The 56640-nt window shown below is 60.7% G+C and carries 52 protein-coding genes and 1 tRNA gene (2 of these 53 running past the window's edge); 24 read left to right on the forward strand and 29 right to left on the reverse strand.

All coding sequences use genetic code 11. From position 1 onward, the window contains the following. The 6 genes from ACOH1Z_RS11975 to ACOH1Z_RS12000 all read left to right on the forward strand — a co-directional run. Positions 1-618: the 3' portion of a FadR/GntR family transcriptional regulator gene (locus ACOH1Z_RS11975; protein WP_449648720.1), read on the forward strand. It extends 75 nt beyond the left edge of the window; 618 of the gene's 693 nt are visible here — the last part of the coding sequence; its start codon lies off the left edge, out of view; the stop codon is at positions 616-618. 126 nt (positions 619-744) lie between these two features. Beyond that, positions 745-1854 (forward strand): dihydrodipicolinate synthase family protein, encoded by a 1110-nt coding sequence (locus ACOH1Z_RS11980; protein WP_449648721.1) that lies wholly within the window; start codon positions 745-747, stop codon positions 1852-1854. Beyond that, on the forward strand, positions 1847-2908 hold the full coding sequence (locus ACOH1Z_RS11985; protein WP_449648722.1) for an NAD-dependent epimerase/dehydratase family protein: 1062 nt from the start codon (positions 1847-1849) through the stop codon (positions 2906-2908). Before ACOH1Z_RS11980 ends, ACOH1Z_RS11985 begins: the two co-directional genes overlap by 8 nt. A 30-nt stretch (positions 2909-2938) precedes the next feature. Continuing rightward, complete coding sequence (locus ACOH1Z_RS11990) at positions 2939-4108, forward strand: CaiB/BaiF CoA transferase family protein (RefSeq protein WP_449648723.1); 1170 nt, start codon at positions 2939-2941, stop codon at positions 4106-4108. Continuing rightward, entirely contained in the window at positions 4105-4932 is an 828-nt protein-coding gene (locus tag ACOH1Z_RS11995; RefSeq protein WP_449648724.1) for an enoyl-CoA hydratase/isomerase family protein, read from the forward strand. Before ACOH1Z_RS11990 ends, ACOH1Z_RS11995 begins: the two co-directional genes overlap by 4 nt. Positions 4933-4958: 26 nt before the next feature. After that, positions 4959-6335: an FAD-dependent oxidoreductase gene (locus tag ACOH1Z_RS12000; protein WP_449648725.1), complete on the forward strand. Its 1377-nt coding sequence runs from the start codon at positions 4959-4961 to the stop codon at positions 6333-6335. Between the two features lie 31 nt (positions 6336-6366). On the opposite strand, the gene ACOH1Z_RS12005 is transcribed toward ACOH1Z_RS12000, so the two are convergent. From ACOH1Z_RS12005 to ACOH1Z_RS12030, 6 genes are all read right to left on the reverse strand, one after another. Next, a complete protein-coding gene (locus tag ACOH1Z_RS12005) occupies positions 6367-7245 on the reverse strand; it encodes a DUF6807 family protein (RefSeq protein ID WP_449648726.1) in 879 nt (292 codons plus the stop codon). A 1-nt stretch (position 7246) separates the two neighbouring features. Beyond that, the gene (locus tag ACOH1Z_RS12010) at positions 7247-8344 is read right to left on the reverse strand and encodes a Gfo/Idh/MocA family protein (RefSeq protein WP_449648727.1); all 1098 of its coding nucleotides are present in this window, start codon (positions 8342-8344) and stop codon (positions 7247-7249) included. Positions 8345-8353: 9 nt separating this feature from the next. Beyond that, positions 8354-9220, reverse strand: coding sequence for a carbohydrate ABC transporter permease (locus tag ACOH1Z_RS12015; protein WP_449648728.1), 867 nt, complete (start codon positions 9218-9220; stop codon positions 8354-8356). Then, the gene (locus ACOH1Z_RS12020; protein WP_449648729.1) at positions 9210-10085 is read right to left on the reverse strand and encodes a carbohydrate ABC transporter permease; all 876 of its coding nucleotides are present in this window, start codon (positions 10083-10085) and stop codon (positions 9210-9212) included. The genes ACOH1Z_RS12015 and ACOH1Z_RS12020 overlap by 11 nt, the downstream gene beginning before the upstream one ends. A 135-nt stretch (positions 10086-10220) precedes the next feature. Next, positions 10221-11498 carry an ABC transporter substrate-binding protein gene (locus ACOH1Z_RS12025; RefSeq protein ID WP_449648730.1) on the reverse strand — a complete coding sequence of 426 codons (1278 nt, stop codon included), beginning with the start codon at positions 11496-11498 and terminating at the stop codon, positions 10221-10223. 265 nt (positions 11499-11763) lie between these two features. Next, positions 11764-12801 carry a LacI family DNA-binding transcriptional regulator gene (locus tag ACOH1Z_RS12030; RefSeq protein WP_449648731.1) on the reverse strand — a complete coding sequence of 346 codons (1038 nt, stop codon included), beginning with the start codon at positions 12799-12801 and terminating at the stop codon, positions 11764-11766. 169 nt (positions 12802-12970) lie between these two features. Between ACOH1Z_RS12030 and ACOH1Z_RS12035 the strand changes: the two genes are divergently transcribed. Continuing rightward, the gene (locus ACOH1Z_RS12035) at positions 12971-13915 is read left to right on the forward strand and encodes a CPBP family intramembrane glutamic endopeptidase (RefSeq protein ID WP_449648732.1); all 945 of its coding nucleotides are present in this window, start codon (positions 12971-12973) and stop codon (positions 13913-13915) included. Here ACOH1Z_RS12035 and mfd read toward each other — a convergent pair. The 3 genes from mfd to ACOH1Z_RS12050 all read right to left on the reverse strand — a co-directional run bounded on the left by mfd (position 13912) and on the right by ACOH1Z_RS12050 (position 18890). Continuing rightward, positions 13912-17583 (reverse strand): transcription-repair coupling factor, encoded by a 3672-nt coding sequence (mfd, locus tag ACOH1Z_RS12040; protein ID WP_449648733.1) that lies wholly within the window; start codon positions 17581-17583, stop codon positions 13912-13914. The genes ACOH1Z_RS12035 and mfd overlap by 4 nt on opposite strands. A 69-nt stretch (positions 17584-17652) precedes the next feature. Beyond that, positions 17653-18237 (reverse strand): aminoacyl-tRNA hydrolase, encoded by a 585-nt coding sequence (pth, locus tag ACOH1Z_RS12045; RefSeq protein ID WP_449648734.1) that lies wholly within the window; start codon positions 18235-18237, stop codon positions 17653-17655. Between the two features lie 26 nt (positions 18238-18263). Next, a complete protein-coding gene (locus ACOH1Z_RS12050) occupies positions 18264-18890 on the reverse strand; it encodes a 50S ribosomal protein L25/general stress protein Ctc (protein ID WP_449648735.1) in 627 nt (208 codons plus the stop codon). A gap of 300 nt (positions 18891-19190) precedes the next feature. Between ACOH1Z_RS12050 and ACOH1Z_RS12055 the strand changes: the two genes are divergently transcribed. Continuing rightward, positions 19191-19907, forward strand: coding sequence for a FadR/GntR family transcriptional regulator (locus tag ACOH1Z_RS12055; RefSeq protein ID WP_449648736.1), 717 nt, complete (start codon positions 19191-19193; stop codon positions 19905-19907). Positions 19908-19932: 25 nt separating this feature from the next. Here ACOH1Z_RS12055 and ACOH1Z_RS12060 read toward each other — a convergent pair whose 3' ends face one another. Genes ACOH1Z_RS12060 through ACOH1Z_RS12075 form a run of 4 tightly spaced genes read right to left on the reverse strand, consistent with a single transcriptional unit; the run spans position 19933 to position 23771 of the window. Next, positions 19933-20976: an L-idonate 5-dehydrogenase gene (locus ACOH1Z_RS12060; protein ID WP_449648737.1), complete on the reverse strand. Its 1044-nt coding sequence runs from the start codon at positions 20974-20976 to the stop codon at positions 19933-19935. Between the two features lie 57 nt (positions 20977-21033). After that, complete coding sequence (locus ACOH1Z_RS12065; protein ID WP_449648738.1) at positions 21034-21807, reverse strand: SDR family oxidoreductase; 774 nt, start codon at positions 21805-21807, stop codon at positions 21034-21036. 9 nt (positions 21808-21816) lie between these two features. Beyond that, entirely contained in the window at positions 21817-23226 is a 1410-nt protein-coding gene (locus tag ACOH1Z_RS12070; RefSeq protein ID WP_449648739.1) for a GntP family permease, read from the reverse strand. Between the two features lie 23 nt (positions 23227-23249). Next, positions 23250-23771 carry a gluconokinase gene (locus ACOH1Z_RS12075; RefSeq protein ID WP_449648740.1) on the reverse strand — a complete coding sequence of 174 codons (522 nt, stop codon included), beginning with the start codon at positions 23769-23771 and terminating at the stop codon, positions 23250-23252. A gap of 209 nt (positions 23772-23980) precedes the next feature. Here ACOH1Z_RS12075 and ACOH1Z_RS12080 point away from each other — a divergent pair, with 209 nt between their 5' ends. Beyond that, positions 23981-24406 (forward strand): pyridoxamine 5'-phosphate oxidase family protein, encoded by a 426-nt coding sequence (locus ACOH1Z_RS12080; RefSeq protein ID WP_449648741.1) that lies wholly within the window; start codon positions 23981-23983, stop codon positions 24404-24406. Between the two features lie 32 nt (positions 24407-24438). On the opposite strand, the gene ACOH1Z_RS12085 is transcribed toward ACOH1Z_RS12080, so the two are convergent. Further along, a complete protein-coding gene (locus tag ACOH1Z_RS12085; RefSeq protein WP_449648742.1) occupies positions 24439-24756 on the reverse strand; it encodes a putative quinol monooxygenase in 318 nt (105 codons plus the stop codon). Positions 24757-24941: 185 nt separating this feature from the next. On the opposite strand from ACOH1Z_RS12085, the gene gnd reads away from it, so the two are divergent. Together gnd and ACOH1Z_RS12095 are read left to right on the forward strand one after the other, a co-directional pair. After that, complete coding sequence (gene gnd / locus ACOH1Z_RS12090; protein WP_449648743.1) at positions 24942-26396, forward strand: NADP-dependent phosphogluconate dehydrogenase; 1455 nt, start codon at positions 24942-24944, stop codon at positions 26394-26396. A gap of 116 nt (positions 26397-26512) precedes the next feature. Continuing rightward, positions 26513-26884 (forward strand): hypothetical protein, encoded by a 372-nt coding sequence (locus ACOH1Z_RS12095; protein ID WP_449648744.1) that lies wholly within the window; start codon positions 26513-26515, stop codon positions 26882-26884. A 19-nt stretch (positions 26885-26903) separates the two neighbouring features. Here ACOH1Z_RS12095 and ACOH1Z_RS12100 read toward each other — a convergent pair whose 3' ends face one another. The 4 genes from ACOH1Z_RS12100 to ACOH1Z_RS12115 form a co-directional block, all read right to left on the reverse strand. After that, positions 26904-28607: a long-chain-fatty-acid--CoA ligase gene (locus ACOH1Z_RS12100; protein ID WP_449648745.1), complete on the reverse strand. Its 1704-nt coding sequence runs from the start codon at positions 28605-28607 to the stop codon at positions 26904-26906. A 65-nt stretch (positions 28608-28672) separates the two neighbouring features. Then, complete coding sequence (locus ACOH1Z_RS12105; protein WP_449648746.1) at positions 28673-29650, reverse strand: ribose-phosphate diphosphokinase; 978 nt, start codon at positions 29648-29650, stop codon at positions 28673-28675. 24 nt (positions 29651-29674) lie between these two features. Further along, positions 29675-31126, reverse strand: a complete 1452-nt coding sequence (glmU, locus tag ACOH1Z_RS12110) for a bifunctional UDP-N-acetylglucosamine diphosphorylase/glucosamine-1-phosphate N-acetyltransferase GlmU (protein ID WP_449648747.1) — start codon at positions 31124-31126, stop codon at positions 29675-29677. Positions 31127-31195: 69 nt separating this feature from the next. Further along, positions 31196-31267, reverse strand: a tRNA-Gln gene (locus tag ACOH1Z_RS12115). 148 nt (positions 31268-31415) lie between these two features. On the opposite strand from ACOH1Z_RS12115, the gene ACOH1Z_RS12120 reads away from it, so the two are divergent. Together ACOH1Z_RS12120 and ACOH1Z_RS12125 are read left to right on the forward strand one after the other, a co-directional pair. Further along, complete coding sequence (locus ACOH1Z_RS12120) at positions 31416-31907, forward strand: MarR family winged helix-turn-helix transcriptional regulator (protein WP_449648748.1); 492 nt, start codon at positions 31416-31418, stop codon at positions 31905-31907. Then, on the forward strand, positions 31900-32994 hold the full coding sequence (locus tag ACOH1Z_RS12125) for a YeiH family protein (RefSeq protein ID WP_449648749.1): 1095 nt from the start codon (positions 31900-31902) through the stop codon (positions 32992-32994). Before ACOH1Z_RS12120 ends, ACOH1Z_RS12125 begins: the two co-directional genes overlap by 8 nt. A 36-nt stretch (positions 32995-33030) precedes the next feature. Here the strand turns inward: ACOH1Z_RS12125 and ACOH1Z_RS12130 are convergent, their stop codons facing one another. Both ACOH1Z_RS12130 and ACOH1Z_RS12135 read right to left on the reverse strand, forming a co-directional pair. After that, the gene (locus ACOH1Z_RS12130; protein WP_449648750.1) at positions 33031-33531 is read right to left on the reverse strand and encodes a DoxX family protein; all 501 of its coding nucleotides are present in this window, start codon (positions 33529-33531) and stop codon (positions 33031-33033) included. Further along, positions 33531-33968 carry a DM13 domain-containing protein gene (locus ACOH1Z_RS12135; protein WP_449648751.1) on the reverse strand — a complete coding sequence of 146 codons (438 nt, stop codon included), beginning with the start codon at positions 33966-33968 and terminating at the stop codon, positions 33531-33533. The genes ACOH1Z_RS12130 and ACOH1Z_RS12135 overlap by 1 nt, the downstream gene beginning before the upstream one ends. A gap of 162 nt (positions 33969-34130) precedes the next feature. Here ACOH1Z_RS12135 and ACOH1Z_RS12140 point away from each other — a divergent pair, with 162 nt between their 5' ends. Both ACOH1Z_RS12140 and ACOH1Z_RS12145 read left to right on the forward strand, forming a co-directional pair. Continuing rightward, positions 34131-34829, forward strand: coding sequence for a response regulator transcription factor (locus ACOH1Z_RS12140; RefSeq protein ID WP_449648752.1), 699 nt, complete (start codon positions 34131-34133; stop codon positions 34827-34829). Further along, positions 34826-35968, forward strand: coding sequence for a sensor histidine kinase (locus tag ACOH1Z_RS12145; protein ID WP_449648753.1), 1143 nt, complete (start codon positions 34826-34828; stop codon positions 35966-35968). Before ACOH1Z_RS12140 ends, ACOH1Z_RS12145 begins: the two co-directional genes overlap by 4 nt. Positions 35969-35971: 3 nt before the next feature. Here ACOH1Z_RS12145 and ACOH1Z_RS12150 read toward each other — a convergent pair whose 3' ends face one another. The 7 genes from ACOH1Z_RS12150 to metG all read right to left on the reverse strand — a co-directional run bounded on the left by ACOH1Z_RS12150 (position 35972) and on the right by metG (position 43485). Beyond that, positions 35972-37807, reverse strand: coding sequence for an ABC-F family ATP-binding cassette domain-containing protein (locus ACOH1Z_RS12150; RefSeq protein WP_449648754.1), 1836 nt, complete (start codon positions 37805-37807; stop codon positions 35972-35974). Positions 37808-37826: 19 nt separating this feature from the next. Next, positions 37827-38765, reverse strand: coding sequence for a 4-(cytidine 5'-diphospho)-2-C-methyl-D-erythritol kinase (locus tag ACOH1Z_RS12155; RefSeq protein WP_449648755.1), 939 nt, complete (start codon positions 38763-38765; stop codon positions 37827-37829). A 98-nt stretch (positions 38766-38863) separates the two neighbouring features. After that, positions 38864-39091 carry a 4-diphosphocytidyl-2C-methyl-D-erythritol kinase gene (locus tag ACOH1Z_RS12160; RefSeq protein WP_449648756.1) on the reverse strand — a complete coding sequence of 76 codons (228 nt, stop codon included), beginning with the start codon at positions 39089-39091 and terminating at the stop codon, positions 38864-38866. A 53-nt stretch (positions 39092-39144) separates the two neighbouring features. Beyond that, a complete protein-coding gene (locus ACOH1Z_RS12165) occupies positions 39145-39978 on the reverse strand; it encodes a serine protein kinase RIO (protein ID WP_449648757.1) in 834 nt (277 codons plus the stop codon). Between the two features lie 179 nt (positions 39979-40157). Next, entirely contained in the window at positions 40158-40988 is an 831-nt protein-coding gene (rsmA, locus tag ACOH1Z_RS12170; protein ID WP_449648758.1) for a 16S rRNA (adenine(1518)-N(6)/adenine(1519)-N(6))-dimethyltransferase RsmA, read from the reverse strand. After that, entirely contained in the window at positions 40985-41908 is a 924-nt protein-coding gene (locus ACOH1Z_RS12175) for a TatD family hydrolase (protein WP_449648759.1), read from the reverse strand. The genes rsmA and ACOH1Z_RS12175 overlap by 4 nt, the downstream gene beginning before the upstream one ends. Then, positions 41905-43485, reverse strand: a complete 1581-nt coding sequence (gene metG / locus ACOH1Z_RS12180) for a methionine--tRNA ligase (protein ID WP_449648760.1) — start codon at positions 43483-43485, stop codon at positions 41905-41907. Before metG ends, ACOH1Z_RS12175 begins: the two co-directional genes overlap by 4 nt. Positions 43486-43697: 212 nt before the next feature. Between metG and ACOH1Z_RS12185 the strand changes: the two genes are divergently transcribed. The 3 genes from ACOH1Z_RS12185 to ACOH1Z_RS12195 are packed head-to-tail and all read left to right on the forward strand — an operon-like array spanning position 43698 to position 47505. Further along, a complete protein-coding gene (locus tag ACOH1Z_RS12185) occupies positions 43698-44486 on the forward strand; it encodes a DeoR/GlpR family DNA-binding transcription regulator (RefSeq protein WP_449648761.1) in 789 nt (262 codons plus the stop codon). Further along, positions 44483-45445, forward strand: a complete 963-nt coding sequence (locus ACOH1Z_RS12190) for a 1-phosphofructokinase family hexose kinase (RefSeq protein WP_449648762.1) — start codon at positions 44483-44485, stop codon at positions 45443-45445. The genes ACOH1Z_RS12185 and ACOH1Z_RS12190 overlap by 4 nt, the downstream gene beginning before the upstream one ends. Positions 45446-45483: 38 nt before the next feature. After that, on the forward strand, positions 45484-47505 hold the full coding sequence (locus ACOH1Z_RS12195) for a PTS fructose transporter subunit IIABC (RefSeq protein WP_449648763.1): 2022 nt from the start codon (positions 45484-45486) through the stop codon (positions 47503-47505). Positions 47506-47594: 89 nt separating this feature from the next. On the opposite strand, the gene rsmI is transcribed toward ACOH1Z_RS12195, so the two are convergent. After that, on the reverse strand, positions 47595-48410 hold the full coding sequence (gene rsmI, locus ACOH1Z_RS12200) for a 16S rRNA (cytidine(1402)-2'-O)-methyltransferase (RefSeq protein WP_449648764.1): 816 nt from the start codon (positions 48408-48410) through the stop codon (positions 47595-47597). 111 nt (positions 48411-48521) lie between these two features. Between rsmI and ACOH1Z_RS12205 the strand changes: the two genes are divergently transcribed. Continuing rightward, entirely contained in the window at positions 48522-49391 is an 870-nt protein-coding gene (locus tag ACOH1Z_RS12205; protein WP_449648789.1) for an EamA family transporter, read from the forward strand. Between the two features lie 45 nt (positions 49392-49436). Here the strand turns inward: ACOH1Z_RS12205 and ACOH1Z_RS12210 are convergent, their stop codons facing one another. Next, positions 49437-51983, reverse strand: coding sequence for an MMPL family transporter (locus tag ACOH1Z_RS12210; protein ID WP_449648765.1), 2547 nt, complete (start codon positions 51981-51983; stop codon positions 49437-49439). Positions 51984-52122: 139 nt separating this feature from the next. Here ACOH1Z_RS12210 and ACOH1Z_RS12215 point away from each other — a divergent pair, with 139 nt between their 5' ends. The 5 genes from ACOH1Z_RS12215 to ACOH1Z_RS12235 all read left to right on the forward strand — a co-directional run. Next, entirely contained in the window at positions 52123-52692 is a 570-nt protein-coding gene (locus ACOH1Z_RS12215) for a TetR/AcrR family transcriptional regulator (RefSeq protein WP_449648766.1), read from the forward strand. A 74-nt stretch (positions 52693-52766) separates the two neighbouring features. Further along, positions 52767-54449, forward strand: coding sequence for a dolichyl-phosphate-mannose--protein mannosyltransferase (locus ACOH1Z_RS12220; RefSeq protein ID WP_449648767.1), 1683 nt, complete (start codon positions 52767-52769; stop codon positions 54447-54449). Between the two features lie 102 nt (positions 54450-54551). After that, on the forward strand, positions 54552-55856 hold the full coding sequence (locus tag ACOH1Z_RS12225) for an O-acetylhomoserine aminocarboxypropyltransferase/cysteine synthase family protein (RefSeq protein WP_449648768.1): 1305 nt from the start codon (positions 54552-54554) through the stop codon (positions 55854-55856). A 2-nt stretch (positions 55857-55858) separates the two neighbouring features. Further along, positions 55859-56431 (forward strand): CoA-binding protein, encoded by a 573-nt coding sequence (locus tag ACOH1Z_RS12230; protein WP_449648769.1) that lies wholly within the window; start codon positions 55859-55861, stop codon positions 56429-56431. A gap of 68 nt (positions 56432-56499) precedes the next feature. Then, positions 56500-56640: the 5' end (the start) of an HNH endonuclease gene (locus ACOH1Z_RS12235; protein WP_449648770.1), read on the forward strand. Its footprint extends 204 nt past the window's final position; only the first 141 of its 345 coding nucleotides appear in the window; the start codon lies at positions 56500-56502; the stop codon falls past the right edge of the window.

The following is a 56640-nucleotide window of genomic DNA, read 5'->3' on the forward strand; positions in this document are numbered from 1 at the left end:
CTGCAACGACTCGTCAGCTACCTAGAGACTCTAGAATCCGGCGACCGCTTGCCGTCAGAGCGTGCACTTTCTGAAGAGTTTTCAGTGAGCCGCGTCTCGCTCCGCGAGGCACTGCGCTCGCTTGAGAGCATGGGAAGAATCGAGATCCGGCGAAACTCTGGCAGCTTCGTGCGTGAGCCTCGGTCCAATCCGATGACGGATTACCTTCGTCGCGTCACGCCCTCAGGTGAGGCATCGCTCAACCAGCTAGTCGATGTGCGTGCCGCTCTTGAGGATCGCGTCGTGCTGTTGGCTGGCAGCGAACCACGAGATTACAGCGCTGTTCGCAGCCATCTCGCCGAGGTTGAGTCTGAGATTACTGACGCCGCGCCTTCAGGCAGTCTCGATGTGCGTTTTGAGGCTCTGCTTGCGCGTTTGACCCAGAATCGGCTGCTTATTGAGTTTCAGCGCACGACGCATGAGTTGTGGATCGAAACGTGGGCGAGTTGTGGGCGGGCACCCGGTGACCGCTCTGCGCTTCTGGTCGAACACCGCGAAATATTGGATGCTCTCGAGACTGGCGACACCGCGCTAGCTCGCGTGCGCATGGCTGCTCACGTAGACCGCAACGCGCTCTAGCACCGAAGCCGGACGCGCTTCGAGCGCGAGCCTAGTCTCGTGGACCAATTCTGCATTCGTTTCTGGAAACGATTGTGGAACCGCTACTAGTGTGGTTGGATCGTGATCGACAAAGGGAAGGTGACGATGGCGTCCTCGTCTGGAATCGATTCTGAAAACCCCGCTTATGCGGTGCTCCATGCGGGGACTGTGATCCCCGCCCATCTGCTTGCCCTCACAGCGCAACGCTCCCTCGACGAAACGCGACAGCGCGCTCTCACCCGCTACTACCTCGATTCCGGAGTCGGCGGCCTCGCCGTCGGCGTGCACACCACCCAATTCGGTATCCGAGAGCGCGGCCTCTATTCCCGAGTGCTCGAGCTCGCCGCAGAAGAATCCCGCACGTGGACCTCTCGCCCGATCGCGCTCGTCGCCGGACTCATCGGAGACACCGAGCAGGCCACAAGTGAAGCCCGAACCGCAGTTCAACTCGGCTACCACGCTGGGCTACTCAACTTGGCGGCCCTCAAATCATGGAGCGAAGACCAACTCCTCGAACACTGTCGCACGATAGCCGCCGAGATCCCCCTCATCGGGTTCGCGCTCCTGCCAGAAGTCGGCGGATTTCATCTCTCATTTAACTTCTGGCGGCAGTTCGCCGAAATCGAGAACGTCATCGCGATCAAGATGGCGCCGTTCAATCGCTACCGCACCCTCGACATCGTGCGCGCGGTCGTTGCCGCTCGCGCCGAAGACCGAATCGCGCTCTACACCGGCAATGACGACCACATTGTGCTCGACCTGCTGCAACCATTCGCGATTCCGCGGGACAATGGCACCGTCACGGTAAGAATTCGCGGAGGATTGTTGGGCCACTGGAGCGTGTGGACCCACACCGCCGTAGAGCAGTTCACCGAGATCACCGCCCCAAGCACGGGCGCCTCCAACGAACTTCTTGCGCTCGACTCTGTCGTCACCGACTGCAACAGCGCAATCTACGACGCCGCTAACGACTTCGCTGGCTGCATCCCCGGCTGTCACGAAGTACTTCGCCGCCAAGGACTATTTGAGGGCGTCTGGTGCCTCGACGAGAACGAAACTCTGTCACCCGGTCAGCTCGAGGAAATCGACCGAGTGTATTCAGAGCATCCGCAAATGAACGACGACGACTTTGTGCGCGCCAACCTCAGCCGCTGGCTGAACGAGCACCGCGCTACCCACTCCGCACCCATCAACCGAGGACCCCACTATGTCTGAACGCACCGCCGCGTCCACTCTTGATCACACTCCCTTGCCCGACCACTTTGAAGATGCCGCCCACCTCGAGGAGTTCATGTCGCTGCCGACCCAGGCCACGATCGACGAACTTGCCACTCTCGACGGCGACATCATCATCCTCGGAGTCGCCGGAAAAATGGGAGTAACTCTCGCCCGCCTCATCAAACGAGCAGCACCCCAGAAACGCGTGATCGGCGTTGCCCGCTTCAGTGATGAAGGATCGCAAGCACACCTCAATAGTTTCGATGTCGAAACCATCGTGTGCGATCTGCTCAATCCGGATGCTGTCGCTGCCCTTCCGCAGGCCGCGAACGTTATTTACATGGCCGGCCTCAAGTTCGATTTCCGGGGTCGGGAAGGATTCCTGTGGGCGATGAACACCTACGTTCCCTCGCTAGTGGCGCAGCATTATCGCGACTCGCGAATCGTGGCACTCTCGACCATCCACGTGTATCCCTGGAGCGATTCGCGCCGAGGCGGTGTGACCGAAGAGAGCCTGCCGCTAGCCCGTCCCGGTGAATACGCCAACTCAGTAGTTGGCCGCGAACGGATGTTCCAATACTTCTCCGAGATCAATGAAACACCGGGGCGGTTGGTGCGCTTTGTCTACGCCATCGACATGCGATACGGAGTTTTTCAAGAAATAGCGGATTGGGTTTTCAACGAAGTTCCCATCCCGCTCGACACCGGCAACGTGAATGTGATGTGGCAGGGAGATGCGATCAACCACTTCGCGCGTCTCCTCACTCGCTGCGAGACACCGGCGACACCGATCAACATCGGAGGGCCCGAGACAGTGAGCGTTCGCTATCTCGCTGAGGCCTTCGGTCGCGAATTCGGTATAGAGCCAATCTTTGTGGGCACCGAGAGTGAATCCAGCCTCACGGTGAACTGCGACCGCGCCGCTCAAGAACTCGGCAACCCCATCATTCCCGTCAACGTCATGGTGCGGTGGGTTGCCCATTGGGTGCGCAACGGTGGCGAAACCTATGGCAAGCCGAGCAAGTTCCAAGTGCGCAACGGCATCTTCTAAACCTCGACCGTCAACACGATTGGCTACACCATGCTTTCCGGCATTCGCGTTCTCAGCTTCACCCACTTCTTGCAGGGCCCCTCAGCGAGCCAAATTTTGGCAGACCTCGGTGCCGACGTGATCAAAGTTGAGCCGCCATCGGGTGCTTTCGAGCGCTCCTGGACAGGCCCGGGTCGAATGATCAACGGCGTCAGCCCGTTCTTCACACTCGCGAATCGCAATGTGCGAAGCCTTGCCGTCGATCTGAAGAATCCGGATGCGCTCGAGCCGCTTCTCGAACTAGTTCGATCCAGCGACGTCCTCATCGAAAGCTTTCGTCCTGGTGCCCTCGATCGACTCGGCCTTGGCTATGACACGCTGAAAAAGATCAACCCGCGACTCATCTACTGTTCGCTGTCGGGCTATGGATCTGACGGACCCTACGTGGATCGACCAGGCCAAGACGTGCTGGTTCAAGCGATGTCTGGGCTTGCTGCCGCAACCGGTCGCGCAGACCACGACCCAACACCCGTCGGCGCCTGCATTGTCGATCAGCACGCCGCTGTTCTCGGAGCCATGGGAATCCTCGCAGCGCTCCACGGGCGCGAACGCTCGGGCGAAGGCACGCGGGTGGAAAGCAACCTTCTCAATGCAGCGCTTGACCTGCAAATTGAGCCCCTCAACTACGCACTCAATGGATGGGACGACACGCGATCGGCAGCGGGAGTCTCTTCGTCGTACTACAAAGCTCCCTATGGGGTGTTTGCGGCATCCGATGGACATCTGTGCATCTCATTGACGAGCTTGGCTGCGCTTACCGCACTCTTCGACGACGAATGGTTTGCCTCCATCGGCGAAGAGAATTCCTTCGACCATCGCGATGAGATCAACAACCGCATCGCCGGCTACATCCTGACCCGCACCACCGCTGAGTGGTTCGAGATCTTTGACGAACACCGCATCTGGTCAGCACCCGTGCAGAACTACCAACAGGTGATCGCCGACCCCCAGGTGAATCACAACAACAGCTTTGACTCCTTTGAGCATGAGACTGCTGGTGAGATTCGCGTGCTTCGCCATCCCGTGAGCTATGGCGGCAACCGACCAGGAATTCGCACGGCCCCACCCGAGCTCGGGGGGCACACTGCAGAGGTGCTCGCTGAAGTCGGCTACTCCGCTGAGGCGATCCACAAACTCACTGAGAGCAAGGCATTTCTGTGAGCGGCCCAGCGGCATCGACCTCGGGCCTCGAGTCTGCGGGCGACGACGAGCTCATCTCGCTTGAACGCCGCGACCGAGTCCTGCTCGTTCGACTCAACCGGCCGACAAAAAGAAACAGCCTGAATCGCCCCATGATTGAGGCGCTCATTGACATCTTCGCCGCCCTGGCCAGCGGCGCAGACGGAACCGACAGCGTCGGCGCCGTCATACTCGCCGGAAGCCCTGGAGCATTCTGTGCCGGAGCCGACATCGGCGGATACCACCACGCCTCAGCGGAAGCCCTCAACGAGTTCACGAACCGAGCACTCACGCTCGTCAACCTCGTTCGCTCGACCCCGGTTCCGGTAATCGCGAGCATCGACGGAATGGCCCTCGGTGGCGGACTAGAACTGGCACTCGCCGCCGACTTCATCCTGGCGAGCGACCGCGCATCGCTTGGCCTGCCAGAAACGCGCATCGGACTCATACCCGGATGGGGCGGCACGGCCAGCCTCACCGACGCCATTGGCGTTCGCCGAGCGAAAGAGCTCATCTTCAGCGGCGCCCCCCTCAGCGCCGAAATGGCGTACGCGTGGGGTCTCATCAATCACATCGCCGCCGCTGGCGAAGTGGATGCTGCAGCGCTCGAACTGGCGCAGCAGATTACTGAACGCGCTCCCCTCGGCGTTCGCGCGGCCAAGCGATCGATCCATGCAGCGACGTCCTCGACCATCGGCACCCCGACCGAAACCCAGGAGCTCCTGACGCTCTTCGCGACAGCAGATGGCGTTGAGGGAGTCGCAGCATTTGTCGAAAAACGGGCACCACACTTTTCTGGCCGCTAGGACACCCACGATAGAGAGGTCACCCCATGGCAAGCATTCCCGTCGAGACCGAGTTTTCCCACTGGCGCATTTCGAACGCGCACAGCCCTGATCATGACTTTCCGGTGTTAGCCGAAGTTGACGTGGTCGTCGTCGGTGCCGGTCCCGCCGGGGTGGCAGCCGCAACAGTCGCAGCAGAGTCCGGACTCTCCGTGCTCATCGTCGAAGGCTACGGGTTCGCCGGCGGGTCTGCAGTAGCCGGGCTATCCGCGACGATCTGCGGGCTCTACTTGGCGTCAGAGACCGAGCGCGAGCCTGAGCAGGTAGTCCACGGATTCACCGAACGGTTTCGCGCGGCACTAGCCGCGCGCGGAGGCGTCACACCTCCTCAACGCTACGGACTCACGTATACCGTTGCCCATGATCCGCTGGTCTGGCGCGAAGTCGCAGACTCGCTGCTCTTCAACGCTGGCGTGCGGGTGATGTACCACACCCAACTCACGGGCGTCATTATGGATGCCGACAAGTACACCGGAATCGTCGTGCATTCCAAAGCGGGAATGAGTGCTATTCACGCCCGCCGGGTCATCGATGCATCGGGTGATGCTGCGGCAGTTGCCCGCGGCGGAGGCAAGTACTTCTTTGGCGACGAGGGTCGCATCCAAAACCCGACCATGTTCTTTCGTCTTGGCGGAATTGACACCGACGCTTTTTGGGCGCAGTGGGGCGCCGACACTATCTCCCCGCCTGCCATCACCGAGGCGATTGTGAGTCGCCGAGAGAAGGGCGCTGACCTTCCGCGAGAGAAAATCTGGGTGTTCCGGTCAACACGTCCTGGCGAGTTGTTGGTGAATGCCACCCGGCTCAGCGACAGCGATGGGCGGATGCTCAACGTCATCGATCCCGAAGATTTCACGATCGCTGAAATGCTCGGGCGCAAGCAAGTGCGGGCCTACGCAGAGTTCTTCGCGTCTGCCGTCGACGGATGCCGCGACGCGTATGTAGTTGACACGGGTGTTGAAGCGGGAATCCGTCAGACCCGCAGCATCGTTGGTGTCGAGACGCTCAGCAACGATCACGTGCTGGAATGCCGCAAGAGTGAGCACGGAATTGTGCGATCGCCGTGGCCTATTGAACTCCACAGCGGCAACCGCCCGAAGCTGCACTGGTTGCTCGATGACTACTACGAGATTCCGTACAACACGCTTGTTCCCGCCGTCGGCGAGAACATCATCGTCGCTGGCCGGTGCCTCAGCGCTGAACATGAAGCCCTTGCCTCTGCCCGGGTCACGGCACAGTGCTTTGAGCTGGGTCACGCTGCCGCTGTGGCGACGATACTGACGCTCGAATCAGAACGCGGCTACCGCGACATCGCTGGCTCGCAAGTGCGCGAGATCATGGCCACCAACGGCAGCTCGCTCTAGAGCGGCTGCCGCTGCCTACTGCCGCTGCCGGCTACTTCAGGAGGTCGTCGCGCACCGCAGCCGCATCAATCGTGCCGTCATAGATCACGAGGCGGTGACTCAACTCGAGTGATCCTCCCGGTGGCACGGTGAAGGCGTTCTCGTAGGCCCCGGCCCAGCCGATCGCCGGAAAGTCCTCGAAACGGTAGAGCCACGCTTGGTCCCCCGTCGGCGACCTGTCGGTGAACGCGAGCCCCAGAGTGACGGTGTCTCCCGCTCCGGTAGTTCCGGACACAACGAGAGTGCGTGAGCGCGCGCCTGACACCGAGATCTCCCCGGAGTCACCCCAGAGGGCGCTCGGGGTAAACCCTTCAGCAAGCCTCAAGAAGAGACCGCCATAGCCACCATCGGGGCGGCCGCGCTGTGCCGGAGTGGCGAGGGTTAGTTCAGCGTCGGTGACATTGCTGAGTCGAGAGTTGTGGTCGAGCATCCAGCCGACCGCTGATTCTGTTGTGTGCGACAAGCCGATAGTCCGCTGCTCGGTCAGCAGCGGCTGTTCTTCGTGCCCCACCCAGTTGAGTTGTTCGACCCAGCCAACGTGGGCGCCAACGTTGTCGCGGTGTTGCCACCGTTCGTGGCTGATGCGCCCCTGGTCGGCGACAATCTTGTAGCCCTCATCGGGCCCGAAGTACGTTCCTCCGCCCCAAAGGTTGTGGTCTCCCACGCGCGGAAACGCAAACTGCAACCCTTGATGCCAGGGATGATCCTCGGGTGCAAAGTCAGTGATTTGTGCCCCGCTGAGAGTGCGAAGCGGATGAAAATGTGGCTTGGGCGTATTGACGGCGTCAATGTTCGCCCCGAGACGGTATTCGGCGATGGTGGCGTTGTCTGCGACGACATCAAGTCCGTCGCTGTGATCGGAAATACGCATGCTATTTCTTGGCCTCCGCTCGCGCCGGACCGCCAGCATCGATTGCTTCATAGAACGGATCCCCCGCCACAATCTCGCCGCGCTTAACGAGGGTTCCGGTGGCAGCTGACTTGTAGAGAGCGGTGAGAAACTCGATCGTTGCGCGGGCTTCTGCTACGAGCAATTCGGGGCGCTCCCCTGCGCGCCAGTGTCCCAGAATGTTGGCCAACTGTTCGCGGTGCGCCTGCTTTTCGCCCTCGGGCTCAGCCCAGTCACTCACGACCTGGGACTGACCTTCGTCATCGATTTGGCGAACGGTCCACTCATCCATCAACGGCATATAGAGCGTCTCCAAATCGATGGTCGCCTTTTGTGCCGTAACTTGGATACGGGTCTCCTGTTGGTGACTGAGCACTTGCGATAGCAGCGTTGCCATTCCCCCACCAGCGAAGCGCACGACGGCGGTGCTGGCATCCTCGACCTCAATGGGCCGATCGAGGGTGTCGGCGAATCCGGCAACGCTTGACCAGTCACCCATCAACCACAGCAGCAGGTCAATCGCATGGTGCGCTTGAGTTGTGGTGGCGCCGGCGAATTCGGTCGCGAACTTGCCGCGCCAGCTCGTCTCCCAATATTCGGGACCCCGATACCAGGATGTGTTGGCGTACCCAGTGAGTACGGTTCCCCAGTCTCCGCTGCGAAGTTTGTCGCGCACCTGACGCGCGCCGCCCGAGTAGCGGAACTGCGAGACCGTGATGCAGGCTTGGCCTGTCTCGGCTTCAACCGCGGCGATGCGGTCGACCGATGCCAGTGACCCGGTCATCGGTTTTTCGCAAAATACCCACGCTCCGGCCCGCATCACTTGAATGGCGAGAGGTTCGTGCGTGTGCGGCGGCGTCGCCAGCACGACGATGTCAGGATGCTGTTCTTCCATCATCACTGCGAGGTCGCTGTAGAGCTTGTCTGTTCCGAATCGCTCGCCGGCCTCTGTGCGTCGTGCCTCATCCAGATCGACGATGCCGACGAGTTCCGCTTGCTCGGCAAGGGCCGTAATGGCGGGGAGATGGGCTGCGGCCCCAATGCCGCCTGCCCCAACAACCGCTATGCGTGCTTTCTTCATAAAACTGGGCTATCCCTTCAAACCTGTTGTGGCGATACCGCTCGTCAGGTACTTCTGACCTGCGAGGAAGAATCCGAATAGTGGGCCGAGTGAGAGTACAGCCATAGCGAACATGGGCCCCCACGAGGATTCACCGGTGGAGTCGAGGAACGAGTTCAGTCCAAGCGGCACCGTATAGAGACGCGGGTCACTCAGATAAATCATCGGAGTAAAGAAGTCATTCCAGGTCCAGATGAACGTGAAGATCGCAGTTGTCGCTAGCGCGGGAATGGTCAGCGGAAGGATGATTCTCCAGTAGATCTGGAATGGTCCAGCACCATCCACCCGTGCCGCTTGGTCTAGTTCAATCGGCAGCCCGCGCATGAACTGCACCATCAGGAAGATGAAGAACGAGTCAACCGCTAAGAACTTCGGCGCGATGAGCGGCAGGAAGGTATTCACCCAGTCGAGCTGCGCAAACAAGATGTATTGCGGCACAATCACCACGTGGTACGGCAACATGATCGTGGCAAGCATCGCCCCGAAGAGCACTCGGCGCAGTCGGAAGTTCAACCGCGCGAACGCGTACGCGGCCAGTGAGCACGCAATGAGGTTTCCGATAACGGCGAGCGCCGCAACGATGGTGGAGTTCAAGAAGTACGTCGAGAACCCAATCCCAGCGCCTTCCCACCCACGTTCGTAGTTGTCGGTGACTACCGGGTTGGGGATCAGCGACACTTCGCTGAAGATCTGAGCCGTGTCCTTGAAGGAGCTTCCGATCATCCACAGCACCGGATACAGCATGAGCATGCCGAACCCAATAATGAGAAAGTGGGCGAATGCCTTGCGCGTCTTGCTCTTCTTCGCGCCGACAATTCCCGTCATATTAGTCGTCATAGTGCACCCAATACTTTGAAAGCCAGAAGTTGATTCCGGTGATCGCGGCGATGACGAGCAGTAGTGCCCATGCCATCGCGCTGGCGTAGCCCATTTCTAGGCCGGTGAACCCTCGTTGGTACAAATACAGGGTGTAGAACAGCGTCGAGTTTGCTGGGCCACCCGTTCCGCCCGAAACCACATAGGCCGGAGTGAACGCCTGCATGGCACCGATGAGTTGCAAGATCATGTTGAAGAGCACGATCGGGGTGAGCATCGGAAACGTGATGTGGCGAAAGCGCCCCCAGGCAGTGACGCCATCGACGGCCGCAGCCTCGTAGAGGTAAACGGGAATCTGGCGAAGCGCAGCTAAGAAGATCACCATGGGCGATCCGAAAGTCCACACGTTCAAGACAATCAGCGTTCCCAGTGCGGTATCCGGATGCCCGATCCAGGATTGTCCCTCGATTCCGACGAGCGCGAGCACCTGGTTGATGAGCCCGGACTGACCAAACATTTGGCGCCACAGGATCGCGATGGCAACGCTGCCGCCGATCAGCGACGGAATGTAATAGATCGAGCGGTAGATCGGCAAACCTCTAATACCGCGGTTGAGCGCCATGGCAACGAGGAGTGCGAACGCTAACTGCAGAGGCACAGACACGAACACATAAATTGCCGTGACGCGCACGGACTCGAGATACTTCGGGTCTGCGGTAAACATGCGCTCGTAGTTGTCGAGGCCGACCCACTCGGGCGGGCTTAGCAGGCTGTAGTCGGTAAACGACAGGTACAGCGAAACGAGCATGGGCCCGAAGGTGATGACGACGAAGCCGATCAACCAGGGGGCAAGAAAAAGGTACGGAGCTGCGCGGTCGAGCATCATTCTGCGACGCAACGAGCGCGTACCCCGAGACCGGGGAGCTTGTGCAGCTCCCCGGCCCGGACGCGACTCGGACCGTCCGCGCGTGTCAGCCGGAGCTGACACGTCGTTAGAGGTCTGAGGCAGTGTCATGGTGTGTTAGCTCAGTTCCTGCTCGGCACGTTCAATGAAGCTGGCAACAGCGTCCTTGATGCTCATGCGGTCGAACTGAACTTCTTGAGCGAGCTCTGCGAAGAGCGCATTCACGTTACCGGCGCCGGGCTTCGGCGGTACGGGAGGTGCTGCACCATCTTCACGAACACCATCGATGACAGTGAGTCCCTTGGCTGTAACGTCGTCAACATTGGCTGTTGCCGCGTCGCCCACTGCGGGGTTGGCGGGAACTCCGCGGTCGATGCCCAGAATGGCGTATGCCTCTGGGTCATTGAGAAGGAAGTTCACGAGCATTGCGGCTTCCTTCGGGTGCTCGGTCTTGGCACCGATCGCAATGTTCATTGCGGTGCGCAGGTAGGAGCCGGCCTCAGGGGATTCTCCCGGCATCCGGTCGATAGCAATTTCTGCCTCGATGCTCGACTGCACTGCTGCCATTTGGTTGGCGAAGATGAAGCCGGATGCTGCCTTGCTCGCGATGATCGCGTCGAAGGGCGTTGGGTACTCGGAGGTCAATGAACCTGGAGTCGCAGCGCCTGATGCGCGCAGGTCAGCCCAGTACTGCCAGAAGTCTTCGAGGGTTTCAGCCGAGAAGCCGAGGCCGTCATCTGTCAGGTAGGACTCGCCGTTTTGGTTGGCCCACACTTCGAAGACCTGGTACCCGGTCGACAAGTCGGTCACGCCGAAGGTACCGGCATCGGTTCCGTCGCTTACCTTCTTCGCTGCCGTAGCGAGGTCGTCCCAGCTCCACCCCTCTGTGGGGATCGAGACGCCTGCCTGATCGAACAGTTCGGTGTTGAAGATGAACGCCTGGGTGGTTAGTCCGAACTGCAGTGCAGAGAGTGACCCATCGATCGTGCTCGTGTCGAGCAGTCCCTGATCCCACCCGTCGAGGCTGAGGCCCTGACTTGTTGCTTCGTTGAGGTCATAGAGCTGGCCGCGCGAAGCGAACTCGCGAAGCACTTCTTCATAGAGCTGAAAGACGTCGGGTGAATTGTTGCCGGCAGCTTGAGTGAGCAGCTTGTCGATGTAGCCATCGAAGCCGCCGAAGTCACGCACGACCGTGATGCCGGGATTTTTTTCTTCGAACAGGTCAAGGGCTTCGTTGGTGAGTTCGTGACGTGAGTCCGTTCCCCACCAGGAGAATCGAAGTTCAACTTCGCTCTGCTCGGATTCGGCTGCTGGTGCACAGCCGACCATCGCAATACTGACCGCAACAGCTGCAGCCGCGGCGAGTGCTGCTCGCCGGATTCGGTTCTTAACCACTGTGTGTTCCCATCTCTTCGTTGAGAATTGCTGAGCCGGTTGCTTGATCTGTGGACTGACCAATTCTTCTGCCGGCGACGGGCCGTCGGTGACCCGGCCCTGCACGAAGCGGCCAGGTCGGCCGCGTTGCACTGTGGCGATCCTAACCACCTAGAACCGATTCCGTCAACGATTCTGGAAAGGATTCCGGAAACTATGATTATTGGTCTCCCCCTCGTCAAGCCCGTCGGCCTTCGGCACCCAAAGAGCAGACAAACCGGTCTGCCTAGCTCTGTTCACCCAACGGAACAGGGCCAATACAGCCCCCGGAGCGATATTCAGTAGCGAGCACTACCTCCCGCGGGTCTGCCCCCTGCAAGCTCTCCAACATGAGCGTCGCAGCCACTGCTCCCAATTCCTGACGATCGCGCCAAATAGTGTCAAGCGCCGGGGTCATAAACTCCGCAAGCGGAACCGGGTCACACGTGACCAAGCTGAGGTCGGTGGGCGCGCTCAGCCCCGCCTCGCGCATGGCGGTAAAAACACCAACGAGAATCTGGTTGCTTCCCGCAACTATCGCGGTCGGGCGCTGAGCTCGTGCCACAAGCTCCCGAGTAGCCTCTTCACCGTGCTGTGCAGAAAAGGACCCAGAGAGCACCTCAATCGACACTCCGGGATACGCTGCAGCCGCTTCCTGCGCAGCCGCAGCGCGTTCCATGGCGGGCAAAACATTAGCGAGACCATTAATCAGGGCAATGCGCGTGTGACCGAGTCCAATGAGCTTTTCCACCACCTCGCTCATCCCCGCTCGGTGATCACTCAACACTCGCGAGGCGCCTGCCGTCCCCAAATTCCGATCGATCAGCACGGTAGGCAATCCCGAGTTAGCGATCGCGTCAACAATTGGTCCGCCGTCTTCCTCGCCGACCGAAACCAACAATCCATCGACACGACGTTTGATGAGCATCCGAAGCTGCTTCACCGCGATCTCAGGATCGTTGAGCGAGTTTGCGACAAAAGTTGAGTAACCCTGCGCCCGAAGCACCGTCTCGGCCCCGTGCGAGATCTCAGCAAAGAGTTGGTTCGAGATATCCGCAACGACAACGCCGATCGTGCGGGTCGCCCCCGTGCGCAAGCTCTGCGCCAGGACATCAGGCTCGTAGCCCAACTCTTCCACTGCAGCGAGCACTTTCTCGCGCATCCGATCACTAACATCGGGGTGGTCAGAGAGTACTCGAGAGACCGATGACATGGCGACGCCCGCCCGGTCGGCAACATCTTTCATTCCCGAAAGTTTCGTCTCGCTGCCTGATTGCCTCGTCACGACTCCTGCTTTCTTGCGCGTTCACACAATCGCGACTTCGTAGTGCTGCTGAAAAGAGTTGACTCACAGCATTGTCACCACCGGGCAGACTATTGCGGAAATCCTCTCTGGTCAACGATTCCGGTATGGGTTCCAGACCTTTACAGCAAACGCGTGACACCATTGGTGGATGCTCGACCCCACCAATCCCGTCATGCTTGCGCTCTTGTGGCTCACCCTCGTCGGGGTGCTGACCGCACTTGCCCTGCGCACATTTCGCCGGGATCAGCGCGAGTATCGCCGCTTCAAGAGATTTCGCACCACTAAGCGCCGCCAGCTCATGTTGCGCCGCTGGCTCCTCGTCTCGATGAGCCTGTTTGGCGGGATGGCCGTTGTCACGCTGCTCGCCAGCGGACAGTTCGCCGCTCCCCTGCTCTCTGAAGTGCAAGCGTGGCCCTGGGTCTCGTGGCTTCTCATGGTATTCGCGGCCCGCCCGGCAGTAACGACCGGGGTAATCATCGGTGCGATTATCGGCATCGTTGGACTCACTATTGTCGGGGTCGTTGCTGTTCGCAAAGAGGGTGACGAGATCATCAGCGTCGGCGATATTCAGTCGATTTTGCCCCGCAACCGTCAAGAGCTCGTTCTCGGCGGACTGCTCTCAATCAATGCGGGAATCGTCGAAGAACTGTTGTTCAGACTCGCATTGCCCGCCCTGCTCTTCGCTACCACGGGCAATGCCATCGTGGCGATTGTCGGCAGCGTGCTGCTGTTCGGGATCATGCACTCGTATCAGGGCGTCGCCGGAATCGTCATCACCACGGTGATCGGCGCGCTGTTCATGATGCTTTACGTGCTGACGGGCAGCATTGTCGTTGCGATAATCGCGCACGCCATTCTCGACCTGCGATCGCTCGTCGTGATCCCCATGGCGGTCAGCCGCGTTCACCTCATCGACGGTCGCCTCAACCCGCTCGCTTTCCCGCCGAAGCATGCGCCGGCAAATCCGCCGAGTGCCGTGCCAGATTCCCTAACGCCACCTGTTCCAGCGCCAGACTCCCCGGCGCAGATTTCCCCCGTGCCGGTTTCCCCAATACCGGATGCTCCGCGCGAGGTTGCCTCCACCGAAAGTTAGGGCTTCGCGGCCGTGCCGCCCTCTGCTGCTGCTACTTTCGCTGCTGCCGCGGTGTCTGCAGCGACCTTCTCTGCGGCTTCGGCGGCGAGAGCCAACTCTGCGAGCTCAGCCGCGGTGTCTTTAGCGCCAAAGACCGAAACGAGGAGGTCTTTCGTCCACTCGATCAGTTGACCGTCGCTCACGCCCGTCGGTAGCGGAACGATCGCCGCTGCCGCAGCGGCGTGATACTTCGATCCCGGATACATACGCTGTAGCCGTATCTGCTTTGAGTCGAGCAAATCTGCCGGCGCCACTCGCAGCTTGTCGCCCATCACGACGACCTCGCTGAACCCGGCCTTCTGTGCCATCCGTCGCAGTCGAGAGACGGCGATGAGGTGCTGCACTTGCTCTGGTGGTTCGCCATAGCGGTCGCTCAGCTCGTCAAACACGCGATCAATACTGTCGGCGGATGCCGCTGGCGCGCTTGCCGTCGACAACTTCTGATAGGCCTCGAGTCGTAGTCGCTCGCTTTCCACATAGTCTTCGGGAATGTTGGCATCGACCGGCAGCTCAAGGCGCAGCTCGGTTTGGCCTTCGGCGACATCACCGCGGAATGTCGATACGGCTTCGCCGATCATCCGCAAATAGAGGTCAAAGCCAACGCCGGCAATGTGGCCAGACTGTTCGCCTCCGAGCAGGTTTCCGGCTCCACGAATTTCGAGGTCTTTGAGGGCGATCTGCATTCCAGCACCAAGCTCGTTGTTGGCGGCAATGGTGTCGAGGCGCTCGTGCGCGGTTTCGCTGAGCGGCTTCTCTTCGTCGTAGAGGAAGTACGCGTAGGCACGTTCGCGGCCTCGCCCGACGCGTCCACGCAGTTGGTGGAGCTGACTGAGCCCGTACTTGTCTGCGCGGTCGATGATCAACGTGTTGGCGTTGGCAATGTCGAGGCCGGTTTCGATGATGGTCGTCGAGACGAGCACATCGAATTTGCGTTCCCAGAAGTCGACCATCACTTGTTCGAGCACGGCTTCTGGTAGTTGTCCGTGGGCAACAGCGATGCGAGCATCCGGAACCAACTCGGCAAGCTTTGCTGCTACCCGGTTGATTGAGCTCACTCGGTTGTGAACATAGAAAACTTGACCTTCGCGCAGCAGTTCGCGACGAATTGCCGCCGAAACCTGACGCTCGGAGTATGGTCCGACAAAACTCAGGATGGGGTGACGATCTTCTGGCGGTGTTGCCAAAGTCGACATTTCGCGGATGCCCGTGACGGCCATCTCGAGGGTACGAGGAATCGGGGTTGCTGTCATCGCCAAAATGTCGACGTTGGTTTTGAGCTTCTTGAGCGCATCTTTGTGCTCGACACCGAAGCGCTGCTCTTCGTCAATGATCACTAGTCCGAGATCTTTGAAGGCAATGTTTTTCGAAAGGAGGCGGTGGGTACCGATGACGACATCCACGGTTCCATCGGTGAGGCCGGCCAGAGTTTCGCGAGCCTCTTTGTCGCTTTGGAAGCGGCTAAGCGCTCGCAAGTGCACGGGGAAGCCGGCGAACCGGTCGGCGAAGGTCTCCATGTGCTGACGAACGAGCAGCGTCGTTGGCACGATCATCGCCACCTGTTTGCCGTCTTGAACGGCCTTGAACGCGGCACGAACGGCCACCTCGGTCTTGCCATAGCCCACGTCACCACTCAGCAGCCGGTCCATCGGAACGGGGCTCTGCATGTCAGCTTTGACCTCGTCGATCGTGGTCAGCTGATCGGGGGTCTCGGCAAAAGCAAAAGCCTCTTCGAGTTCGCGCTGCCACGGAGTATCGGCGCTGAAGGCATAGCCTTTGCTGGCCATTCGGGCGCTGTAGAGCTTGACCAGTTCGACGGCGATGTCACGAACGGCCTTGCGAGCCTTTGTCTTGGCTGCCGACCAATCGCTGCCGCCCATCTTGTTGAGCGTTGGGGCTTCGCCGCCGACGTAGCGCGAGAGCAGGTCAAGCTGATCGGTGGGAACATAGAGTTTGTCGCCGGGGTAGCCGCGCTTGTTTGGCGCGTACTCGAGCACGAGGAACTCTCGCTGTGTTTTTACGGCATTGCGTCCCCCCGTGCTCACTTGGCGAGTCACGAGTTCGAGGAACTTGCCGATGCCGTGGGTGTGGTGCACCACGAAGTCGCCACTCTTGAGCTGGATCGGGTCGACAACGTTCTTGCGCCGAGTCGCTAGCTTGCGCGTTGGGCGCGAGGCGTAGCCGACCGAACGACCAAAGAACTCACCCTCACTGAGTACCGCCAGCTTGATGCCATCAACCGCAAAACCGTGGTCGACGGATGCTCGCAGCAAATACGCAACGCCCGGTTCTGTCTCGGCCGGGAACGTCTCGACAGCACGACCTGAGAGTTCTCGCTCGGCCAGAAGATCGGCGGTGCGCTCAACCAGTCCGCTGCCCTCTGCAATGATCCCGACAGTCCACCCGTCAGCAAGCAGTTGAGCGACGTGGTCGAGAGCGCCATCTACCGTTCCCGCAAATGACGGAATTGCTGCGGCATCAATGCGCACATATTCGGATGCTTCTTCTGCCGTATCGAGCAGGCTGGCGGCATCCGCCTCGCCAGAGTCAAAAGTGCTGAGGGTCCACCACGGGCGCGAACCAGCCGACTCTCGAAGCGAATTGAGAGTAACAAAGTCACCAGCATCCAGATCGATGGGAGCTTCAGCTCCTGCAGTGGCAGCATTCCACGCTGCGCTCAAGAATTCGCGGTTCGTTTCTGCCAGGTTCACCGCGCGCGAAGAGACTTTCTCGGGCGACAGCACGGCGATAGCGGAATCCGCCGGGAGGTAATGGGTCAGTGGCACAAGTCGGTCGACCAGAGCGGGAGCGAGCGACTCCATGCCATCGACGGGGATACCCTCAGCGATCTTGGCGAGCATCGTCGACAGGCTCGGGAACTCGTGCTGCATTTCGCGGGCACGCTGGCGAACCGACTCGCTCAAGAGCACTTCGCGGCTCGGTACCAGCTCGGCCGACACAATATCGCCATCGATCGAACGCTGGTCAGCAACTGAGAATTCACGCAGCTGTTCGAGCTCATCACCGAAGAATTCCAGGCGAAGCGGATGTTCGTGGTTGGGGGCAAAGACGTCGAGAATTCCGCCGCGCACCGCAAACTCTCCGCGACGAGTGACCATGTCGACGCGGGAATATGCCAGCGCGATTAGCCGCTCAGACAGTGCAGAAAGATCGTAGTTGCGGGCGCCAGCGGTCAGCGCGATGGGCTCGATCTCCGTGAGGTTGTCGGCGATCGGCTGCAGTGCGGCCCGAACGGATGCCACCAAAACGAACTGGCCGACTGGATTCTCTTTCCAGCGGGCAAGGTCGCGCAGGGCCTGCATCCGCTTGCCGACAGTTTCGGCACTCGGGCTCAAACGTTCGTGGGGAAGCGTCTCCCAAGCCGGAAACTCTACAATCTGAGCGTCAGGAAGGTAGCTGGTGAGCGAGCGGCGCAGTGACTCAGATTCGCGGCCCGTCGCCGTGATCGCCAGCAGCGACCGTGGTTCGGCAGATTTGGTGAGTAACCCACCCAGTAGTGGTGCCCTCAACCCCTCGACGAGGGAGAAGTCTGCGCTTTGCTGCGAAAAACGAAGTGCGTTCTCCACAGTCTGGGCGCGCGAAAGCGCTGAGATAAGTCCGTCAAGAGTCACCGGAGGAGTCTACTCGCGGCTACCGACAGCACGGTGCGAGTTCACCCAGAGCGCAGCGAACCGCGAGTGCTACTTGCGTGGGCTGTGAAAGCGCAGCTGCGCGGCTTCGAGGCCGTCGCTCGCGACGAGAGCCACAGCATCCGCTGCATCTCCCAGCAGGTTGGGCAGCACGCTGCGTTCGTCGCTCGAGAAGTCCCGAAGCACGAAGTCTGCGGCGGGCTGACGACCGGGAGGTCGACCAATGCCGACGCGAACGCGAGTGAAGTCTGGCGAACCGACCGCTGCAGCAATGTCACGGATGCCGTTGTGACCACCATGGCCGCCACCGGTCTTGAGCTTGACGGTATCGAAATCGATGTCGAGCTCATCGTGAACGACAATGAGTCGTTCAACGGGGATCTTGTAGAACCGCATGAGTGCGGCCACCGGGCCACCCGAAAGATTCATAAATGAATTGGGCTTGGCCAGAATGAGCTTGGGGCCGTCACCAAAACTGCGCCCTTCAGCGACAGCAGCGTTGGCTTTGTGGTTCTTGAAGGTGGCAGAAAGTTCATCTGCCAGGTGGGCCAACACCATGTGGCCCACGTTGTGGCGATTACCGGCGTAGCCGGGCCCGGGGTTACCGAGCCCGACTACTAACCATTGGTCATCCACGATTTCTCGCTTGCGAAAGAATCGGATTATTCAGCAACCTCTGCGTTTGCGGCAGCGTCTGCAGCAACAGCTGCGGCTTCTTCTTCAGCAGCTTCAGCCTCAACCGACGAACGCGGAGTGCTGACACCGATGACGAGAAGCTCGGGGTCGGAAAGAAGAACCGAACCGGTGATGAGCGTGACGTCCTTGGCGTAGATGTGCTCGCCCTCTTCGAGGCCCTCGATGGAGACGGTGAAGTACTCAGGAATGTGAGTAGCTTCTGCCTCAACCGAAACGGTCGGTGCGTCAAGGTTGGCGATGGTGCCGGGAGCCGACTCACCGGTGATGTGGATCGGGACATCAACGATGACCTTCTCACCCTTGCGGATGACAACGAGGTCGATGTGCTCGATGATCTGGCGTACGGGGTCCTTCTGCACGTCCTTGACGAGAGCGAGCTGGCTCTTGCCATTGATGTCGAGGTCCAGAATCTGGTTCGACTTGCGCAGGATGAGGCTGATCTCGTGTGCCGGAAGGGCAACGTGGATGGGGTCGGTGCCGTGACCGTAGATTACGGCGGGAATCTTGCCGAGTGCGCGGAGCTTGCGCGCCGCACCCTTGCCGAAGGACTCACGTGCATCCGTAACGACGTGGTTTACGCCTGGCTTAGCCATTGTTATCTCCTCTGAAGACCGAAGTCTGTTGTGGGCCTAGTTCCTGCAACGAGCGGAGTTCTCGTCGCGGGCGCAGTGCCCAGATCATTGTCTGTAGTTCAACTCGAACGCCGGCAGATCAGATGTCTGCCACGTGAGGAAAAGCCCTGTGACTTGCCCGCCGCGTCGATAACGGAACTCGAAAGTTCCCTCGCCGAAGTTCAACTAGTCAGTGTACACGGATGATTGCGCCACAAATAGCCGGATGGGCTCGCCCGCGGCGGCGGCTAGCGCACGAGCGCCAACCACTACTCTTGAAGCATGTCCGGAGGCCTTCACGCACGCGTGCTCAATGAGCTAGGACTGCATATCGTCTCTGGTGAGATCTCGCCAGAATCCACGATTCTCGCCGAACAGCTTGAGGAACGCTACGGTGTCTCACGTTCCGTCGTGCGCGAAGCCGTGCGCGTGCTCCAGTCCCTAGGCATGGTCGCCTCGGTGAAGCGGGTAGGGATGCGCGTGCAGCCCATGTCGCAGTGGAGTCTCTACGATCCGCTCGTAATCCGTTGGCGCCTCGAACAAGCCGAAAATGGCCAGCAGCTACGCTCCCTCACTGAGCTGCGTAACGCCATCGAACCACAAGCAGCACAGCTTGCCGCTACCCACGCCTCCGATGAGACCAGCGGTGAGCTCCTCGCGCTGGCAGCGCGGATGCGATCGGTGGGGAGATCAGGCGACCTTGAACTTTTTCTTGAACTCGACATCCGTTTTCACTCGCTCGTACTGGCCGCAAGTGGCAACGAAATGTTTGCCCGCCTCGACCGTGTGATCGCCGAAGTGTTGACCGGCCGCACCAATCGCGGCCTCATGCCGTCGAAACCGCACGAAGAGGCCCTCCAACTGCACGTGGATGTCGCGGACGCCATTCAGGGCAAGCGACCAGACGACGCCTACGCCTCAATGGAGCGCATTATGAGCCGCACCATTGAAGAAGTTGAGCCGATCTGGGCTGGCGAACCGCGCATCTTCCTCGACTAGCTGTCGAGAGCTACCCAGCCTCTCACTAGAAACGCAGCAGCACCTTGCCACTGTTTTCCGAGTCCTTCGCCACGGCGAAAGCTTCATGAGCATCCGCTGCAGCAAATTCGTGCGTGACGATCGGACCGACAACGAGTGAACCATCAGCTAGCGCCGCGATCACCTCATCGATCTCATCGTTGAAGCGGAACGAACCAACGAGCTCAAGTTCACGAGTAATCGCCAGCGAAATCAGTGCAGGCTGCTGACCAGAAGGTAACAACCCAACCATCACCACGCGACCGCCACGAGTGGTGCCGCGAACGGCAGACTCGAGACCGCGATAGCTGCCCGATGATTCGAAAACGATGTCTGCGTCGACGGCGGCGATCGCATCCGTCTCCGTTGCGTGCAGGATTGAGGTCGCACCGACCTGCGTTGCGATGGCGAGCGGACCGGCGAACATGTCAACGGCCACAATCTCGCTCGCACCGGCGCGCTTGAGAACCGCAACGATAAGAGCTCCAATCGGGCCGGCGCCAATAACGAGAGCACGTTTTCCGCGAACCTCTCCGGCGCGCGAGACCGCATGCCAGGCCACGCTGGCTGGCTCAACCAGTGCGGCATCGCGCAAGCTCAACGAGGCGGGCAGTGCTCGCAGCATCCGGCTCGGCAAGGTAACGAACTCAGCGAAGGCGCCTTCGGTGTGCGGGAAGCGCGCGGCACTGCCGAGGTAGGTGCAGGCTGGAGAAAGATTGGGGCGGTCTTCTGGCCAGCGCGGCTCAGCGCCGCCGGGGGTTGCGGGATGCACGGCCACAGCCGTTCCCGCCGCAGGGCCGCTACCGTCAGCGGACTGCTGAATGACGGTGCCGACGACCTCGTGACCGAGAATCATAGGAGCCCTAAGGATCGACTCCCCCGCTGCGCCATGCGACCAGTAGTGCAGGTCTGACCCGCAGACCCCGCCGAACGCAATGTGAATCACGGCTTCATCGGCGGCCGGAGCGGCCAACGGAATGCTCTCCACGCGCAAGTCATCTTGAGCATGAATTGTGACCGCGAGAGTGTTGGCGGGGGCTGCATCTGTCATGAAAATCTTTTCTGTAGAACTTAGCCGGGTTCGTGCCTGCGGCGATTCGGCAGGAAATTAAACGACGACCGTCATGCCGCCATCGATGAAAATGACCTGACCATTGACATAGTCGGAACCACTCGAGGCAAGCCACACTGCCGGGCCACCCAGGTCGGCGGGGGTTCCCCAGCGACCGGCAGGCGTGCGCCCGAGAATCCAGTTATTGAAAGTGTCATCGTCGACCAGCCCCTGCGTCATCTCCGTGTGGATGTAGCCGGGGGCGATCGCATTGATCTGCAGCCCGCCGCTCGCCCACTCCGCCGTCATGGCACGAGTGAGATTGCGGATACCGCCCTTCGAGACCGTGTACGGGCCGATGGTCGGGCGCGCCAGATCGGTCTGCACCGACGCAATGTTGATGATCTTGCCCTCACCACGCGTTAACATGTGGCGCGCAACTTCGCGACCGACGAGGAACGCGCTCGTGAGGTTGGTGGAGATGACTCGGTTCCAGTCCTCCACGTCGAGGTCGAGCATCGGCTCGCGATGCTGGATGCCCGCGTTGTTCACGAGCACCCCGATCGCACCGATGGATGCCTCGATCTCGGCGATTGCGGTGGCGACAGCCGTGGCATCCGCTACGTCAAACGCGCGAGCGTAGACGCGTTCGGCCCCAAACTCTGCGCTGAAATCAGAATGAGTGGCAGCGAGCCGCTCCTCATCCCGACCGTTCAGCACAATCGTTGCCCCGGCCTCGGCGAGAGCTTGCGCGATAACTCGCCCAATTCCTCGGCTCGATCCGGTGACGAGGGCAATACGCCCACTCAGGTCAAACAGGGTGGATGCCACGGCTAGCTCCTAGAACATTCCGGCGACGAGGAAGATGACGAACGCGATCGCGAAGCCCATGACACCGATAAGTGCCTGGCCTACGGTCCACGTGCGCAGGGTCGTCTGGGTGTCCATGCCGAAGAAGCGGCTGACCAACCAGAAGCCCGAGTCGTTCACGTGACCAGCAAACACTGAACCGGCGGCGAGCGCGAGCACGATGGCAGCGAGTTCGGCCGGGTTGAGGGTGGCATCGGCCAGCACGACGGGCTGAATGAGCGCGGCCGCAGTCGTGAGGGCAACGGTTGCTGAACCCTGAGCGACGCGGATGATCGCAGCAATCACGAAGCCGGCAACGATGAGCGGCATGCCGATCGATTCGAGCGACGTTGCAATGCTGGCGCCGATTCCGCTGGCACGAAGAACTCCACCGAACATTCCACCGGCACCGGTGATGAGGATGATCGAGCTAACCGGGCCGAGCGCACTGTCGACGATTGTCTCGATGAGGGTGCGCTTCTTGTTGCGCTTCCACCCGAGCAACCACATGCCGAACACAACGGTGATGAGCAGAGCGATCGGGGTTTCACCGAGAAGACGAAGAACCTGAACAAGGGGGTTCTCAAGGTCAACAGCGCCGGCGGTAGCGAGCGCGTTGAGTCCCGTGTTCATGAAGATGAGAACGAGGGGAAGGAGAAGCAGGAACAGGATCGTGCCGAGCTTGGGGTCGGACTTGAACTCTGCTGCTTTCTCGTCGTCTTGGCTTCCGAACAGGATGTTGGGAATAGCAATGTCGAAACGCTTGCCGGTCCAGGTACCGAACTTATAGCCAACGACGTACCACGTGGGGAGCGCAACGATGAGTCCGAAGATCAGAACGAGCCCGACGTCAGCGCCGAGAAGGCCGGTTGCGGCAACGGGGCCGGGGTGCGGCGGAACGAAGATGTGCATGACCGAGAACGCGACAGCGGCGGGGAACGCATAGAAGAGGAGCGATCCGCCGAGGCGACGAGCAACCGTGAAGATGATCGGCAGCATGACGACGAGTCCGGCGTCGAAGAAGATGGGGAATCCCATCATGAGCGACGCAACAGCCAGGGCTAGAGGTGCACGCTTTTCTCCGAAGCGTCGAATGAGGGAATCGGCGAGCACTTGTGCTCCGCCGCTCATTTCGAGCATCCGGCCCAGCATTGCGCCTAAACCGACCAGCAGGGCAACGCTGGCTAGCGTGCCACCGAAGCCTGATGTCAGCGTCGGAATTATCTGGTTCGTAGGGATACCTGCGGCGATTGCTGTAACGAGGCTCACGATGATTAGCGAGAGGAACGCGTGAACGCGGCCAACGATAATCAGCAGCAGCAGGAGCGCAATGGCTCCCGCAGCGAGAAGGAGCAGGCCCCAGGTGGGCAACTCCCAGAGCAATTGGAGATCGGTCATCATTGTCCTTATTTCTCTAGTGCAGCTCAGCCGACGTAGCGGTCGGTGAGGTCTTTTTTGATTGACCGGACAATCTCGTCCGGGGTCTTGGTGAGATCGACGAGCACTCCGCGCTCGTCGTCTTGGAGCGGCTCAAGCGTGCTGAATTGAGAGTCAAGCAGGCTGTTGGGCATGTACTCGTGATTGCGGTGCGACTGACGTTCGGCGATCACTTCGCGGTCTCCGCTGAGGTGCACAAAAACCGTCGATGGAGCGTAGGCGGTAAGCAGAGTGCGGTATGAGCGCTTGAGTGACGAGCAGGCGACGATGATGGGGTTACCTTCGGCGAGTTCGGCGCCAATGCGGTCGGCGATGATCTCTAGCCAGGGGGCTCGGTCTTCGTCGTTGAGTGCGTGACCGGCAGCCATTTTTTCTTTGTTGGCTCGCGGGTGGAGGTCGTCACCGTCGATGAACTGCATGCCTAGCGCTTGGCCGAGGGCAGCACCGACAGTCGACTTACCTGATCCTGAGACACCCATCACGATGAGGGGTGGAAATTGTGAAGCCACAGTGTTCCTAACATTCGACGCAACGTTACGTCTGATATCAATCTCACTAGTCTGCCTTAAAGCAGACTTAATCAAAAGTCGACGAAGACATTTTCTTCTCTGAGAGGACGGATGCCGCACAGAACAGCCCTTGACGGGCACTTTTTATCCGATGAACTCTGGCCTATCAACCGCTACGGTGGGACGATTGCGCTACGGGAGGATTTGCCATGAGCGAGAATCTGAATGATCCAGTAGAAGAACTGAGCCTCGAAACCTGTTGGGAACTGCTTCGCACCGCCAGCTTCGGCAGAATCGCAGTCAGCTTTCAGGGTGAGCCTGAGATTTATCCGGTCAACTTCATCGCCGTCGACAACCGGATTCTGCTGCGCACAGCGGAGGGCACCAAGCTGCTCAAGCTGACCATCAACGACAAAGTCGCTCTGGAGACTGACTCCGTTGGCCCCCACGTTGCGTGGAGTGTTGTCATCAAGGGAACAGCCCGGGCGATCGAGTCTCAGACAGAGATCGATGTCGCCAACGAATTGCCGCTGCACCCACTGATCCCCACCCTCAAATACGTGTGGGTCGAGATCAGGCCAACCGACGTCTCTGGTCGGCGATTCCAGCTAGCGCCGGAACCCGAGCGATACTAGCCGCGCTGCTGGAGAAACAGCACCAACGGATACTAGAGGGCCCCTTGATGTGGGGTTCCCATCGGGATAGCCGTCATGCGCGTCACTGCCACAGGCGCGGTGAAGTGACTTCCCGCCTCAGCAATAAGAGTTGCCACTGCGGGGCTTGAGCCGTGAGCATCGAGAAGCTCCTCAGACTCCCACTTCTCGATCATCACGAGCGAACCATCGGTAGCCTCATGGATCGCGTAAAGCTCGCAGCCCGGCTCTTCGTGCACTTCACGAATCGCCAGCCTCAAGGCCTCGAGCACGATGTCTCGGCTCTCAGGACGAATGTGGAACACGGCGGTAACAATCACAGGCAGGCTCATACGGTTCACGCTACTCCCTCCCCGCAGTCCCCCTCACCCGTGCGTTCGGCTCCGAGTTCACCGTGCCAGCAAGCTGGATGGATGCCGCGAACCGCGTCCGCGTCGTGCCCTAGGCTTGATCATTGGGCCAACCACTCGTGAAGATTGGGCCCGCCACTTTGTCCCAGAGTCAAGGAGTGAACGATATGAGCGCTGAACAGGCAACCGCAAACATTGGCGTAGTAGGGCTCGCCGTTATGGGCTCCAACCTCGCCCGCAACCTCGCAAGCCGTGAGGGCAACACCGTTGCGATCTACAACCGCTCCTACTCGAAGACCGAGACGCTGCTCGCCGAGCACCCCGAAGCTAACTTCGTTCCGGCATCCACGTACGAAGAATTTGCGGCATCGCTGTCGAAGCCACGCACCGCCATCATCATGGTGCAGGCTGGCAAGGGCACGGATGCCGTAGTCGACGCTCTGACCGAAGCTTTCGAGCCAGGCGACATCATTGTCGACGGCGGCAACGCACTCTTCACCGACACCATCCGCCGCGAGAAGGCAGTGCGCGAGACCGGCATCAACTTCGTCGGCGCTGGCATCTCTGGTGGTGAAGAGGGCGCGCTTCTCGGCCCATCGATCATGCCCGGTGGTTCCGCTGAAGCATGGGAGACCCTCGGCCCGATCCTCAAGTCGATCGCTGCAATTGCCGAAGGTGAGCCCTGCGTCACGCACGTCGGCACCGATGGTGCTGGCCACTTCGTCAAGATGATCCACAACGGCATCGAATACGCCGACATGCAGCTCATCGCTGAGGCCTACGACCTCATCCGTCAAGGCACCGGCGCAACCCCCGCCGAAATCGCCGACATCTTCGCCGAGTGGAACAAGGGCGAGCTCGAAAGCTACCTCATCGAGATCACCGCGGAAGTTTTGCGTCAGGTTGACGCCAAGACCGACAAGCCCCTCGTCGACATCATTCTCGACCAGGCTGGTTCCAAGGGAACTGGCGTGTGGACCGTGCAGACCGCCCTCAACCTCGGAGTACCCGTTTCGGGCATCGCCGAAGCCGTATTCGCTCGCGCCGTTTCCTCGAAGCCTGCTCAGCGCGCGGCATCCGTAGCGTTGCCCGGCCCCAGCTCGGTACCCGCCGTCGAAGACAAGGCCGCGTTCATCGAAGATGTTCGCCAGGCTCTCTACGCCTCGAAGATCATTGCGTACAGCCAGGGCTTCGACGCCATTGTTGCCGGCGCTGAAGAGTACAACTGGGACATCAAGAAGGGCGAGATCGCCAAGATCTGGCGCGGCGGTTGCATCATCCGTGCGAGCTTCTTGAACCGCATCACCGAGGCCTACGCCGAAAACCCCGGCCTCGTGGCCCTCGTCACGGCGCCGTACTTCACCGACGCGATGGCAGGAACGCAGGATTCCTGGCGCCGTGTTGTGGGTGGCGCTGCCGCCGCCGGCATCCCGACCCCCGCGTTCTCGTCGTCACTCGCATACTACGACAGCCTGCGCGCACCGCGCCTGCCTGCCGCATTGGTTCAGGGACAGCGCGACTTCTTCGGCGCTCACACCTACAAGCGCGTCGACATGGATGGCACATTCCACACCCTGTGGTCGGGTGACCGCAGCGAAGTCGAAGCGACCGACTCGCACTAACACTCCTGGCGGCGGGCCCTGTGCTCGCCGCCACATTTTTACCGTCAACAACCTCGCAGTACTCCGGCTGGGCAAACGAAGCAGCGTTCAGCCCGCGGTGACAGAATGGGGGCACGATGAGTGAATACGAAGACGAACCAGAGTTATCTGGCTACGTGCCCCACGGTGAGCGACCACTGCGATCACGGGTGTACATGAACGTCATCCGTGTCGTCGTCGTGCTCGGCCTGATCGGTCTCGTCGTTCCCGGAATAGTTTCGGCAGTCGGCACAGCCAACAACACCGCAACGCGAACCTGTGCCACCTACACCGAATACTTGGCACCGAACGCAGTCTCGTTCGACATCCGCTTTGACCTTTTCGGCGACGGTGAACCGGGCTGGAAATGCTACTCGATCGCATTCAACGGCCAGGAAACGTTGCTGCGTTCGCTCGGCCTCATCCCCGGACCCGCCGTACTTCCGACCAGCCCCGCAAACAACACCTAGCGTCCACAGCCGTTGCGGCCTAGCTCTCGGCGGTCAACTGATCCCGGACCTGCTTACGCAGGACCTTGCCGATGAGCGAGCGGGGCAGCTCATCTACAGCAACAATGCTCTTGGGCACCTTGTAAGCAGCTAAATTTGCGCGGACAAAGTCACGCACGGCTTTTTCATCAAGGGTCGCACCCGCCGTGAGTACGACGGCGGCGACAACATCCTCGCCACTGCGCTCGCTCGGTAACCCAACCACGGCGGCATCGGCGATCGACCGATGCTGCCGCAACGCTTCTTCAACCTCACTGGGTGCGACATTGAATCCACCCGTGATGATGAGTTCCTTGATGCGGTCGACGATAGTCACAAACCCATCTTCATCTACCGTGACAATGTCGCCGGTGCGGAACCAATCCTTGCCATCGTCGGCAGCCGCTACAAACACTTCCGCGGTTTCATCGGGCTTGCCCCAATATCCAGAGAAAACCTGTGGGCCGCGAACAACGAGCTCACCCTCCTCCCCCAGTTGTCGATCAACCGTGGGGTTCTCTGGATCAACAACACGGATCTCGGTGTTCGGCAACGGCAATCCGACCGTTCCAGCACGCCGAGTGGGGCCGACAGGGTTCGCAATGAGGATGGGGCTCGTCTCCGACAATCCATACCCTTCAACGAGGGTTCCCCCGGTGCGCTCTTCCCAGGGCTCGACGACCGAAGCCGATAGGGGCATCGCTCCAGAGATCGCTATCTCGATGCCTTTCAATGACACCCCAGCCTCATCGGCAGCCGCGGTGAGTCGCTCGTAGATGGGCGGGACAGCAGGCAGGAACGTCGCTGGACGCTTCTTGATGACAGCGAGCACAAGCTCGGGATCAAACTTGGGGAACAGAACGAGGCGCGCTCCCATGCTCATGGCAAACGTCAAGCACAGCGTGAGGCCGTAGGCGTGAAACATCGGGAGAACGGCATAGACAACGGCCGTGCCGCGGGGCACTGCCGGAACCCAGGCGCGGGCCTGTGCCGCGTTGACGGCAAGGTTCACGTGGGTGAGCATAGCGCCCTTCGGCGACCCCGTCGTGCCACTCGTGTACTGAATAAGGGCCAGATCATCGGCGTCTGGCTTCACGATGTGCGCATCGATGAGAGCTGATTTCAGCAGCTCTTCCCACACGATGGTGCCGCGCACTTTAGAGGTTAGTGCGGTACGAGATTCCCGCGCTTTAGCGACAGGAAGGCGCAGTAGAGCTCTGGTGAGCAATGGCATGGAGCGAGTGACATCCACAGAAATGATGGTCTCGACGGCGACGTCGGCAGGAAAATCTTGAATCGTCGCTACGACGTTGTTCCAGGCGATGACAACGCGGGCGGAATGGTCTTCAAACTGGTGCCGAAGCTCACGCGGCGTATACAGCGGATTGTGTTCGACGACGATTGCGCCCAACCGCAGCACCGCGTAGAAGGCGACAATGTGCTGGGGACAGTTAGGCAGCACGAGGGCGACCCTGTCGCCCTTTTGCACGCCAAGAAGTCGAAGGCCTTCCGCTGCGCGATCGATCTGCTCGCCAAGTTCGGCATAGGTGGTCTCGCGGCCGAAGAATTCGAGCGCAACACCCTTCGGGTATTCAGCAATGGATGCCGCTACAAGATCGTAGAGCGAACCTTCGGGCAGCGGAATATCGCGAGAAACCCCGTCAGCGTAGCTGGCGAGCCAAGGACGATCGGACAACACAGTCATGACTTAACTGTATGCCTCAATAGCGCACTCAATTACTCAGCGCGCGCTGCTCACCCTGTGGGAGCTTAGGCCGCGCCGTCGAACATTGAGGTGACCGATCCGTCGTCGAAGACTTCGTGGATTGCACGAGCCAGTAGCGGTGCGATCGGCAGAATCGTGAGGGTCGGGAAGCGCTTGTGTTCCGGGATCGGCAGCGTGTCGGTGACAACGACAGAGTCGATGAAGTCGCTCTGCAAGATTGTGGGTGCCGGGTCAGAGAAGATGGCGTGAGTGGCGGCCACAACGACTTTGAGCGCTCCGGCACGCTTGAGTGCTTCGGCTGCCTTCACGATGGTTCCGCCGGTGTCGATCATGTCGTCGACAAGGAGGCAGACACGACCGCTCACGTCACCCACGATGTCGTGAACGGTGACCTGATTCGGCACGAGGGGGTCACGACGCTTGTGGATGATTGCCAGTGGCGAATCTAACTTCTGGCTCCAAATATCGGCAACGCGCACGCGGCCCATATCAGGGCTAACGACAGTGAGAGTCGAGGGGTCGAGCTGTTTGCGGAAGTGCTCAAGCAGCACCGGCATGGCGAAGAGGTGGTCGACGGGGCCGTCGAAGAAACCCTGAATCTGGGCGGCGTGCAGGTCGACGCTCATGATTCGGTCGGCGCCAGCGGCCTTGTAGAGGTCCGCGATAAGGCGGGCGCTAATCGGCTCGCGACCGCGACCCTTCTTGTCTTGGCGGGCGTAGGGGTAGAAGGGCGAGACAACGGTGATGCGCTTCGCCGAGGCCCGTTTGAGGGCATCCACCATGATCAGTTGTTCCATGAGCCACTCGTTGATGGGCTCAGTGTGCGACTGGATGACGAAGGCGTCGCAGCCACGAACACTCTCGTCGTAGCGAGCGTAGATCTCACCATTCGCGAAGGTGCGTGCGTCAGTGGGGACGAGATCGCTACCGAGCTCTTCAGCAATGTCGAGCGCGAGTTGAGGATGTGCCCGCCCGGAGACAAGCACGAGTCGCTTTTGACCGGAGATCTTAATGCTGGCCACGTGGTGACTCGCTCTCTGCCGCGGTTACGGCGTTGGTCGGTCAGGCAAAGTATCGTCGCTTGCTGCTTTGGCTGCGTGAGCCGCTGCAGTTCCCGCCCGATTGGTTTCAACCCAGCCACTGATGTTGCGCTGTGGAGCAACATTGATACCGAGAGACCCTGCCGGTACATCTTTTCGGATGACCGACCCTGCCCCGGTATACGCTCCGTCAGCAATTCTAACCGGAGCGACGAAGACGTTGTGTGACCCACTTCTCACATGAGAGCCAACTACCGTTCGGCTCTTGTTCACGCCGTCGTAGTTTGCCGTGATAGTTCCGGCGCCAATGTTGGATTGTTCGCCAACCTCGGTGTCGCCTATGTAGCTGAGGTGCGGCACCTTACTTCCCTCGCCGATAGTGGAGTTTTTGGTCTCCACGAAGGTTCCGATCTTGCCGCCAACGCCGAGTTTCGTGTTCGGGCGAAGGTAAGCAAACGGACCAACGGATGCATTCGCACCGATCACGCTGAGCGTCGCGTCGGTGCGTTTGACGACAGCATTCTCGCCAACTTCACAGTCAACAAGGGTGGTGTCTGGCCCGATGATGGCACCGGACAGCACGAGCGTTGCGCCCTTGAGCTGGGTGCCGGGCAGAATTTCGACGTCAGGGTTGAGGGTGACGTCGGCGTCGATCCAGGTTGTGGCCGGATCTTCGATGGTTACGCCTTCGCGCTGCCACTTCTGCACAATGAGTTCGTTCATACGACGGGCCGCTTCTGCCAGTTGTACGCGGTCGTTGACACCGGCGACCATCCAGCCGGCGGCGACGGGCATTGCTGAAACGATTGCTCCGACACCCCGTAGCAGGCCGACAACATCGGTGATGTATTTCTCGGCTTGGGCGTTGTCTGTGGTGATGCGCACGAGCTGCTCACGCAGCGGGCCAACGCTGAAGACGTAGGTGCCGGAATTGATTTCGGTGATCGCGATCTCGTCGGCGGTAGCGTCTTTTTGCTCGACGATACGGTCGAGGCCGCCATCGACCCCACGCACGACACGGCCGTAGCCTGTGGCGTCTTCAAGGATTGCCGAGAGCACTGTTGCGGCGGCAGACTCGGCGCGGTGTTGCGCGAGCAGCGACGCCAAGGTGACGGAGTCGAGCAATGGAACGTCGCCACTGACAACAACGACATCTCCGTCGAAGTCTGCTGGCAGCGAATCAACCGCAACTTCGACGGCACGACCGGTGCCGGGAACATCGTCTTGATCAACGATCAGAATGTCGGGCATCAACTCGGAGAGTGTGGCAACAACTTCGTCGCGCTGGTGGCGCACAACAGCGATTACGTGGTCAGGGTTGAGCTCGCGTGCGGCGGCAACCACGTGGCCAATGAGTTCGCGACCAGCAAGGCGGTGCAGAACTTTAGGCTTGGCAGACTTCATGCGGGTGCCTTGGCCAGCGGCGAGAACAATGACGGCGAGTTTGTGTTCGGTCATAGACCTATTGTGCCCTGAATGAGCCGCACTGAAAACGCCCCCTCACGTGAGGGAAAAGGTAAGAACAAGCTCCGCCTCTAGGATTCGAACCTAGACTGGACAGCTCCAAAGGCTGCCGTGCTGCCATTACACCAAAGCGGACCGCACCCGAAGGCGCTAACCAATTCTGCCAGATCATTGGCGCTCTGTCGTCCAACTAGCCCGATTCGGAGCCTTCACACACGATTGTGGCCGTTTCGGGGGGCCGCAACAGCACACATCCGGGTTGTGAAACTGAGATAATAACCGGATGCCCCAACGCGACGAAGTCGACCGAATTGTCGAAGCGTGGTCGCGTGAGCGCCCCGACCTCGACTTTGCGCCTCTGCATGTTTTGAGCCGGGTTGGTCGTCTCGCGAAACATCTGGAGCGAGCCCGCAGGGCGGCGTTCGCTGTTGCCGGTGTTGAGCCGTGGGAATTCGATGTGCTGTCGGCGTTGCGCAAGGCGGGAGCACCGTATCAGTTGAGCCCGACCGCGCTAGTGCAACAAACGATGGTGTCGAGTGGAACGATGACGAATCGCATCGACCGGATGGTGGCGCGAGGCCTCGTGGAGCGCCGCACTGACCCCAACGATGGTCGTGGCGTCATTGTGCTGATGACGGCGAGTGGTCGTGAGCGCGTTGATGAGGCCATCACTTCTCTCGTGCACGATGAAACTAAGTTGCTATCTCGTATGTCTCCACTCGAACAGGAACGATTGAGCTCGCTGCTCAGAAAGTTGAGCCTCGACGGTGAATAGCCCGCAAGAGCAGACTGCGTTCCGGCGAATCTCTCCCGGTCTCGGTCTTGCACTTGGTGCTTTTGGTCTTGCTCTGCTGATCAGTTTTTTGGTGCCAGCGATCCCGACGCTGACCGCGTGTGTTGTGTTGGGCATCCTGTTTAGCGCGCTGCCGTGGCGCACTGCGGTGCGTTCTGAGGTGAAGCCGGGCCTCGCAATTGCTGCCCGTCGTTTGTTGCGTATCGGTGTGGTGTTGTTGGGTTTCAAGCTGAGCCTCGTGAACATTGCCGAGTTGGGCTGGTTGGTTCTCGGCATGATTGTCGCAATCGTCATCATCACGTTTTTCTTCACGTGGGGATTGGGGCGGATGCTGGGCCTCCCCGGTCAGCAGCCGATGCTGATTGCTGCTGGCTTTTCCATCTGTGGCGCTTCGGCGATTGGCGCGATGGCGGGTATGACGCGCGCGAAAGACTCCGACACTGCGACTCCGATCGCGCTTGTCACCCTCTGCGGCACTCTCGCTATCGCACTCCTGCCTGCTCTTCGCCCCCTTCTCGGTCTCGATACTGCCGAGTTCGGGATGTGGGTTGGCGCGAGTGTTCACGATGTCGGTCAGGTTGTCGCGACGGCTCAGATTGCGGGGGCAACTGCACTTGCCGTTGCCGTAGTTGTGAAGCTCACGCGGGTTGCGATGCTCGCCCCGATGGTTGCTCTTGCGGGGGTTGTTGTTGCCCGCAGCGACCGCCGGGCGGCCATTGCGGGCAACGTCACTGCTGCTGACTCAGCGTCTATCGACTCTGCCGCGCAACTTGCTCGGGCGAAGCGGCCTGCGATTCTCCCCCTCTTTGTCGTCGGCTTTCTCGCTGCCGTGCTTGTGCGCACGTTCGTGCCGTTGCCTGATGGCTTTCTTGAGGTAGCTGCCTACGGTCAAGAACTCGTACTGGGCATGGCTCTCTTTGGGCTTGGCGCCTCGATCAGCCTCGGCAATCTCATTCGCACTGGCGGTCGTGCCCTCGGCGTCGCCCTTATCTCGTGGGCGGTCATCGCGCTGCTGTCGCTTGGTGCGGTGGAGATTGCGCGCGCCGCTGGTGTGGCGGCGCTCGGCTAGAGCCAGCGTCGAACGGCTAGAGCCAGCGTCGAACAGCTAGAGCCAACGCCGCACGGGAGCCACGAACCAGCGCGATTCTGGGTTCTTTCGCAGCACGAGTTTCTCAACGATCGTGGTGACAGAAATCCGTGAAGCACTGACCACGAACACTGCGGTGATTACCGACAGGGCGAGCATGATCGGATACTCCTCGATGAGTTGATCGGCAAGCCAGTAGGTCAGGAGCGTGAACGCACTCATGAGTGCGGCTGGCAACGTCAGCACACCGAGGATGAGAGCGATGCCGAGTCCAACTTCGAGAGCCGGGATGGCCCAGCCAAAGAAGTCGGGGGCCCCGCCGAGGAACGTGGTGGTGAATGCCTCGAAGTAGTCGGGCACGCGATTGTTGGAGACAGTGCTGTCCACAACGAGTCCGATGTCGGCCCCGCCAAATCCTGCCTTCAGCTTGAACAATCCTTCATTCAGCCACAGGATGCCGAGGCCAACCCTCGCCGCTCCCGTGATGACGGAAGCGACGAGGGAAAGCGCACGGTTCATCATGAGAGTGAAGCGGAACCGAAGATTGCCTTGACCTTGTCGCAGTAGATGACGACAGTGTCGTAACCGGCAACATCCACGCCATCAAGCGTGAAGGTCTGGCTGGCTTCGTCGAAGACAACCGAGTCGATCAGCATGCCCGCTGCAACGGCATCCTCATCGGAACCGTTGGTCAAGTACACGTGCAGGTCGGGGCCCTCATCGGAGGAGTAACCCGAGAGAACGATCTCGGAGTCGCTGACGGTGACCGTGCCAGCCACTGACTTGTCTCCAGCACCCTCAAAGGTGCCGGTGCGGGTTACCTCATCAGTCTGCGACTGCGAAGCCTCAGGGGCTGCAGGTTCACTGCTTGACGTGTCGGTTGCTGCACCGCTACAAGCGCTGAGCATGAGCGAGAGAGCCAAAATTGCGGATGCGGTGAGTGCTGTTTTTCTCATGGGAGAGTTCCTAAGTTCGATGGTGCGTGGAGGATGCCGGCGGGCGTGACACTCGCTGACGACTACGAACTTAGGCACCGGCATTCGCCTCTATGGCGAATATTTCACGAGCGTAAGAATTGAAACCGGTTACGCCATGACCGCCCGGATTAGGCTGGGGTCATGGAGAACAAGGCGAACGTGACCATCGTGGAAGACGATGCCACCGTGCTCTCCGTTGTCTCCGAATACCTGCGCGGGCGCGGATATTCCGTCACCGGCATTAGCGATGGAATCCAGGCGCGCGACGCACTGCGTGGTCCCCTTCCTGACGTGCTCATTCTCGACCGGATGCTGCCAGGCGTCGGCGGCGATGAACTCTGTCGCCAAGCGCGAGCGGCATCACCGCAACTGCCGATCATCATGCTGACCGCTCTCGATGCTGTTGAAGAACGCATCGATGGTCTGGAACACGGCGCAGATGACTACATCGCCAAACCCTTCTCACTTCGTGAGTTGCAGCTGCGAATCGATGCGATGGTGCGCCGAAGCCGAAGCTCGCACGTCACCTCCGAGATGTTCACCCTGAGCCAGTTTCGGGTAGACCCCGCCCATCGCAAGATTCTGCTCGATGGCAAAGAGATGACGTTGACTACCCGCGAATACGAGCTGTTTCTCTTTTTGCTCCAGAACCCCGATCGGGTTCTCAGCCGCGACGACATTCTGCGTGAGGTGTGGGGTTGGAGTTTCGGCGAAGCCTCGACCGTCACCGTGCATGTGCGTCGCCTGCGCGAAAAAATTGAACCCGAACCGCGTTTTCCCCGCTACCTCCTCACCGAGTGGGGTCAGGGCTATCGCTTCACTGTGAAGGATGCGGCATGATCCTCAACGCCAACGAACTGCTCCAGATTCTTGCCACCGCTGCCGCCTGCACCGCCATGGTGATGGTGGCCGCGATGATCGTGCTTCGCCTCAATCGACGCCGCACGATCGCGTTCCAGTTCACCATTGTGGTGATTGCCGCGATTCTGTCGATCGCCGTCTCGACAGTTGTCATCACCGCCCAAATGCATTTCTCCACCCACGACCTGCAAGTTGTTCTCGGCGTGGTCGCAATTTCCGCGCTGATGAGTCTCGTCGCTGCGTTAGTCAGCGGCCGTGCTGTTCACCGAGCCTTTGCGGCGCTGCGAGATTCCGTGGCCCGAGTGGGTGCCGGGGATGTCGTAGCCGCCGATTCGGGCACGTGGAAGGAAGTCGCCGAGGTATCAACCCAACTCTCTGAAGCATCCGAACGTCTCGCTGCCGCCCGCGACGAGATTGCGAGGCTCGATGCCTCTCGCCGCCAGTTTTTCGCGTGGATCTCCCACGACCTCCGCACACCCCTCACCGGCATCAGCGCGCTCGCTGAAGCCCTCGATGCGGGAACCGTCGACGATCCGAGCGACTACCTGCGCCAGATTCGAGCCCAAGTTGGCACGATGAACCGCCTCGTCGATGATCTCTTCGAGCTCTCGCTCATCCAGAGCGGCACCCTCAAGCTGCGCCCCGAGAACATCGAGCTGCTCGATATTGTGTCGGATGCTGTCGCCGACGTGAGCCAACTGGCTGCGGCCCGTGGCATCCAGATCAGCCATGCCGGGGTCGAAGGTCGGATGCTCTGGGCCGACCCCCATGAGCTCACTCGCGTTGTCGTGAACCTGCTCACCAACAGCATTCGCTACTCACCCGCCGATTCGCAGATTCTGGTGAGCGCCGACCAGCGCGACGACACCAGCCTCGTGCTTTCGGTGCTCGATCAGGGCAGCGGCGTTGCCAGCGAAGACCTCAGCCACATGTTCGAGATCGGATGGCGCGCTACCGAAGCCCGCACCCCAGAACAGCACAGCGGTGGCTCCCCCGGTGCCGGGCTTGGGCTCGCAATCGTGCGCGGCATCGTCGAAGCTCACGGCGGCGGCGTGAACGCCGAAAATCATCCGGATGGGTTTCGGCTCAGCGTCGCTTTGCCGACAACCGCGGTGTAGTTGCTACGCGAGGAGTTCTTCGAGCTCCAGCCAGCGCATTTCAACCGTGTCGAGTGCCTCTTGGAGGGCCTGCTGTTCGCCAACGAGCGCGCCGAGTCCCGCAAAATCTGACTGGTCGTGGGCGGCCATCCGCTGGTGAAGTTCAGCGATCTGCCCCTGCAGCTTCGTGATCTTGCGGCTGGCAGCAGCGTGCTCTTTTTGCGAGTTGCGCAACTCGGCGCCGCCCAGCTTGGGCTTCGCTTTCGCAGCGGTGGCGTCCGGAGCGCCGGCGGCAGCACCCGCGGCGTTGCCCGAGGAATCCTTGAGCTGCTGGTGACGCAATTCGAGATACTGATCAACACCACGCGGAAGGTGACGGAAGCCGCCCTCCATGACCGCATACTGCTGGTCGGTTACACGCTCGATGAGGTACCGGTCGTGACTCACCACCAGCAGGGTTCCCGGGAACGTGTCGAGAAGGTCTTCGATCGCGGCAAGCATGTCAGTGTCGAGGTCGTTAGTTGGCTCATCCAGAATCAGAACGTTCGGCTCAGAGAGCAGAATAAGCAACAATTGTAGTCGACGCTTCTGGCCTCCCGAAAGATCCTTCACCGGCGTCGAGAGCTGGGTGCTGGTGAAACCAACGCGCTCGAGCATCTGCGTCGGCGTCATCTCTTTGCCACCAGTGACATAGGTGCTCTTGTGACGACCGATGACGGTGCTGACGCGCTCATTCCAGATGTCTTCGAGTTCAGCGAGCTGCTGGGTGAGGGTGGCGACCTTGATGGTCTTTCCGCGCTTCACGCGACCACTCGTCGGGTTCAGGCTGCCGGCAACGAGCGACAACAGGGTCGATTTTCCGGCACCGTTTACACCGAGGATTCCGGTGCGTTCGCCTGGCGCAATGCGCCACGTGATGTCATTCAGCACTGTCTTCTCGCCGGCAACGCCCGTTGTCGGATCAATGACGGGATACGTGACGGTGACCCCTTCGAGGTCTACAACGTCTTTGCCCAGTCGCTGCATCGCCATCGACGACAGTGAAACACTGTCCCGTGCTGGCGGCTCGTTCTCGATCAAATCGTTTGCCGCATCAATACGGAACTTGGGTTTCGTCGTGCGCGCTGGGGCACCGCGGCGCAACCACGCAAGCTCCTTGCGCATGAGGTTCTGGCGCTTTGATTCGGAAGCCGCCGCCATCCGGTCGCGTTCAACGCGCTGAAGAATGTAGGCAGCGTACCCGCCCTCGAAAGGTTCGATCAGTCGATCGTGGACCTCCCACGTTGCGGTACAAATCTCGTCGAGGAACCACCGGTCGTGAGTGACGACCAACAGCCCGCCGGCGTTCGTGCCCCAACGACGCTTGAGGTGGCCAGCAAGCCAAGAAATACCTTCAACGTCGAGGTGGTTAGTTGGCTCATCCAAGAAGATGACATCCCAGTCACCGATGAGGAGAGCAGCGAGAGCAATACGACGACGCTGACCACCAGAGAGGTCGCCGACTTTGGCCTCCCAGGGGATGTCAGCAGCAAGGCCCGCAATAACGTCGCGAACCTTGGGGTCGCCCGCCCACACGTGCTCATCAATATCGCCGATGACGGTCTCGTGCACCGTTTTGGTGCCATCGAGCTCATCTGCCTGATCGAGCATGCCGAGGGTCACGCCATTGCGGCGCGTAACCCGCCCCTCGTCGGGGTCGAGCTTGCCCGAGAGCATCCGCATGAGGGTGGTTTTGCCGTCACCGTTGCGGCCGACGATGCCGATACGGTCGCCCTCGTCGAGGCCGATCGTGACATTGTCGAAGATTACGCGGGTCGGAAATTCAAGATGAAGGGACTCAGCGCCAAGAAGGTGTGCCATTCGGGCAAGCCTAGCCGGGTTAGTCGGTGATGATTCGCGCTCCGTGCACGGGACCTGTTGCCCGCACGACTGTCATTTGGGCTGCGCTTAACGCAATTTGTAGTTCTAACGCCGAATCAAGGTCAGCAGTGAGGAAGGCGACGGTGGGGCCAGAACCCGAAATGACGCCGGCAAGTGCACCATTCTTTTCGCCAAGTTCGATGACCGAAGCCAGAGACGGCTCCATCTTGAGTGCGGGAGCTTGAAGGTCATTGTGCAGGCACTCTGCCAACATGTGCGGGTCGCCGGCACGCAACGCCTGCAACACATCCGCCTCAACAATGGGTGCCACTTGGGCGGGAAAGATGTCTTGAGAATGACGCTGGCGGTGGCGGTCGAGCTCTTCGTAGACCTCCGGAGTTGAGAGCCCGAAGTCGGCGAGCGCCAACACCCACTGAAACTGACCCTTGGCGAGAGCCGGGCTGAGTTGGTCGCCACGACCCGTTCCTATGGCTGTTCCCCCGGTAAGAGAGAACGGCACGTCGGCGCCAAGTTCCGCAGCCAGGGAGATCATTTCTTCGCGAGAGAGTGCCGTGCCCCACAGGGCGTCACAGGCAAGGAGCGTTGCTGCGGCATCCGCAGAACCACCGCCCATGCCTCCCGTAACCGGGACATGCTTATCGATTTCCAAACGCACGCCGCCACGGTAGCCAGTGCGGCGAGCGAGTAGTCGAGCGGCTTTGATCGCGATGTTCGAGCCATCGGTGGGCACTCGAGAAAGATTGACTGTTCCTGAAACAGAAACCGAGAAGTCGTCGGCGTGGAAAGCGCGAACATCTTCATAGAGAGACACCGCCTGATAGGCGATTGCAACGTCGTGGTAACCATCGTCAAGGAGCGAGCCCACTTTGAGGAAGACATTGATCTTGCCTGGGGCACGGGTGTGAACCATTGAGGAGGCTGCCGGGACGGTAGTCATGAACCAAACTTACCTTGTGTCACGGACCGTTCTGTGCGCTCAATCGCAGCCAGCTCGCTCTAGCCGGGAGAGTTGAGAATCAATTTACGGTGCGGAAACTACTCGGAAATACTCAACCCACGCGCAGTGGCATAACGCGTCGTCACTGACTCGGCCCATTCCGTGCTCACTTCACTCGCGTTGGCGCCAAACCAGTCAATGATCTGCGAGCGCTGCCATTTGCTTGCGCCAGCCATATCGAGAAAGGCGAACCATTCGTCTGGGTGCCTCCCGGTGCCGTCGAGCACATCGCGATCACTGGGAATGTTGTTCGTTTGTTCCGACATAACAACAACCTACCCCCGGGAGCTCACGCCCCACAGCACCCGGGGCAAGATTGTTAGCTTCCGAACGCTTCGGCGATTAACTCTCCCGCTAGTTCCTCAGGGTCGCAGTCGACACCGTGGCGCTGAAACCATGAACACACGTTTCGGCAATCGCGCTCAACCAACTCAATACCGCTCGGATTACTGACGATGTCCACAATCTGTGGCACATCAATGACCACAACCCGACCGTGATGCACGAGCAAGTTATACGGCGAGAGGTCACCATGCGCATACCCGGCCCGCGCAAAAATACGCATGAGTTCAACAACTTGATGCCACAGGTCAGCAAGCTCCGCAGCATCCGCCCGCACCGTGGCTAGGCGAGGTGCCGCTTCTCGACCATCGCCAATGAATTCCATCAGCAACTCAGTGTTATCAACCTGCACCGGATACGGCACCGGCGCACCACGCGAATGGAGTTCGCTCAGCGCACTGAATTCGGCAGACGCCCACAAACCTGCTGACAGCGCACGGCCATAAGCAGACTTTTTCTGCAACGCGCGACTGTCACGCGAGCGCCGAGTGCGGCGCCCTTCGGTGTACTGCGACGAACGATGGAAGTCGCTCGTCTCCGTGCCGCGGTAGCGCTTTGCCGCCAACAACACAGATTCAGCATCGGGAACAGCGCGCTCGATGAGAAACACGTCGGCCTCTTTGCCCGACTTGAGCACGCCAAGCTCCGTATCCATTGCGCCGGCGGACGTCACGAGCCAGGAAGGCCACGGGCGTGGCCCTCGAAGCGACGGAATGATCGATGGCCAGGTTGACCAACGCTGATCTTCGCCAGGAGTCGCCGACGAGAACGATAAAGCAGATTGCGAAAAAGTGTCGTCACTGAGTGACATAGGTGGTTCTCCAGAACGGAGGTCACCGCAGACCTATTAGGCAGTGACCTCAATGAGTGGGGGGTCGAAAGAAGACTCGACAGAAACAGTCATTACCTTCCCCTCCCTTCGGGCCAGTGGCCCCACTTCTGAATAACTCGCACCCTGGATTCGCGTGCAGTGCGATGACAGGATTTTAGCTAGGCCGCCCGCGCAATAGCAAGGAAATCGTGCACCGTAAGCTCCTCGCCTCGAGCCGTCGGTGCGACACCCGCCGCAATGAGACGCTCTGAGGCGGCCGTTGAGCTGCCCAGCAGACTCGAGAGCGACTGACGCAACATTTTGCGACGCTGCTGGAAGGCGGCATCCACTAGGGCGAACGTTGCTTTGCGCTCGTCAATCGTGCCGGGTTGTTCGCGACGCTCAAAGCGCACAAGCACCGAGTCGACGTTGGGCACGGGCCAGAAAACTTGACGACTCACGAGGCCTGCGGTGGAGAACTCTCCGTACCAAGCGGCCTTGATGCTCGGCGAACCGTAGACCTTGCTGCCGGGGCCGGCCGCGACACGATTGCCGACCTCCGCCTGCACCATCACGAGCCCGCGATCGAGCGAATCGAAGTGCTCTAAGAAATGCAGCAGCACGGGAACCGACACGTTGTAGGGCAGGTTCGCCACGAAAACACGGGGGTCGTCGGGCAACTCGGTGACGCGCAACGCGTCTTCGGTGATGACCGTGAGGCGCGCATCCGGCTGCATCTGACTCACCGTGAGCGGCAACTGGGCAGCAAGCCGTTTGTCGATTTCGACGGCGACAACGGATGCCCCGGTCTCGAGCAACCCGAGCGTGAGTGATCCCAACCCTGGGCCAACCTCGACCACCGTTTCACCCGAGACGACGTGCGCTGCCTTCACGATGCGGCGCACCGTGTTGGGATCGATAACAAAGTTTTGGCCCAACTTCTTGGTGGGCTGAATGCCGAGCAGATCAGCGAGATCGCGGATTTCGGCTGGGCCGAGCAGTGTGCTCATCGAGTGCCTGCATTCTCTGGAAGTTCGGTATCCCACGAGCCATAAACGGCCTCGGTGGTGGCGGCGAGCTGCGCCGAAAGTTCGAGTTCGTCGATCTCCAAGTGAGCCGCCATTGCACGCACCGTGTGCGGCATCAGGTACGGAGCATTCGGTCGACCTCGCAGCGGATGGGGCGTGAGGTAGGGCGCATCGGTCTCGACCAAAATGTGGTCGCGATCGATCACCGAAAGAGCTTCGCGCAGATTGGCCGCATTCTTGAACGTGACCGTGCCAGCGAACGACAAGTACCAGCCGTGATCGGCAGCAATGCGCGCCATCGCTGCATCACCCGAGAAGCAATGGAAGACGGTGCGCTCCGGCGCCCCGACCCGCAGCAGGGTCTCAATGACGTCGTCGTGGGCGTCGCGATCGTGAATCTGCAGCGCAAGGCCGTGCCGCTTGGCGATCGCAATGTGCTCTTCGAAGGAACGGAACTGCGCGGGGCGGCCCTCGTCTTCCGTGCGAAAAAAGTCGAGACCGGTTTCGCCGACGGCGCGCACTCGAGGAAGCGCGGCGAGTTCGTCGATCGCGGCGAGCGCCGCATCCAACTCCCCTGCGGCTTCGAGCTCAGGAGCGTCGTTGGGGTGAATTGCTACCGCTGCGAGAACACGGGGGTTGGTGGCCGCGAGCTCGGCCGACCAGCGGCTCGTCGCGACATCCGTGCCGACCTGCACAACGCCGCGAACGCCCACCGAGGCTGCCCGCGCCAGGTGATCGTGAAAGTCGAGTTGGTTATCGGGCCCGCCGTCAGCAATCTCGAGGTGAGTGTGATTGTCATAGACAACGCCCTCAAGAGGGTCGGGCAGCGGCGGATACTGCAGCTTCTCGGAGGCTTTCTCGTCGGCGCTGCGGTGACGCTGCCTGATGAACGGTTCGGTCACGCCGTGCCGCTCTCGGCATCCACTTCGATGCGGGGGAACAGCGACGATTCGAGCGCGGTCACGCGACCGCTGTTCGACCAGTCCTGGGCAGTATCGATGCGCTGCTCGCGCAGTTCGCCGAAACCACCGATCGCTTGCCACAGCTTCTCGGTTGCCTTGGGCAGCACCGGCGAAAGCAAAATGGCGAGCGTGCCCAAACCGTTCACGGTCGTGGCCAGCACAGTGCCGAGACGCTCGCGGTTGGCGGGGTCTTTCGACAGCGCCCAGGGCTCTTGCTCGGTGATGTACCCGTTGAGTTCATCCACGAGCTCCCACACCGCGGAGAGTGCTTCGTTGATCGCAAACGTATCGATGAAGGCGTTCGACTGCTCGGTCGCGCGCTTCTGGGTCGCAATAATCGCTTCGTCGGATGCCGTCAGCTCACCGAACGCCGGAATCTCGCCATCGAAGTACTTATTGACCATCGCAATGACGCGCGAAGCCAGGTTGCCGAAGCCGTTAGCCAGCTCTGATTGGTAGCGCGCGCTCAGGTCTTCCCAACTAAAGGAGCCGTCTTGACCGAAGGTGATGGCGCTCATGAAGTAGTAGCGGAACGCGTCAGAGCCGAAGGTGTCAGTGATCTGGCTGGGAGCAATACCGGTCAGTTTCGACTTGGACATTTTTTCGCCACCGACGAGCAACCAGCCGTGGCCGAAGACGGCGCGCGGCACGGGAAGTCCTGCGGCCATGAGCATGGCGGGCCAGATGACGGCGTGGAAGCGAGCAATGTCTTTTCCGACAAGCTGAACGGCAGGCCAGCGCTTGGTGAATTGTTCGTCGTCGACGCCGTAGCCGATGGCGCTGATGTAGTTGAGCAGAGCGTCGAACCAGACGTACACGACGTGGGTTTCGTCCCAGGGAACCTTGACACCCCAGTCGAAGCTGGAACGCGAGATCGAGAGGTCGTCGAGACCCTGCTTGACGAACTGCACGATTTCGTTGCGCACGCTCGCGGGCTGCACAAAGTCGGGCTGGCTTTCGTAAAGGTCGAGCAGCTTCTGGCCGAAGTCGCTCATGCGGAAGAAGTAGTTTTTCTCTTTGAGAATTTCGACGGGGCGCGAGTGGATCGCACACACGAGTTGGCCCTTGTATTCGCCGTCGGGAGCGGTGACGAGGTCGTCGAGCTGCTTGTACTCTTCGCAACCGACGCAGTAGTAACCCTCGTATTCGCCGGCGTAGATGTGGCCATCGTCGTAGAGGCGCTGCAAGAACGTGGCGACAGCCTTCTCGTGACGCTCGTCGGTCGTGCGGATGAAGTCGTCGTTGGCGATGTCGATTGTTTCGAGCAGTGGCTGCCAGGAGTCGGCAACGAGGCGGTCGGCCCACTCCTGCGGAGTCGTGTTGTTGGCCACGGCGGTGCGCAGAATTTTCTGGCCGTGCTCATCGGTTCCCGTCAGCAGCCAGGCATCTTCTCCGCGCTGACGGTGCCAGCGCGCGAGAACATCGGCGGCCACCTCCGTGTACGCGTGCCCGATGTGGGGAACGTCGTTCACATAGAAAATGGGCGTCGCAATATAGAAGGAGTCGCCAGCAGACATGCGTTCATTCTATTCGCCAGCGGCAATTCATTACGCCCGGCGGAGGCGCGGTGTCGGGCATCCACCACTTCGACCGCTTCCACTCGCGCGGACACGAGGTCAGATGTGGGATTATGTGGCTTTTTCTTTATTTCTATTGCAATCCCACAAGAACGGGCGTATTCTCACAGAAACGCATTCGGGTGCGTTAACCAATCACAGGAGATTACGGAATGTATGCAGAAGAGCGGCAGCAGCACATCGAGGGAAAACTCGCTGTCGCCGGTCGCGTTGCCGTAATCGACCTCGCTCGCACGTTTGACGTGTCAAGTGAAACCGTTCGCCGAGACCTTGATCAACTCGAGGCCAGGGGGGTGCTGCGCCGTGTTCATGGCGGCGCAGTCTCGGCGGCTCGGGTCAGCCGCATCGAAGAGAGTGTCGCTCAGCGCACCGACCGTAACTCCGATGCCAAAGAGCGAATCGCGCAGGCCGCGCTAGCCCTCATTCCCTCCAACTTCTCCGGCGCGATCAGCATCGACGGCGGAACCACCACGAGCCGGCTCGCCCAGCACTTAGTCAATTGGGTTCCCGCGACATCCGAGAGCACTCTGACCGTCATCACCCACTCCATCTCCATCGCCGCGATCGTGAGCGAAAATCCCCACATCGATGTTCAGGTCATTGGCGGTCGGCTTCGCGGAATCACCGGTGTCGCTGTCGGAGCGACGACCCTCGACCAATTGGCCAGCATCCGCCCCGATATTTCATTCCTGGGAGCAAACGGAGTGCACGCCGACTTCGGATTCAGCACGCCAGACCCCGATGAAGCTGCGGTCAAAAGCGCTCTCACGCGGGGATCACGACGCGCCATCGCCCTCGTCGATGCATCGAAGCTCGGCATCGAAGCTCTCATGAGTTTCGCCTCACTCTCTGACGTCGACACCATCATCACCGATCACTCCCCAGATGATGAGCTCACACTCGCCCTCGAGCACGCCGATGTAGAAACGGTGATCGCATGATTGTCACTGTCACCGCAAATCCCAGTCTCGACCGCACTATCGAGCTCGATTCCGCTCTCGACCGCGGCGAAGTTCAGCGCTCACTCTCGAGCAGCGAACAGCCAGGCGGCAAAGGCGTCAACGTCTCTCGGGCACTGATCGCGTCCGGCCTGGACACCGTTGCTGTTCTTCCTGGCGATGCCTCAGATCCGATGCTCGTCGCTTTGCGCGCTGAACACACTCCTACCGCTGGCTTGCCCATTGCCGGCCGCGTGCGTTCCAACATTTCGCTCACCGAGCCCGATGGAACGACCACCAAAATCAATGAACCTGGCCCGCAGCTCACCGCAGCCGACGACGCCGCGCTCATTGAGCTCGTTGTGTCCCATGCGCGTCGCGCCGAATGGGTTGTTTTGGCAGGGTCCCTCCCTCCCGGATTGAGCGACGACTTCTACGTTCGGGTCGTTGAAGCGATTCGCGCGGCAACCGATGGGCCGCTCCCCCGCATCGCCGTTGACTCCTCTGGCGCCCCCATGCACGCGCTCGTTCAGTCCGGCGTCGTGGTTGATCTCATCAAGCCCAACGCGGAAGAACTCGCCGAACTCACCGGACTCCCCGACACCTTCGAGAACGATCCGGATGCCGCGGCCGCCGCCGCGCTCAGCCTCGTCTCGCAGGGATGCCGGGCCGTACTCGCCACTCTCGGATCTCGCGGAGCACTCCTCGTGACCGCAGATGAGACTTGGCGAGCAACAATGCCTCCCGTCGCCGCCAAAAGCACCGTAGGCGCAGGAGACGCTTCCCTCGCCGGCTACCTCTTAGCCGATCAGCGCGGCGCAACACCGGAAGGGCGACTGGCGCAAGCTGTCGCTCACGGAGCCGCTGCCGCATCCCTTCCCGGCAGCACCATGCCACCCCCCGACCAGACCCATCCCGACTCTGCTGACGTTCACGTGCTCAGCAGAGCGGGCGCCAAATAAACCTCAGCACCACCACTGCTGCATACAAGGAGAAAGCAATGACGCAACTCATCACCCCCGACCTCGTGTTGTTGGATGCCGATCTCGGCACCGACCGCGCCGGGGTAATCCGAGCGCTGACGAATCTTGTCGCCGAACAGGGTCGCGCTACCAACGCTGAGTCCCTTTTCGATGACGCGTGGGCTCGCGAACAGAAAACCGATACCGGCGTTCCTGGCGGCATTGCGATTCCTCACTGCCGCTCAGAGGCAGTCACCGATGCAACTCTCGTCATGGCGCGCCTCAAACCTGCCGTTGATTTTGGTGCCACGGATGCTCCCGCCGACCTCATCTTCCTGATTGCCGCCCCCGCCGGCGCCGACCAAGAACATCTCACTCTGCTCTCGGCTCTCGCCCGCTCACTCGTCAACCCCGAGTTCGTCGACAGCCTGCGCGCAGCAGGCACTCGTGAAGAGATTGTGGCGCTTGTCGAGCAGGCAACCGCACCAGAGAGCGAAGAAGCACCCGCTGCCGCTGCAGGCGCCGCGAAGCATGCTGCTCCGGACTCTGGATCAGCGGCACGACCCAGCCTCGTCGCTGTCACCGCCTGCCCAACCGGAATCGCCCACACCTACATGGCCGCTGATTCCCTCGTGGCTGCCGGTGAACGCGCCGGCATCGATGTTCACGTCGAGACTCAGGGTTCGTCAGGCGCAACGCCACTTGACCCCGCCATCATTGCTGCAGCATCCGCCGTCATCTTTGCTGTTGACGTGGATGTTCGCGACAAGGGCCGTTTCGCGGGCAAAGCGCTCGTGCAGTCGCCGGTAAAGCGCGGCATCGACGCTCCTGACGAGATGATCGCCGAAGCTATGGCTGCCGCCAACGACCCCAGCGCTCCTCGTGTTGCTGCCGCTGGCGGAGCAAGCGAAAGCGCCGGCTCGACCAATAATGAGCACTTCGGCCAGACCGTCAAGCGCGCACTGCTGACGGGTGTGAGCTACATGATTCCGTTTGTCGCCGGTGGCGGTCTGCTGATCGCGCTCGGATTCTTGCTCGGCGGCTACCTCATCACTGACACGGCGAGCGACATCATCACGCAGAACAGTCTGTGGAACCTACCTGATGGCGGAGTCGCCGCCTACCTCGGTGCTGCCGCCTTCAAGATCGGTGCTGCCTCGATGGGGTTCCTCGTTCCTGCCCTTGCCGGTTACATCGCCTATGCGATTGCTGACCGTCCCGGCATCGCCCCCGGTTTCACTGCCGGCGCTGTTGCTGGCCTCATGGGTGCGGGCTTCCTTGGCGGTATCGTCGGTGGACTTCTCGCCGGTGTTGCCGCTCACTGGCTCGCCCAGCGCAAGACTCCGTCCTGGTTCCGTGGTCTCATGCCCGTAGTTGTGATCCCGCTGTTGGCATCGATCTTCGCTTCCGGCCTGATGGTGCTGATCCTCGGCGGACCGATCGCATCGCTCACCGTTGCACTGAACGACTTCCTTAATGGCTTGAACGGTGCATCCGCTGTCGTTCTTGGCCTCATTCTGGGCGCCATGATGGGCTTCGACCTCGGTGGCCCTGTCAACAAGGTTGCTTACTCGTTTGCCGTTGCTGGCCTCGGTGCCGGTGCGCTCGACAATCAGGGACCGTGGATGATCATGGCCGCTGTCATGGCATCGGGAATGGTTGCTCCACTCGCGATGGCTCTCGCCTCCACCGTGCTCGCTCGTCGCCTGTTCTCGCCCGTCGAGAAGGAAAACGGCAAGGCCGCGTGGCTGCTCGGCGCTTCGTTTATCTCCGAAGGCGCCATTCCGTTCGCTGCTGCTGACCCGCTGCGCGTCATCCCCGCCAGCGCGATCGGTAGCGCTGTCACCGGTGGGCTCATCATGGCGTTCGGCGTCACATCGCAGGCACCCCACGGCGGAGTGTTCGTGTTCTTCGCGATCAACCCGTTCCCGATGTTCCTGGTCGCGATTGTCGCGGGAATGGTCGTCACGGCACTGATCGTGGTCGCCCTCAAGCGCTTCGTGCGCAAGAGCGAGACTGCTGTCGCTCCGGAAGCCGCTAAGGTTCCCGTCGCCGCCTAGCCTCCACCACTGGCTCGCGCTTTCGCCCGAGTCGCATCCCTGCATCGTTCATCCGAAGCAGACCGGGAAGCGACTCGGGCGTTTGTCGTTTAATTCTTCTTGGCCTGCAGTGCCGCTTCGTAGAGCTCGCGCTTGCTCAGCCCGGTTTGCTCAGCGACTTCTGTTGCCGCCTCTTTCAGACGGGCCCCGTCGGCAACAAGCGAGAGCACATACGTGACGGCTGTCGGCAGATCGGAGGTCGCCGGGGCAGCACCCTCGACGACGAGACAGATCTCGCCCCGAGCGCCATCCTTGAATTTCGCGGCAAGTTCAGCAGCCGTGCCTCTGACGACTTCTTCGTACATTTTGGTGAGCTCGCGGCAGACGACAGCGCGACGATCATCACCGAGGGCCGTGGCCAAATCGGCGAGCGCCGCCGGCAGACGATTGGGGCTTTCGAAGAACACCATCGTGCGTTCTTCGCGGGCGAGGCCACGGAAGTAGGCGACGCGTCCCTTACGGGGAAGGAATCCTTCAAAGCTGAAGCGGTCGGTCGGCAGGCCAGAGACGGCGAGGGCAGTGAGAACCGCGCTCGGTCCAGGCAGGGCAGTGACGGTTACTCCGGCGGCGGCGGCTGCCGAGACGAGGGGGAATCCGGGGTCGCTGATGGCGGGCATCCCGGCGTCGCTGAGTACAAGCACATCGGCGTCACGGGCGAGTTCGACTATCTCGCTCGCCTTTTCTGACTCGTTGTGTTCGTGCAGCGGGATCAGTCGTGGCCGATTGTCGATGCCGAGAGCGCGCATGAGGTGCACGGTCGTTCGCGTGTCTTCGCTCGCAATCACTTCAGCGTTCGTGAGGGCCTCGATGAGACGCTGGGAGGCGTCGCCCAGATTGCCGATGGGTGTCGCCGCAAGAATGATCACTCCCCCATTCTCCCACCCGCAGCGTTCGCGTGCGGAGCACTGCTTCCGGGGTCGTAGTGTTGCACTATGTCGACTCCCCCGCCCTTGAGGGGCACTCCCCTCGGCGCCGTAATGCTTGTCGTCTTTGGTCTGATCTTTCAAGACGTGGGTGCCTCGGTTGCCGTGCTGTTGTTCCCCGAAGTCGGCCCTGGCGGAATGGTGTCGTTGCGGCTCGTTTTCTCGGCCGCGATTTTGCTCGCGATCGCGCGACCCAATCTGCGCGCTATCTCGAAGCGCGCCTGGCTTATGGCATTGGTGTTCGGCATATCGCTCGGCGGAATGAACCTCCTGTTCTACGAAGCTCTTTCGCGGGTTGATCTGGGAGCAACGGTAACGATCGAGGTGCTTGGGCCTCTCGTGCTGTCTGTGATTGTGGCGCGGCGGGCGAGTGCGTGGCTGTGGGCGCTGCTCGCTTTTGCGGGGGTCGCCCTGCTGAGCCTCGGCAGCATCGGCGCTCTCGACCCGGTCGGTGTCGCCTTCGCGCTGGCCGCCGCAGTGTCGTGGGCCGGCTATATTTTGGCCTCGCGCAAGACTGGGCAGGTTTTCGCTGGACTGGATGGTCTGGCCATCGCTATGGCAATCGGCGCGATCATCAGCCTCCCTTTCGGCATCGCGCAAGCGGGCAGCACTCTGCTCGAGCCGTCAATTCTGGTGCGGGGGCTCGCGGTGGCTGTATGTTCCTCAGCAATCCCTTATGCGCTCGAACTCATTGCCTTGCGGCGCATCTCTGCTGCCGCTTTCTCGGTGCTGATGGCGTTGGCGCCCGCTATCGCGACGGGCGCGGGATTCTTCGTGCTCGGCCAGAGCATCACTCTCGTGCAGGGTGTCGGAATCGTGCTCGTTATTGCGGCCTCGATTGGGGCGGTGAGGGCAGCATCCCGTGTGCCGGGCGCTCCGGGAGCGGGCCCGAACGCACTACTGCCCGAAGAGACCCCGCTTTAAGGCGGAACCCCTCCGGGCAGTGTGGGTGAGGTACTCTGCGCTGACTTAGTGCGCGGTGCCTGTCGGCGTCGCGGTCGCGCCGGGTGCGTCATCCGTCTCGGGCGCGTGCATGGGGTGGCTGCGCTCAAGCGCGGCACCTTCAACATCGACGCTCGGGATGATGCGGTCAAGCCACTTCGGCAACCACCACGCGGATGCACCGAGCAGGTGCATGAGCGAGGGGATCAGCAACATGCGCACAACGAAAGCGTCGAAGAGCACGCCGATTGCGAGACCGAACCCAATGGGCCGCACCATCGCGAGGTGGGAGAACACGAAGCCACCGAAGACGGCAATCATGATGATCGCTGCAGCAGTCACCACTGCCCGCCCGCTGCGGAGTCCGCTCATGACGGCGGCCTTGGCAGGAACGCCATGAACGTACGCCTCTCGCATGCCTGACACGAGGAACAACTGGTAGTCCATCGCGAGGCCAAAGAGCACACCCATGATGATGATCGGCGCAAAGTTCAGCACGGGACCAGGGTCGGTGATGCCGAAGATCGCCCCCAACCATCCCCACTGGTAGACGGCGACGATGGCACCGAAGGCCGCCAAGAGCGACAGGACGTATCCCGCGGTGGCGATGATCGGAACAAGTATCGAGCGGAACACGAGAATCAGAATTAGCAGAGATAGCCCCACAACTACCGCAAGATACAGGGGCAATACCGATGCCAGCTTCTCTGAGATATCGATATTTCCGCTGGCGGTACCCGCGACACCGAGAGCGATGTCTCCATCGATCGGTGAGCTATCGCGCAGGTTGTGCACGAGCGCTTCAGTCGAGACGCTCGAAGGGCCATCTGTGGGGATCACTTGGAAAGCGAAAAAGTCGTTCTCGTCAGAAACACCCACGGGCGCCACTGCGACCACGTCATCGAACGCCATCAACTGATCAGCGAGGTCGGCCTGAGTTTTGAGAACATCATCTTCAGAAACCGCATCCTGCAGACTCGCGGTGACCAAGAGTGCACCGTTTTGACCGGCTCCAAACTCTTCAGCGACGAGCTTGTAGGAACGATATTGGGTCGAGTCTGCGGGCTCGGAGGAACCGTCTGGCAACCCCAAGCGCATCGACATCGCGGGAATCGCAATGATGAGAAGACCGATCACCGTCAGCACGAGAGTCGCTACCGCGCGACCGGTTCGCATCGGGCGCGGTGGCTTCTGCTGCTGATACTCGTGGCCAATCTTGGCGCGTGATCGACGCGACAACACTCGCTTGCCGAGAAGAGACAGCAGCGCTGGGGTGAGGCTCACCGCGATCAGAACTGAGATCAGCACGCAGACGGCGCCGACTGTTCCCATCACTCCCAGGAACGGGATTCCACTGACGTTCAGCGCCAGCAAAGCGACGAGCACTGTAGAGCCGGCAAACAACACGGCGTTGCCGGAGGTTCCGTTGGCGAGACCGATTGATTCGTGAAGATCCATACCGGCAGCGAGTTGCCTGCGGTGGCGTTGCACGATGAAGAGCGTGTAGTCAATTCCGACCGCGAGGCCAAGCATCACTCCAAGAATCGGGGTGACGGATGTCATCTGCACAACATCGGAGAAGGCCAACGCTCCGGCGACACCAATGCCGACACCGATGACCGACGACACGATGGGGAGCACGGCGGGCAGGAATGCGCGGAAAAGGATGAGCAAGACGAGCCCGGCCAAGATCACACCGATGATTTCACCGACGCCGAGAAGGCCATCGGTGGAGTTAGCGATCGCCGAAGAGTAGTCGACCTGAACACCCGGGATATCGGCATTCTCGAGCTGCGATGCGATCGTGCTCTTGAGGTCTCCCGACACATCGAAAAGGTCGACGTCGAAGGTGACGAGGCCCAAGGCCGTCGCCCCATCATCCGAGATGGTGGTGATGTTGGCCGCCGCCTCCATGAGGCGCTCGCCATATTCAAGCTTCTGCTCGTTCTCTTCGATGGTCGCAGCGTTGTCGTCGATCGTGGCTTGCTGCTCGTCGATCTGTGCCATGCCGGCATCGATTTTGGCCTGCTGAGCCTCAAACTCCGCTACCGATGCGTCGTAGACACCGGCTGCTTTTGCCTGTTCGATGGCAGCATCGAGTTGCGCTTGACCGGCTTGAAGTTCTTGCTTCGCCGCATCCAGTTGCGTCTGACCGTCAACGAACTGCTGCTTGCCTGCCACAATCTGATCGCGGCCGTCAGAGAGTTCCTGCGCCTGTTCGGTGCGCTGAGCATCCGTCTCGAAGGGATCAATAACGCCGCTGACGTGGTCGAGCGGGGTGAGGTCGTCGAGAGTTTCGGTGATCTTCTCGCGCTGCTCGGCGGTGAACTCGTCGCCACTTTCGGAGGCGAAAACGATTGTCGCGGATGCACCGCTCACGTCTCCGATTCGATCGCTGAGCTCCGCGGAGACCCGGTCTGTCTCGGTTCCCGGAATCGACATCGATGAGGTGAGGGTGCCACCGAAGAGGGCGAAGGCACCCACGGCCAAACCCAATACGGCGAGCCAGCTCACGATGACAAGCCAGACGCGGCGGGCCGAGAATCGACCAAGGCGGTAAAGGAGTTCAGCCATGCTGAAATAGACCTCTCGTTGGGAATGTAGAACGAGCACGTCGTTGGGCCAGTGACCATGGTATTCGCAGAATTACCGCTTTTCCAACAGTTGTCGGAAAACTCACGGCTTCGCGCCCACAATCTGTCAGAATCAAGGGATGGATGCTCGAGTCGAACGAACCCGGCGAAGCCTGCAAGAGGCACTCTTCGCCCTCACTCAAGAGCGCCCTCTTGATGAAGTGACGGTCGGCGATATCGCCGAACGTGCCGGCGTAAACCGCAGCAGTTTCTACCAGCACTACCCCGATAAAGAGACATTGCTTGCCTTCGCTATCGAAGCAGCAGCGGATGAAGCGGGCGTGCAACTGGCCGACCTCGATCCCGAAAGCGACGAACCCCCGCCCGCCCTCACCAACTACCTCTCTCACATCGACTCGAACTCAGAGGTCTATTCGAGCGCGCTCGGGCCGCGCGGCTCGGCGCTCGTTGCCTCACGAATGCGAACTCGACTGAAAATGATTGTGCGCGAGGGAATCCTGAGCCACAGCGCGGAGCACCGAGACGACCTCGCCTTGGAGATTGAAAGCGCAAGCATCACCGGCGCAACGTTCGGCATCATCGAAGCCTGGCTCGCGATGGATCCCCGCCCGCCCGCCGAAACCGCCGTCGCGTGGATCTGGCAGTCATTCGGCACACCCAGCGGGCGCTGGACGGCGCCGCACGAGTGATCCGCGAGGGCATACAGTCCTCACTCGGGCTGCGCTCGGCAGCAGCACGGCACAACGCTCAGTAACATTGCGGGGTGAGCCAGAGAATCCCGCGCGACTTCGACGAACTGCTGTCGAGTGCCCCCGACAACTCTGCTGACAGCGATGGCACCCCGTCGTCGCCCCTCCCGAACTCACCGTCGAACACCGCTCGCTACCACGATGAAGGTTCCCGCCTCGATGACTGGTGGGCGGCGAGAAATCCCCTGCTCCAGCGCTGGCTCGGGTGGGCTGGGCCGGCGATAGTGCTGGTAATCGCGGCGTTCACTCGATTGGTGGGCCTCGGGCATCCGTCGTCGCTGGTTTTTGATGAGACCTTCTATGTGAAGGATTCGTGGACTCTTGTGAACCTCGGCTACGAGGCGCAGTGGCCTGCCGAAGCCGATGCCTTGTTCAATGGCGGCAAAGTCAACATCTTCTTGAACGACCCGTCGTTTGTCGTGCATCCGCCGCTCGGCAAATGGTTGATCGGGTTGGGCATGCTGCCGGGCGGAGGCGAAGACCCTTTCGGGTGGCGCATCGCAACCGCCATCGTGGGCATTCTTGCGGTCATTGTGCTCATGCTGATCGCCAAAAAACTGTTCGGTTCCACACTGCTCGCGACCCTCGCTGGACTGTTGATGGCGATCGACGGCAACGCGATTGTGATGAGCCGCGTCGCGCTACTCGACAACTCTGTGATGATCTTCGCGCTGCTCGGGGTGGGCGCAATGCTGCTCGATCGCGAGCACTCTGCAACCCGGCTGGCGCTGTGGATCAGCCGTCGCGGTGCACGTGGAGCAGCAACAGAATGGGGCCCCGCCCTGTGGTGGCGACCGTGGCTCATGCTTGCCGCCGTAGCCTTCGGTCTCGCTGCCGCCGTCAAGTGGAACGGCCTCTACTTCTTGGCCGCTTTCGCTGTCTACAGTCTGGTGGTGGATGCTCTGGCTCGCCGCCGCGCTGGCATCAGCTTCTGGGGCTCCGGCACCCTCTTCAAGCAGGCTCCGGTGAGTTTCTTGTTAACCGTTCCGGTTGCTCTGCTCGTGTATCTCGCATCGTGGACCGGCTGGTTCCTCAGCGACAATGGCTACGACCGTTCGTGGGCCGAAACCGACGGAAACGCGTGGACGGGCATTTTCAGCTGGGTGCCCCTCGACCTCCAAAGCCTCTGGCATTTTCAGTCGAGCGTGTACAGCTATCACGTCGGCGAGAGCCGACCCCACCCCTATCAAGCGAACCCGTTGACGTGGTTGCTGCTCATCCGCCCGACGAGCATGTTTTACGAAAGCATTGCGCGCGGCGATGATGGCTGTCTCGCAGATGCCTGCGGCGCCTCGATCTCCGGAATCGCCAACCCCATCATCTGGTGGGCGGCAACCGCGGCCGTCCTCTACCTTGTGTACCGACTGGTTTGCTACCGCCAGTGGCAGACCGGCTTCATTCTGATGGGTGTCGCCGCGGGCTACCTGCCGTGGTTGCTCTATCTGAACCGCACCGTTTTTCAGTTCTACACAATCGTGTTCGAGCCGTACCTGATTTTGGCGCTCGTGGCCGCACTGGGGGTGATCCTCGGCAGACCCGATGACGACCGCTATCGACGCACAAGCGGCCTCGGTGTTGTTGCCGTGTTTGTGGTTGTCGCCATCGCGGTCAGTGTCTTCTTCTGGCCACTCTGGACCGGTCAGACGATCGACTATGACCTGCTGCGGCTGCGCTGGTGGTTGCCGACCTGGGTGTAGTCGAGCGCGGGTTCGGCCCTCCGAGGTCGAAGCCGAGTCGTTTCGTGGCGTTCTGTTACGCCGAAAGTCCGCTGACGGCATCCGGTTAGGTAGCCTGTGGCTATGGCTGATGAGGGTGGTTCCGACCGCAACTATGGTTTTCGCACGCGCGCAATTCACGCGGGAAATATCCCCGATGCGACAACGGGCTCTCGTGCTCTGCCGATCTACCAGACGAGTGCGTATGTCTTTGATGACACCGCGGATGCCGCCGCCCGCTTTGCTCTACAGAAGTACGGCAACATCTATTCCCGGCTTGCTAACCCGACGGTCGCGAGCTTCGAGGAACGGGTCGCGTCTCTGGAGGGCGGACTCGGCGCTGTTGCGACCGGCAGCGGGCTGAGCGCGCAGTTCATCACCTTCGCGTCGCTGGCGGGTGCCGGCGATCACATTGTCTCAAGTGCCAACCTTTATGGCGGCTCTATTACTCAGTTGGATGTCACACTGCGCCGTTTTGGCGTCGACACGACGTTCGTGCGCTCGGCCGACCCTGCCGACTATGCGGCGGCGATTACGGACAAGACGAAGCTGATCTTTGCGGAAACCATTGCGAATCCGTCCGGCGAGATTGCCGACATTGAGGGTTTGGCCGAGGTTGCTCATGCCCACAATCTGCCGCTGATTATCGACTCGACGGTGGCGACTCCGTATCTGAACCGGCCCATCGAGTGGGGTGCCGATATCGTGACGCATTCGGCGACGAAGTTTCTGGGAGGCGCTGGCACGACCCTCGGTGGTGTTGTCGTCGAGAGTGGACGTTTCGACTGGGCCACCGATCGCTTCCCGCTCTTCGATGAGACCGTGCCGAGCTATGGCGGCCTCAACTGGAGCGGAAACTTTGGCGAGTACGCCTTCCTCACTCGCTTGCGCGCTGAGCAGCTTCGCGACATCGGACCGGCCCTGTCACCGCACTCGGCGTGGTTGCTCGCGACTGGCGTTGAGACTCTTCCCTTCCGGATGCAAGCCCACGTCGACAACGCACGCATCGTCGCGGAGTGGCTCGAGGCCGACTCGCGTATCGAGAAGGTGTACTGGGCTGGACTTCCGGGGCATCCACACTTCGAACGGGCCCAGAAGTATTTGCCCAAGGGTGCCGGTTCGGTCTTCTCCTTTGAGGTGAAGGGTGGCCGCGCTGTCGGCCAGACGTTCATCGAGAGCGTCGAGCTGGCCAGCCATCTCGCCAACATTGGTGACGCGAAGACGCTCGTGATTCATCCCGCTTCGACAACGCACGCGCAGCTCACCGAGCAGCAGCTGGTCGATGCCGGCGTACTGCCCGGTGTGGTTCGCATCAGTGTGGGAATCGAAGACCCAGAAGACATCATCGCTGACCTCGACCAGGCGCTGACCGCAGCGACGAAGGGCTAAGGATGTCGACCGAAGAACTGCAGACCACCCAGCTCAGCAACGGGCTCACGTGCGACCTGCCCGCCAGTTCGCCTCTCGCCAAACTGCTCAAGTCGCAGCGAACCTGGGTGGGCCCGGATGCCAAAAAGCGTGCCGCCATTCTTCGCGCGGCTAAGTCGATCGCGATAGTCGGAGCCTCACCGAACCCCGCGCGGTCGAGCTACTTCGTGGGCACCTACCTGTTGCAGTCGACGGATTACCGCGTGTACTTTGTGAACCCTAACGCCGACACGATCCTCGGCGAGAAGGCGTATCCCGATCTGGCGTCGCTGCCCGAAGTGCCCGACATTGTGGATGTCTTTCGCAAAGCCAGCGACATCCCCAGCGTCATCGAAGATGCGCTCGCAATCGGCGCAAAGACTGTGTGGGTGCAACTGGGCATCTGGAACGAAGAAGCCGCTGTTTATGGTGAGTCGCAGGGGCTCACCGTGGTCATGGACCGTTGCCTCAAGGTCGAGCACGCGCGCTTCAATGGTGGACTCAATCTGATGGGCTTCGACACCGGGGTTATCTCGTCGCGTCGCGCTGGGCGTTAGCGAGGGATCATTGCCCGGCCCACGCCAGTCGCTGCCGCAGCGCACCAGCAGTGCACTAACTTAGCGGTATGGCTGTGGCTCAGACTCGAAGCGCTCGCGCCGCACGACGCCGCAAACGTCGGGTTGATGCCGCCGACAACGATCTCACCGCCGAGCAGTGGGAAGAACTCAAGCGCGAATGGGGCGGCTGCGCCTATTGCACCGCCACC

Source organism: Rhodoglobus sp., from assembly GCF_053580035.1.

What these genes read in the sequence shown, in the direction of transcription:
- ACOH1Z_RS11980 (WP_449648721.1), top strand. Translation starts at nt 745, where the DNA reads ATGGCGTCCTCGTCTGGAATCGATTCTGAAAACCCCGCTTATGCGGTG.
- ACOH1Z_RS11985 (WP_449648722.1), top strand. Translation starts at nt 1,847, where the DNA reads ATGTCTGAACGCACCGCCGCGTCCACTCTTGATCACACTCCCTTGCCC.
- ACOH1Z_RS11990 (WP_449648723.1), top strand. Translation starts at nt 2,939, where the DNA reads ATGCTTTCCGGCATTCGCGTTCTCAGCTTCACCCACTTCTTGCAGGGC.
- ACOH1Z_RS12000 (WP_449648725.1), top strand. Translation starts at nt 4,959, where the DNA reads ATGGCAAGCATTCCCGTCGAGACCGAGTTTTCCCACTGGCGCATTTCG.
- ACOH1Z_RS12005 (WP_449648726.1), bottom strand. Translation starts at nt 7,245, where the DNA reads ATGCGTATTTCCGATCACAGCGACGGACTTGATGTCGTCGCAGACAAC.
- ACOH1Z_RS12010 (WP_449648727.1), bottom strand. Translation starts at nt 8,344, where the DNA reads ATGAAGAAAGCACGCATAGCGGTTGTTGGGGCAGGCGGCATTGGGGCC.
- ACOH1Z_RS12015 (WP_449648728.1), bottom strand. Translation starts at nt 9,220, where the DNA reads ATGACGACTAATATGACGGGAATTGTCGGCGCGAAGAAGAGCAAGACG.
- ACOH1Z_RS12020 (WP_449648729.1), bottom strand. Translation starts at nt 10,085, where the DNA reads ATGATGCTCGACCGCGCAGCTCCGTACCTTTTTCTTGCCCCCTGGTTG.
- ACOH1Z_RS12035 (WP_449648732.1), top strand. Translation starts at nt 12,971, where the DNA reads ATGCTCGACCCCACCAATCCCGTCATGCTTGCGCTCTTGTGGCTCACC.
- ACOH1Z_RS12050 (WP_449648735.1), bottom strand. Translation starts at nt 18,890, where the DNA reads ATGGCTAAGCCAGGCGTAAACCACGTCGTTACGGATGCACGTGAGTCC.
- ACOH1Z_RS12055 (WP_449648736.1), top strand. Translation starts at nt 19,191, where the DNA reads ATGTCCGGAGGCCTTCACGCACGCGTGCTCAATGAGCTAGGACTGCAT.
- ACOH1Z_RS12060 (WP_449648737.1), bottom strand. Translation starts at nt 20,976, where the DNA reads ATGACAGATGCAGCCCCCGCCAACACTCTCGCGGTCACAATTCATGCT.
- ACOH1Z_RS12070 (WP_449648739.1), bottom strand. Translation starts at nt 23,226, where the DNA reads ATGATGACCGATCTCCAATTGCTCTGGGAGTTGCCCACCTGGGGCCTG.
- ACOH1Z_RS12080 (WP_449648741.1), top strand. Translation starts at nt 23,981, where the DNA reads ATGAGCGAGAATCTGAATGATCCAGTAGAAGAACTGAGCCTCGAAACC.
- ACOH1Z_RS12085 (WP_449648742.1), bottom strand. Translation starts at nt 24,756, where the DNA reads ATGAGCCTGCCTGTGATTGTTACCGCCGTGTTCCACATTCGTCCTGAG.
- gnd (WP_449648743.1), top strand. Translation starts at nt 24,942, where the DNA reads ATGAGCGCTGAACAGGCAACCGCAAACATTGGCGTAGTAGGGCTCGCC.
- ACOH1Z_RS12095 (WP_449648744.1), top strand. Translation starts at nt 26,513, where the DNA reads ATGAGTGAATACGAAGACGAACCAGAGTTATCTGGCTACGTGCCCCAC.
- ACOH1Z_RS12100 (WP_449648745.1), bottom strand. Translation starts at nt 28,607, where the DNA reads ATGACTGTGTTGTCCGATCGTCCTTGGCTCGCCAGCTACGCTGACGGG.
- glmU (WP_449648747.1), bottom strand. Translation starts at nt 31,126, where the DNA reads ATGACCGAACACAAACTCGCCGTCATTGTTCTCGCCGCTGGCCAAGGC.
- ACOH1Z_RS12120 (WP_449648748.1), top strand. Translation starts at nt 31,416, where the DNA reads ATGCCCCAACGCGACGAAGTCGACCGAATTGTCGAAGCGTGGTCGCGT.
- ACOH1Z_RS12130 (WP_449648750.1), bottom strand. Translation starts at nt 33,531, where the DNA reads ATGAACCGTGCGCTTTCCCTCGTCGCTTCCGTCATCACGGGAGCGGCG.
- ACOH1Z_RS12135 (WP_449648751.1), bottom strand. Translation starts at nt 33,968, where the DNA reads ATGAGAAAAACAGCACTCACCGCATCCGCAATTTTGGCTCTCTCGCTC.
- ACOH1Z_RS12140 (WP_449648752.1), top strand. Translation starts at nt 34,131, where the DNA reads ATGGAGAACAAGGCGAACGTGACCATCGTGGAAGACGATGCCACCGTG.
- ACOH1Z_RS12145 (WP_449648753.1), top strand. Translation starts at nt 34,826, where the DNA reads ATGATCCTCAACGCCAACGAACTGCTCCAGATTCTTGCCACCGCTGCC.
- ACOH1Z_RS12150 (WP_449648754.1), bottom strand. Translation starts at nt 37,807, where the DNA reads ATGGCACACCTTCTTGGCGCTGAGTCCCTTCATCTTGAATTTCCGACC.
- ACOH1Z_RS12155 (WP_449648755.1), bottom strand. Translation starts at nt 38,765, where the DNA reads ATGACTACCGTCCCGGCAGCCTCCTCAATGGTTCACACCCGTGCCCCA.
- ACOH1Z_RS12160 (WP_449648756.1), bottom strand. Translation starts at nt 39,091, where the DNA reads ATGTCGGAACAAACGAACAACATTCCCAGTGATCGCGATGTGCTCGAC.
- ACOH1Z_RS12165 (WP_449648757.1), bottom strand. Translation starts at nt 39,978, where the DNA reads ATGTCACTCAGTGACGACACTTTTTCGCAATCTGCTTTATCGTTCTCG.
- rsmA (WP_449648758.1), bottom strand. Translation starts at nt 40,988, where the DNA reads ATGAGCACACTGCTCGGCCCAGCCGAAATCCGCGATCTCGCTGATCTG.
- metG (WP_449648760.1), bottom strand. Translation starts at nt 43,485, where the DNA reads ATGTCTGCTGGCGACTCCTTCTATATTGCGACGCCCATTTTCTATGTG.
- ACOH1Z_RS12185 (WP_449648761.1), top strand. Translation starts at nt 43,698, where the DNA reads ATGTATGCAGAAGAGCGGCAGCAGCACATCGAGGGAAAACTCGCTGTC.
- ACOH1Z_RS12190 (WP_449648762.1), top strand. Translation starts at nt 44,483, where the DNA reads ATGATTGTCACTGTCACCGCAAATCCCAGTCTCGACCGCACTATCGAG.
- ACOH1Z_RS12195 (WP_449648763.1), top strand. Translation starts at nt 45,484, where the DNA reads ATGACGCAACTCATCACCCCCGACCTCGTGTTGTTGGATGCCGATCTC.
- ACOH1Z_RS12205 (WP_449648789.1), top strand. Translation starts at nt 48,522, where the DNA reads ATGCTTGTCGTCTTTGGTCTGATCTTTCAAGACGTGGGTGCCTCGGTT.
- ACOH1Z_RS12210 (WP_449648765.1), bottom strand. Translation starts at nt 51,983, where the DNA reads ATGGCTGAACTCCTTTACCGCCTTGGTCGATTCTCGGCCCGCCGCGTC.
- ACOH1Z_RS12215 (WP_449648766.1), top strand. Translation starts at nt 52,123, where the DNA reads ATGGATGCTCGAGTCGAACGAACCCGGCGAAGCCTGCAAGAGGCACTC.
- ACOH1Z_RS12225 (WP_449648768.1), top strand. Translation starts at nt 54,552, where the DNA reads ATGGCTGATGAGGGTGGTTCCGACCGCAACTATGGTTTTCGCACGCGC.
- ACOH1Z_RS12230 (WP_449648769.1), top strand. Translation starts at nt 55,859, where the DNA reads ATGTCGACCGAAGAACTGCAGACCACCCAGCTCAGCAACGGGCTCACG.